At 71.1% G+C, this 57,019-nt stretch carries 45 protein-coding genes, 1 tRNA gene and 5 pseudogenes (1 of these 51 cut by a window edge); 28 read left to right on the forward strand and 23 right to left on the reverse strand.

Annotation, left to right across the window (positions count from 1 at the left end):
* Positions 1–626: 626 nt before the first annotated feature.
* A pseudogene (locus ACH4ZA_RS35025) lies at positions 627–762 on the reverse strand (transposase); the annotation flags it as partial.
* Positions 763–1,157: 395 nt separating this feature from the next.
* Between ACH4ZA_RS35025 and ACH4ZA_RS35030 the strand changes: the two are divergent.
* Positions 1,158–2,444, forward strand: a complete 1,287-nt coding sequence (locus tag ACH4ZA_RS35030) for a M48 family metallopeptidase (RefSeq protein ID WP_319275699.1) — start codon at positions 1,158–1,160, stop codon at positions 2,442–2,444.
* 11 nt (positions 2,445–2,455) lie between these two features.
* Here ACH4ZA_RS35030 and ACH4ZA_RS35035 read toward each other — a convergent pair.
* The 4 genes and pseudogenes from ACH4ZA_RS35035 to ACH4ZA_RS35050 all read right to left on the reverse strand — a co-directional run.
* Positions 2,456–2,873, reverse strand: a pseudogene (locus ACH4ZA_RS35035) (transposase); the annotation flags it as partial.
* A gap of 51 nt (positions 2,874–2,924) precedes the next feature.
* Positions 2,925–3,350, reverse strand: a complete 426-nt coding sequence (locus tag ACH4ZA_RS35040; protein ID WP_398433234.1) for a PIN domain-containing protein — start codon at positions 3,348–3,350, stop codon at positions 2,925–2,927.
* On the reverse strand, positions 3,347–3,625 hold the full coding sequence (locus tag ACH4ZA_RS35045; RefSeq protein ID WP_039657654.1) for a CopG family transcriptional regulator: 279 nt from the start codon (positions 3,623–3,625) through the stop codon (positions 3,347–3,349). Before ACH4ZA_RS35045 ends, ACH4ZA_RS35040 begins: the two co-directional genes overlap by 4 nt.
* 64 nt (positions 3,626–3,689) lie before the next feature.
* Positions 3,690–4,227: pseudogene (locus ACH4ZA_RS35050) on the reverse strand (HNH endonuclease); the annotation flags it as partial.
* A gap of 32 nt (positions 4,228–4,259) precedes the next feature.
* On the opposite strand from ACH4ZA_RS35050, the gene ACH4ZA_RS35055 reads away from it, so the two are divergent.
* On the forward strand, positions 4,260–4,418 hold the full coding sequence (locus ACH4ZA_RS35055; RefSeq protein ID WP_398433235.1) for a hypothetical protein: 159 nt from the start codon (positions 4,260–4,262) through the stop codon (positions 4,416–4,418).
* A gap of 62 nt (positions 4,419–4,480) precedes the next feature.
* Here the strand turns inward: ACH4ZA_RS35055 and ACH4ZA_RS35060 are convergent, their stop codons facing one another.
* The 4 genes from ACH4ZA_RS35060 to ACH4ZA_RS35075 form a co-directional block, all read right to left on the reverse strand.
* A complete protein-coding gene (locus ACH4ZA_RS35060) occupies positions 4,481–4,633 on the reverse strand; it encodes a hypothetical protein (RefSeq protein ID WP_398433236.1) in 153 nt (50 codons plus the stop codon).
* 461 nt (positions 4,634–5,094) lie between these two features.
* Positions 5,095–5,168: transfer RNA gene (locus tag ACH4ZA_RS35065), tRNA-Pro, on the reverse strand.
* Positions 5,169–5,210: 42 nt separating this feature from the next.
* On the reverse strand, positions 5,211–5,993 hold the full coding sequence (locus ACH4ZA_RS35070; protein ID WP_398433237.1) for a Pr6Pr family membrane protein: 783 nt from the start codon (positions 5,991–5,993) through the stop codon (positions 5,211–5,213).
* 99 nt (positions 5,994–6,092) lie between these two features.
* A complete protein-coding gene (locus tag ACH4ZA_RS35075) occupies positions 6,093–7,019 on the reverse strand; it encodes a metallophosphoesterase (RefSeq protein ID WP_319275669.1) in 927 nt (308 codons plus the stop codon).
* 367 nt (positions 7,020–7,386) lie between these two features.
* Here ACH4ZA_RS35075 and ACH4ZA_RS35080 point away from each other — a divergent pair, with 367 nt between their 5' ends.
* Entirely contained in the window at positions 7,387–7,851 is a 465-nt protein-coding gene (locus ACH4ZA_RS35080) for a GatB/YqeY domain-containing protein (protein WP_319275667.1), read from the forward strand.
* Between the two features lie 199 nt (positions 7,852–8,050).
* Here ACH4ZA_RS35080 and ACH4ZA_RS35085 read toward each other — a convergent pair whose 3' ends face one another.
* Positions 8,051–10,342, reverse strand: coding sequence for a transglycosylase domain-containing protein (locus ACH4ZA_RS35085; protein ID WP_398433238.1), 2,292 nt, complete (start codon positions 10,340–10,342; stop codon positions 8,051–8,053).
* Positions 10,343–10,749: 407 nt separating this feature from the next.
* Here ACH4ZA_RS35085 and ACH4ZA_RS35090 point away from each other — a divergent pair, with 407 nt between their 5' ends.
* Complete coding sequence (locus ACH4ZA_RS35090; RefSeq protein WP_173985868.1) at positions 10,750–11,088, forward strand: WhiB family transcriptional regulator; 339 nt, start codon at positions 10,750–10,752, stop codon at positions 11,086–11,088.
* 20 nt (positions 11,089–11,108) lie between these two features.
* Here the strand turns inward: ACH4ZA_RS35090 and ACH4ZA_RS35095 are convergent, their stop codons facing one another.
* Positions 11,109–12,506 carry an ArsA family ATPase gene (locus tag ACH4ZA_RS35095; RefSeq protein WP_319275665.1) on the reverse strand — a complete coding sequence of 466 codons (1,398 nt, stop codon included), beginning with the start codon at positions 12,504–12,506 and terminating at the stop codon, positions 11,109–11,111.
* A complete protein-coding gene (locus ACH4ZA_RS35100) occupies positions 12,503–13,480 on the reverse strand; it encodes an ArsA-related P-loop ATPase (protein WP_057577838.1) in 978 nt (325 codons plus the stop codon). The genes ACH4ZA_RS35095 and ACH4ZA_RS35100 overlap by 4 nt, the downstream gene beginning before the upstream one ends.
* A gap of 120 nt (positions 13,481–13,600) precedes the next feature.
* Between ACH4ZA_RS35100 and ACH4ZA_RS35105 the strand changes: the two genes are divergently transcribed.
* From ACH4ZA_RS35105 to ACH4ZA_RS35120, 4 genes are all read left to right on the forward strand, one after another.
* Positions 13,601–13,759 (forward strand): DUF4177 domain-containing protein, encoded by a 159-nt coding sequence (locus ACH4ZA_RS35105; RefSeq protein ID WP_020129281.1) that lies wholly within the window; start codon positions 13,601–13,603, stop codon positions 13,757–13,759.
* Positions 13,756–14,220 (forward strand): RidA family protein, encoded by a 465-nt coding sequence (locus ACH4ZA_RS35110; protein WP_319275662.1) that lies wholly within the window; start codon positions 13,756–13,758, stop codon positions 14,218–14,220. Before ACH4ZA_RS35105 ends, ACH4ZA_RS35110 begins: the two co-directional genes overlap by 4 nt.
* A 103-nt stretch (positions 14,221–14,323) precedes the next feature.
* Positions 14,324–15,202 (forward strand): NUDIX hydrolase, encoded by an 879-nt coding sequence (locus ACH4ZA_RS35115; RefSeq protein ID WP_319275661.1) that lies wholly within the window; start codon positions 14,324–14,326, stop codon positions 15,200–15,202.
* A gap of 91 nt (positions 15,203–15,293) precedes the next feature.
* A complete protein-coding gene (locus ACH4ZA_RS35120) occupies positions 15,294–16,124 on the forward strand; it encodes an MBL fold metallo-hydrolase (RefSeq protein WP_319275659.1) in 831 nt (276 codons plus the stop codon).
* 55 nt (positions 16,125–16,179) lie between these two features.
* Here ACH4ZA_RS35120 and ACH4ZA_RS35125 read toward each other — a convergent pair whose 3' ends face one another.
* Together ACH4ZA_RS35125 and ACH4ZA_RS35130 are read right to left on the reverse strand one after the other, a co-directional pair.
* Positions 16,180–17,007: a nucleotidyltransferase domain-containing protein gene (locus ACH4ZA_RS35125; RefSeq protein WP_319275657.1), complete on the reverse strand. Its 828-nt coding sequence runs from the start codon at positions 17,005–17,007 to the stop codon at positions 16,180–16,182.
* 197 nt (positions 17,008–17,204) lie between these two features.
* Complete coding sequence (locus ACH4ZA_RS35130) at positions 17,205–17,879, reverse strand: Crp/Fnr family transcriptional regulator (RefSeq protein ID WP_020129286.1); 675 nt, start codon at positions 17,877–17,879, stop codon at positions 17,205–17,207.
* A gap of 461 nt (positions 17,880–18,340) precedes the next feature.
* On the opposite strand from ACH4ZA_RS35130, the gene nth reads away from it, so the two are divergent.
* The 3 genes from nth (at position 18,341) to ACH4ZA_RS35145 (ending at position 21,420) form a co-directional block, all read left to right on the forward strand.
* Entirely contained in the window at positions 18,341–19,399 is a 1,059-nt protein-coding gene (gene nth, locus ACH4ZA_RS35135; protein WP_398433271.1) for an endonuclease III, read from the forward strand.
* Between the two features lie 112 nt (positions 19,400–19,511).
* The gene (locus ACH4ZA_RS35140; protein WP_319275655.1) at positions 19,512–20,207 is read left to right on the forward strand and encodes a CoA pyrophosphatase; all 696 of its coding nucleotides are present in this window, start codon (positions 19,512–19,514) and stop codon (positions 20,205–20,207) included.
* A gap of 13 nt (positions 20,208–20,220) precedes the next feature.
* Complete coding sequence (locus ACH4ZA_RS35145) at positions 20,221–21,420, forward strand: MarP family serine protease (protein WP_319275653.1); 1,200 nt, start codon at positions 20,221–20,223, stop codon at positions 21,418–21,420.
* A gap of 147 nt (positions 21,421–21,567) precedes the next feature.
* On the opposite strand, the gene ACH4ZA_RS35150 is transcribed toward ACH4ZA_RS35145, so the two are convergent.
* The 6 genes from ACH4ZA_RS35150 to ACH4ZA_RS35175 form a co-directional block, all read right to left on the reverse strand.
* Positions 21,568–21,750 carry a hypothetical protein gene (locus tag ACH4ZA_RS35150; protein WP_319275651.1) on the reverse strand — a complete coding sequence of 61 codons (183 nt, stop codon included), beginning with the start codon at positions 21,748–21,750 and terminating at the stop codon, positions 21,568–21,570.
* A 150-nt stretch (positions 21,751–21,900) separates the two neighbouring features.
* Positions 21,901–22,851, reverse strand: coding sequence for an alpha/beta fold hydrolase (locus ACH4ZA_RS35155; RefSeq protein ID WP_398433239.1), 951 nt, complete (start codon positions 22,849–22,851; stop codon positions 21,901–21,903).
* A complete protein-coding gene (locus tag ACH4ZA_RS35160) occupies positions 22,848–23,336 on the reverse strand; it encodes a phage holin family protein (RefSeq protein ID WP_319275647.1) in 489 nt (162 codons plus the stop codon). Before ACH4ZA_RS35160 ends, ACH4ZA_RS35155 begins: the two co-directional genes overlap by 4 nt.
* A gap of 162 nt (positions 23,337–23,498) precedes the next feature.
* The gene (gene nhaA, locus ACH4ZA_RS35165; RefSeq protein ID WP_398433240.1) at positions 23,499–24,965 is read right to left on the reverse strand and encodes a Na+/H+ antiporter NhaA; all 1,467 of its coding nucleotides are present in this window, start codon (positions 24,963–24,965) and stop codon (positions 23,499–23,501) included.
* Positions 24,966–25,253: 288 nt separating this feature from the next.
* Positions 25,254–27,215 (reverse strand): acetate--CoA ligase, encoded by a 1,962-nt coding sequence (gene acs, locus ACH4ZA_RS35170; protein WP_398433241.1) that lies wholly within the window; start codon positions 27,213–27,215, stop codon positions 25,254–25,256.
* Positions 27,216–27,652: 437 nt separating this feature from the next.
* Positions 27,653–30,481: a SulP family inorganic anion transporter gene (locus ACH4ZA_RS35175; protein WP_398433242.1), complete on the reverse strand. Its 2,829-nt coding sequence runs from the start codon at positions 30,479–30,481 to the stop codon at positions 27,653–27,655.
* A gap of 336 nt (positions 30,482–30,817) precedes the next feature.
* On the opposite strand from ACH4ZA_RS35175, the gene ACH4ZA_RS35180 reads away from it, so the two are divergent.
* Positions 30,818–32,098, forward strand: a complete 1,281-nt coding sequence (locus ACH4ZA_RS35180) for a hypothetical protein (protein ID WP_398433243.1) — start codon at positions 30,818–30,820, stop codon at positions 32,096–32,098.
* A gap of 134 nt (positions 32,099–32,232) precedes the next feature.
* On the opposite strand, the gene ACH4ZA_RS35185 is transcribed toward ACH4ZA_RS35180, so the two are convergent.
* Entirely contained in the window at positions 32,233–33,219 is a 987-nt protein-coding gene (locus tag ACH4ZA_RS35185) for an ATP-binding protein (RefSeq protein ID WP_398433244.1), read from the reverse strand.
* Between the two features lie 101 nt (positions 33,220–33,320).
* Between ACH4ZA_RS35185 and ACH4ZA_RS35190 the strand changes: the two genes are divergently transcribed.
* Entirely contained in the window at positions 33,321–34,145 is an 825-nt protein-coding gene (locus ACH4ZA_RS35190; RefSeq protein ID WP_319275636.1) for an oxidoreductase, read from the forward strand.
* Positions 34,146–34,666: 521 nt separating this feature from the next.
* Here the strand turns inward: ACH4ZA_RS35190 and ACH4ZA_RS35195 are convergent.
* On the reverse strand, positions 34,667–35,500 hold the full coding sequence (locus ACH4ZA_RS35195) for an HAD family hydrolase (RefSeq protein WP_319275634.1): 834 nt from the start codon (positions 35,498–35,500) through the stop codon (positions 34,667–34,669).
* A gap of 581 nt (positions 35,501–36,081) precedes the next feature.
* Between ACH4ZA_RS35195 and ssd the strand changes: the two genes are divergently transcribed.
* The 7 genes and pseudogenes from ssd to ACH4ZA_RS35230 all read left to right on the forward strand — a co-directional run.
* A complete protein-coding gene (gene ssd, locus ACH4ZA_RS35200; protein WP_398433246.1) occupies positions 36,082–37,185 on the forward strand; it encodes a septum site-determining protein Ssd in 1,104 nt (367 codons plus the stop codon).
* Complete coding sequence (locus tag ACH4ZA_RS35205) at positions 37,182–38,381, forward strand: TadA family conjugal transfer-associated ATPase (RefSeq protein WP_319275632.1); 1,200 nt, start codon at positions 37,182–37,184, stop codon at positions 38,379–38,381. The genes ssd and ACH4ZA_RS35205 overlap by 4 nt, the downstream gene beginning before the upstream one ends.
* 108 nt (positions 38,382–38,489) lie before the next feature.
* Complete coding sequence (locus ACH4ZA_RS35210; protein ID WP_398433247.1) at positions 38,490–39,353, forward strand: type II secretion system F family protein; 864 nt, start codon at positions 38,490–38,492, stop codon at positions 39,351–39,353.
* Positions 39,354–39,424: 71 nt separating this feature from the next.
* Positions 39,425–40,234 carry a type II secretion system F family protein gene (locus tag ACH4ZA_RS35215; protein WP_398433248.1) on the forward strand — a complete coding sequence of 270 codons (810 nt, stop codon included), beginning with the start codon at positions 39,425–39,427 and terminating at the stop codon, positions 40,232–40,234.
* A 135-nt stretch (positions 40,235–40,369) separates the two neighbouring features.
* A complete protein-coding gene (locus tag ACH4ZA_RS35220; RefSeq protein ID WP_398433249.1) occupies positions 40,370–40,600 on the forward strand; it encodes a DUF4244 domain-containing protein in 231 nt (76 codons plus the stop codon).
* Between the two features lie 22 nt (positions 40,601–40,622).
* A pseudogene (locus tag ACH4ZA_RS35225) lies at positions 40,623–40,988 on the forward strand (TadE family type IV pilus minor pilin); the annotation flags it as partial.
* 122 nt (positions 40,989–41,110) lie between these two features.
* Positions 41,111–41,686: pseudogene (locus ACH4ZA_RS35230) on the forward strand (Rv3654c family TadE-like protein); the annotation flags it as partial.
* 40 nt (positions 41,687–41,726) lie between these two features.
* On the opposite strand, the gene ACH4ZA_RS35235 reads toward ACH4ZA_RS35230, so the two are convergent.
* Complete coding sequence (locus ACH4ZA_RS35235) at positions 41,727–44,393, reverse strand: DEAD/DEAH box helicase (protein WP_398433250.1); 2,667 nt, start codon at positions 44,391–44,393, stop codon at positions 41,727–41,729.
* Positions 44,394–44,474: 81 nt separating this feature from the next.
* On the opposite strand from ACH4ZA_RS35235, the gene bldG reads away from it, so the two are divergent.
* The 8 genes from bldG to tmk form a co-directional block, all read left to right on the forward strand.
* Positions 44,475–44,816 carry an anti-sigma factor antagonist BldG gene (gene bldG / locus ACH4ZA_RS35240; protein WP_009189842.1) on the forward strand — a complete coding sequence of 114 codons (342 nt, stop codon included), beginning with the start codon at positions 44,475–44,477 and terminating at the stop codon, positions 44,814–44,816.
* A gap of 112 nt (positions 44,817–44,928) precedes the next feature.
* Positions 44,929–45,357: an ATP-binding protein gene (locus tag ACH4ZA_RS35245; protein ID WP_319275625.1), complete on the forward strand. Its 429-nt coding sequence runs from the start codon at positions 44,929–44,931 to the stop codon at positions 45,355–45,357.
* A gap of 350 nt (positions 45,358–45,707) precedes the next feature.
* Positions 45,708–48,116 (forward strand): sodium-translocating pyrophosphatase, encoded by a 2,409-nt coding sequence (locus ACH4ZA_RS35250; RefSeq protein ID WP_398433251.1) that lies wholly within the window; start codon positions 45,708–45,710, stop codon positions 48,114–48,116.
* Between the two features lie 193 nt (positions 48,117–48,309).
* Complete coding sequence (locus ACH4ZA_RS35255; protein WP_319275622.1) at positions 48,310–48,909, forward strand: small secreted protein; 600 nt, start codon at positions 48,310–48,312, stop codon at positions 48,907–48,909.
* A 56-nt stretch (positions 48,910–48,965) separates the two neighbouring features.
* On the forward strand, positions 48,966–50,495 hold the full coding sequence (locus ACH4ZA_RS35260; protein ID WP_319275620.1) for a methyltransferase: 1,530 nt from the start codon (positions 48,966–48,968) through the stop codon (positions 50,493–50,495).
* A 470-nt stretch (positions 50,496–50,965) separates the two neighbouring features.
* Positions 50,966–51,148: a hypothetical protein gene (locus tag ACH4ZA_RS35265; RefSeq protein WP_398433252.1), complete on the forward strand. Its 183-nt coding sequence runs from the start codon at positions 50,966–50,968 to the stop codon at positions 51,146–51,148.
* Positions 51,149–51,417: 269 nt separating this feature from the next.
* Positions 51,418–54,255: a type I DNA topoisomerase gene (gene topA / locus ACH4ZA_RS35270; RefSeq protein WP_398433253.1), complete on the forward strand. Its 2,838-nt coding sequence runs from the start codon at positions 51,418–51,420 to the stop codon at positions 54,253–54,255.
* 215 nt (positions 54,256–54,470) lie between these two features.
* Positions 54,471–57,019, forward strand: partial view of a dTMP kinase gene (gene tmk, locus ACH4ZA_RS35275; RefSeq protein WP_398433254.1) — the 5' portion only. The gene runs 679 nt beyond the window's last position; 2,549 of the gene's 3,228 nt are visible here — the first part of the coding sequence; the start codon lies at positions 54,471–54,473; its stop codon lies beyond the right edge, outside the window.

The raw sequence follows: 57,019 nt of genomic DNA on the forward strand, positions 1-57,019 counted from the left end.
CACGGAAGTCATCCGCCCGCGACCAGTCCGAGCATCCCGAACCCTACGCATACCAGACCCGTGACCAGCAACTTCACGATGCACACTGCTCAATGGGAGAACCAGAGCCTCGACGGTTTCCTTGAGGCCCTCGCGGCATGGATGCATGATTCGCCGGGCTGGTACCAGAACGTGGGGGAGGATCTCCCGGAAGGCGGGGACTGGACCTTCCTGGCCAGAGCGCTTCAGGCCGCCACCGTCTATGAGTGAAGTGGTGTTCGCGTCGAAAGGCCAGGCCGCGCGGAGCCAGTCGCGGTAGGTGCGGGCGAGGTCCTCGTCTCGGCGGATCCCGCGTTCGAGGGTGGAGATGGTGCCCGGCCAGAGGCCGAAGTGACGGGCGGCCGCGGTGATCCTGATGTTCTTGGACTGGCGCAGAGGCCGCAGGTCGGCGATGCCGGGGATGGTCACCGCGCTGGTCAGGCAGCGGAACATCTCGCGGGCGATGACCCGTTTCAACAGCCGGATGATCTCCTTCTTCGTCCGGCCCGCGGTGGTCTGCCGCGCTACGCATTCGCGGGTGCGGGAGTCGCTGACATGTGGACCGGGGCGATGCGGTAGCGGGCGGTCTGGCCGCCCGGTCGCCGCCGCTGAGAGGCGGTGCCGGTTAGTTCTGCCGCTGGATGCGGGGACCGGGGCGGCTCCGCAAAGGGCGGCGAAGGAAGCCTCAGTCCTCATACGTTCGGGATTGCCGCCGGCGGTGACCAGCAGCTGGGCCGCGGTGTCGGGGCCGACTCCGCGGACAGCCCGCAGGCCGGGGTTGCGGGCGGTGGTCTCGCTGTCCAGGGCCCGGGTCAGGGCTTCGTGCGCGGCGGTCAGCTCTCTGACACGCCGGGCGAGGCTCTTCACGCTCTGGTCGATGATCGACAGCAATGTCTGCCCAGTCCCCAGCCTGTCCCAATGACATTTAATGCTGACGTCAACGTGGGCAGACTGGCCCTCGTTCGATCCGGCCTGGAGAAGGACATCCTGCGGCCCCGCCACCCCTCGGACGGTTGCGGCGGGATCACGGTTCACCCCGTGCGGACGATCGGCCTTCATCGTGGCTTCGCCGTGTGATCAGATCAATCCGTATTAGCAGTTGGCGGCTCGGGGAGGGCCGCTGAGGAGGGGAAACCGTGATGCCCGCCGTCACCAGCGAGACGACACAGCCGTGCCCGGATTGCGGCACGGAGATCCGCGGCGACAGCCGGTTCACCCTCTGGTGCGCCGCCTGCGACTGGAACGTGGACCCCAATGCGCCGCAGCCGGAGGCGGGACGGTTCGAACGAGCTGGGCGCGCCCTGGCCCGACGACATGGCGAGCAACTGCTCACCGAGATGCTGAGCGGGCACACACCGCGCCCGCGGCGCGACGCCTCGGCGGTGACGGCCACCGCGCTCGCACTGGCCGTGCACGGCCTCACCCTCGCGCTCGCAGCCGGCGGTGTCTGGTGCATGGTGGCAGGCCGGGGCGCCGTCACCGTGGTGGCGGGTCTGGTGCTCCTCGTACTCGCCTGGGCGCTCGCCCCGAGGGTGGGCCGCCTGCCCGACGACAGGTCCGTGCTGTTCCGGGCCGACGCGCCCGAACTCTTCGCCCTGGTGGACGAGGTGGCGCGGGCGGTTGGTACCCGGAGCGTGCACGCGATCGCAGTGGACGGGAGCATCAACGCCAGTGTCATGACGTACGGTGTGCGCGGCCGACGGCTACTGGTGCTGGGCATGCCGCTGTGGGAGGTCCTCACGCCCGCAGAGCGGATCGCGCTGCTCGGGCACGAACTGGCCCACTACGCCAACGGCGACACGCGCAACGGCCTGGTGGTGGGCACGGCGGTGCGCACCCTGTACCTCTGGCACCACACCCTGCGACCGCTTCCGCATCCCTCCGCCGTCGAGATGGCCGTCAACGCCCTCTACGTGGTGCCACGTCTGCTGGTCCGAGGAGTACTGCAACTGCTCCTCCGACTGACGTCGCGGGCCGGGGTACGGGCCGAGTACCTCGCCGACCGGCTGGCCGCCCGAACCGCTTCCACCCAAGCGGCGGTGGGCCTCATGGACCGGTTGCTCATCACCGAAACGATCGAGATCCTGCTGCGCAGCGAGGCAAACCGTGCCGCTCTCGGCGGGTCGAGGTCGACCCGAGAGGCCACAGCCCGGGCCGATGAGCTGTGGGGGCTGCTCACCACATACGCGGCGTCCGTCCCGGAGCACGAGTACGAACGACAGCGCCGCGCCGGAGCGCGACGCGGACACCAGGTCGACAGCACCCACCCACCGACCCATCTGCGGCGCGCCTGCCTGCTTGCCGGGGAACCCGTGGCAGCCGCGGTGATGCCGCAAGCCCACCAAACCGAGCAGATCGTCAAGGAACTTGCCGTGGCACGCACCGAGGCGGCCCGACGCCTGCTACGCGACGGCCTCGGAGACTGAGCCACCGCGACGGCGCCAGGGTGGGGCCGTTCCTTCCTGACGATCAGCCGCATGCCCTTCGGCCAGCCGTCCAGGACATCGCCGGTGAGTTCGGCGATCCAGGCGCCGTCACGGATTTCGCCGTCGGCCTCGACGGCGGGTGTCCAGGTGGATTCCGGAACCTTCAGCACGTGCTGGTGGATGGTGTCCGTGATCACCATGCCGACCGAGCAGGACAGCCACCGTCCTCGCTGAGCGAGCCAGGCGACGAAGTCGTGGGTGCCGCCCGCGGAGTCGGTGCGTATCAGGGTCTGACGTCCGCGCCGGTACTTCTTCGGCAGTTGGGCCAGCGCCAGTTGGGCGGGTGGTGATGTGGTCGGTGGCCGTGTTCGAGCCTGCGTTTCCCGGCCTGATCAGGGCCGCCACGGGCTCACCGGTGCCGCCCGGTCCGGGTCGATGAACCCCATCGCGGTTGCGGGCGCTGGAGGGGTGCGGGTCGGGTCAGACCTTCTTGACGACGATCGTGTCCGGGACCAGCTTCTCCAGGTCGTCGACGTCCGATGTGAAGACGGTGACCTGTCCCTTCTGCTGTCGCGCGACGACGGCGAGCACGGCGTCGATCGCGTACTTGTGGCCGTGCAACTTGGCGTCGGCCAGGAGGCGACGCGCCTGGCGGGCCTCGTCCTTCCCGATGTCGACGACCTGGAGCCGGGACAGTACCCAGTCCCAGCGCTGCTCGGTCGTTCTGCCGTCGTACGCCTCGACCAGTGTCATCGGGGACGTCACCACTTCGGCCTCCCCGCGTGCCGCGAGGTCGAGCCAGGCGATCATCTTCCGGTCGCCGCGTACCGCAAGGGACAGGGCTTCACAGTCCAGTACGAAGACGCGGAGGGGTCGCTGTCCGTGCTCGGCGGCTCGCTTCTTCACGCAGCCTCTCCGGCGTTGTGCTTTCCGGCGGTTCGACGCCGCTCGTGTTCGGCGTCGAGTTCGTCCAGCTCGACGAGCGCTGCCGCATGCTCGTCCTCGGTGATGGGGCCGTGCTCTTCCTGCAGCCAGTCGACCAGTTCCAGGAGCCGGTCCCGGTCACGCTTGAAGCGCAGCGCTTCGGCGACATACGCCGACAGGCCCCGCTCTGCCGCGTCCGCGCGGATCTCGTCCAGGAGATCCTCGGGAATCGTCACGGTTACCTTCTTCGTCGCCATACAAGAGACCATACTCCCGGTATCGCACTCCTTACCAGCGGGTCACGTGATAGGCGCTCGGCGATCAGGCGGCCGGGGCGGGGCGTGGGCTGCCGTGGAAGACCTGGCTGGTGCCAGGAGCGGTGGACCGCCGCGACGGGACTGGCACCCGGTTGAGGTCCGATGAGCGGGCGGCCGGCGAGCGCTATGACTTGCTCGCGGGCGGCGGGGCTGTGGCCGACGAAGCGCTGCGAGACCAGGATGCGGTGACTTCCCCCACTCTCGGCTTCGCTCGAGCGGGGGGACCCCCATCCGATGCCGAGGACGCCCTTGTCGAAGAGCTTGTGGTGCAGCGAGCACAGGCACAGGCCGTGGTCGACGTCGTCAGGGCCGTCGAACGCCCACCAGTGCACATGCGCGGCCTCCAGCCCGACCGGCACCGCGCCGATCCTGCCGTCGTAGCCGCAGAAGGCGCACTGGTACTCGTATGCCGTCAGGACCTGCTCCCGCATCCGGGGATCCCGCCGCCCGCGCACGGCCGAGAACTGTTCGCTCTCCGTCGGCTCCAGCTCCAGGCCGACGGCTTCGCAGAGATCGCCTTGGAGCGAGGGAGGGAAGTTCAGGCCACGGCATCCCTCTGGAGAGGATCGCGCTCTTGGTCGGCCACAGCAGCCAAGCCACCACGGAGGCGGTATACCGCAAGCAGCTTCGTCCGGTGATCACGGAGGGCGCCGAAGCGATGGACGACATCTTCGCTGAAGATCGGGAAGAGGAGGAAGCGGAAGACTCTCAAGAGGGCGACGCGACGGCCTGATGGAAGTCCACGAAGAGAACCCCCAAGGAGATGACTCCGAGGGGGCTCCTCTATGGCTGGTGTCAGTTGCTGTCCAAATCGTGCCAGGCTTCTCGTACCTCGGTGAGGGCGTCGAGGGTGGCGGTAGCCGCGTCACTCACCCCATGAGCCAGGTACACAATCCCGAACAGAGCAAGCCCGGCAATGGCCAGACCCTTGATGATTTTTTCTTTCATCCGTACTTGGATCCCCTCTTAGCGTGCAGGGCCGAATCCGAACGGACTTGCTCGGACCGGAGCTCATGAGGCTCATCCGAGGCGCAGGAAAGCATCCCGGAGTTGCCATGGACATGCCATGTCACTCTCGATCTCGCTTTCCGTTTCCTTCCAAAGTTCGACTTGAAGCCCTGCCCGTCGAAGAGGTCACTGACGGGCGCAGAAGGGGCACCGCGTTGGCGCGGCACGAACGACTCTCAGATTACAGGGGTTTGCCGGGTCGTGTACCTCGGTTCGAGGCGTGCTCGCACTGGTCACTTCGTAGCCCGGCTTCGGGGGGAGCGGCGAGGTGATGGCCGAAAACCGAGAGGGCGGAAGAGGACGGCGCCTACGTCCTGATCGACTTCCTTTGGCCCCCTGTTTGGCCCCCCGGGCACGACAGAGGCCACATACGGAAGTCCGTATGTGGCCTCTGACCAGCGTCGGGGTGGCGGGATTTGAACCCACGACCTCTTCGTCCCGAACGAAGCGCGCTGCCAAGCTGCGCTACACCCCGATGTCGCTGCTTGTCCTGCTTGTCGCGGCGACGTCGTTTACTTTAGCCCACCGGTGGCCGGAGACGAAATCCGGTTTTGGCGCGGTGGGTGACGGGGTTCGGGCGGGTGTGGTCGAGGGCCACGAGGAGGACTGCGAGGGCGTAGAAGGAGAGCCCGAGGAGCAGGGCGTTGGCCAGGGCGTGCTTGTAGCCGTGGGCCTCGGCGTCGAGGAAGGGGTAGAGGTAGCGGCCCGGCGTGCCGGGGGTGATCAGCTGGGCGCGGGCCAGGCAGAAGGCCAGGTAGAGCGTGGGATACAGCATCCAGGTGGCGGCCCGGCGCAGGCGTAGTCGGCCCGGGGCGGTCAGCAGGAGCCAGTCGATGACGGCGGCCATCGGGGTCACGGTGTGGAGGAGGTGGACGGCGACCAGGTGCCAGCCCGTGAGGGCCGTCGTGCCGGTCAGCGGGAAGGGTGTGGGCCCGTCTGCGAGGAGCAGGTGGTAGACGAGGCCGGTGATCATGACGTAGAGGAGGGCCGCGCCTGTAAGGGCGGCGGGGAGCGGGCGGCGGGCCGTCCATGCCCGGCGGGCGGACAGCAGCGTGACCAGGGCCAGCAGGATGTTGCTCTGAATCGCGAAGTGGCTGAGCACCCGCAGCGGGCTGCCCAGCAGGAACGCGAGGGTCACGCCCGCCGCCGCCGTGCCGGCCAGGAGCAGGCGGAGCACGGCGGCCAGTGGGCGGCGGGCGGGGGGCACCACCGCCGAGGCGGGGACGGAGGAGAGCAGGATCGCGTGGGTCCGCGGGATGGCGGGCAGGTCCGGGAGGTCCCTGGGTATCGGCGCGGTCATGCCCTCACGCTAGGCAGGCGGGACATTCCGGGCGATACGGGTGGGCCGTTCGGGGGACGCCCTGAGCCTGCGGAAGAGAGGAACCCGGAGAGGGTCCCGCTACTCCCGCTCCACCAACGTCAGCAGCGTCACCTCGGGCGGGCAGGCGAAGCGGACGGGGGTGTAGCGGCTGGCGCCGCAGCCCGCGGAGACGTGGAGGTAGGAGGTGCGGCCCTCCGCCGTGTGGGTCGACAGGCCCTTCACGCGGGCCGTGTCCAGGTCGCAGTTGGTGACGAGGGCCCCGTAGAAGGGGATGCAGATCTGGCCGCCGTGGGTGTGGCCGGCCAGGATCAGGGGGTAGCCGTCCGCCGTGAAGGGGTCCAGGGCCCGCAGGTACGGCGCGTGCACCACGCCCATCGAGAAGTCGGACGACTCCGAGGGACCGCCGGCCACCCGCGCGTAGCGGTCGCGCTTGATGTGCGGGTCGTCCAGTCCCGTCAGCTCGATCGACGCGCCCTCGACCTTCAGTACGCCCCGGGTGTTCGTCAGGTTGAGCCAGCCTGCGGCGTCGAAGCCGTCGCGCAGGTCCTCCCACGGGTTGTGGACGACGTCCACCGCGGGCGCGTTGCCGTTCAGGCCGTGCCGGCCCTGGACCTTCTCCAGCAGGTAACGGGCGGGGTTGCGCAGCTTCGGGCCGTAGTAGTCGTTCGAGCCGAAGACGTACGCACCCGGGAACTCCATCAGGGGCCCCAGCGCGTCCAGCGTCTCCGGGATGCCCTCCGGGTCGGACAGGTTGTCGCCCGTGTTGATCACGAAGTCGGGGCGCAGTCCGGCGAGCGAGCGCAGCCAGCGCTGCTTCTTGCGCTGGCCGCCGACCATGTGGATGTCGGAGACGTGCAATACGCGCAGGGGGCGCATTCCGGCGGGAAGGACGGGGACGGTGACTCGCCGGAGGCGGAAGGAGCGGGCCTCGAAACCCGCCGCGTACACCAGACCGGCGGTGCCGACCGCCGCAATGGACAGAGGTACTCCATATCGCGCGCGCATACGTCCATCGTCTCAGACCGGGCCGCTGCTTCCGTCCGTCCGTCCGCCCCGTCCGTCCGCCCCGTCCGTCCGACCCGTCCGTCCGCCCCGTCCGTCCGCCGGACGGTGACGGCGGTCCGCTGCCCCACTCCCGTCACCGAGCCTGCTGCAAGGCCTGTCTCCGACCGCGCTGTCTCCGCCTGCCCTGCCCTGCCCTACTCCACGGTGCACTGCACGGCGCACTGCACGGCGCCGCCTCGCCGTCCCCCCAAGCGGCCTGCCCTCGTTGGCCCTTGAGGCCTGTGGGACGCCGCTGCCCCGCGCCCTTCCCGCACCGCCCGGTAAATGACCGGGCGTCGGGCAGTCCACACCTGCGACAATCAGACCCATGACCACGCTCAAGTCGAAGCTGCAGGAAGACCTCAACGCCGCGATCAAGGAGCGCGACGAGCTCCGCTCCTCGACGCTCCGGCTGACGCTCACCGCGATCACCAAGGAGGAGGTCGCAGGCAAGGAGAAGCGCGAGCTCTCCGACGACGAGATCCTCAAGGTGATCGCCAAGGAGGCGAAGAAGCGCCGGGAGGCGGCCGACGCCTTCGCGCAGGGCGGTCGCCCCGAGAGCGCCGAGCGGGAGAAGGCGGAGGGTGAGCTGCTCGCCGGCTACCTGCCCAGGCAGCTCAGCGACGACGAGCTGAACGACATCGTCGGGCAGGCCGTCGAGGAGGCGAAGGCGGCCGGCGCCGAGGGGCCGCGGGCCATGGGCGCCGTGATGAAGATCGTGAACCCGAAGGTGGCCGGTCTGGCGGAGGGTGGCCGCGTCGCCGCCGTCGTCAAGAAGCTGCTCGCGGGCTGACCCGACGGACTGACCCTTCGGGCGCGCTGACCCGACGGAGCCGATCCTGCCGGCTCGCTGAAACAGAACGGTCCCTGACCCTCCTCACGGGAGGGTCAGGGACCGTTTTCACGTCTCCGGCTCAGCCGGCTCAGGTCAGCCGGGTCGGTCGGCTCGGCCGGACCCGCTCGCTCCGGCCGGTTCAGCGGCTCGGCCGGTGTCAGCCGCGTCCGCCGCTGTTGTCGTCGCCGTTGCTCTGGCCCTGGAAGAAGCCGCCGTTTCCGTTGCCCCGGTTCGCGTTGCCGCCGTTGGTGTTCCCACCGTTGGTGAGCAGTCCGCTGAGGAAACCGCCGTCGTCCCCGTTGCCGCCGTCGTTGCGGCCGTTTCCGTTCCCGTTTCCGTTGCCGTCGTTGTCGCCGCGCTCTTTCTCCGGGGGCTTCGGGATGAAGACCTTGTTGAACGGTGCGGGTTCCTTGCCCTCGAGTGCGCCGGTCATGGCGTCGCGCCAGATCGGGCCGGGGGTGTCGCCACCGTAGACCTCAGGGTGGTAGCGGCCGCCGATCCAGATGTTGGTCATCTCGACCTTCTGGGTGGCGCTGCCGACCCAGACGGCGCCCGACAGGTTCGGGGTGTAGCCGACGAACCAGGCGTTCTTGCGGGAGTCCGTCGTACCCGTCTTACCGGCGTTGTCGCGACCGGACAGGCCGGCCTGCTTGCCCGTACCGGAGTCGACCACGCCGCTGAGCAGGGTGTTGATGGTGTCCGCGGTCTTCTCGCTCATCGCGCGCGAGCAGGTCGACTTCGGGACCTCCAGCGACTTCTTCGTGCCGCCCACGGTCTGGGTGATCGACTCGATGGCGATCGGGGTGCAGTACATGCCGCGGCTGGCGAAGGCGGCGTAGGCGCTCGCCATCGTCAGGGGGGAGAGGCCGGTGGAGCCGAGGGTCATCGAGGAGGGCACCTCGGGGACCTTGGTGCCGTTGCCCTGGACGACGCCCAGCTTGTCGGTCATCTTCACCACGGGGCACATGCCGATGTCGGCGAGCATCTGCACGAAGTAGGTGTTGACCGACAGCTCCATGGCCTTCTGCAGCTGGTACGGCCCCTTCTCGGACGCGCTCTCGTTCTCCAGGGTGTACTTGGGCCTGCCGTCGTTCGTCCACGGCTTGCTGCTGCACGTCTGGACCGTGTCCGGGTACGCCATCTGGTACGGCGCCGAGTACGACTGGTTCGGCGGGCGCCCCTCCTCCAGCGCGGCCGCGGCCACGAAGGGCTTGAAGGTGGAGCCCGTCGGGAAGCCGAAGTTCGAGCCGCCCATGGAGGCGTTGACCGAGTAGTTGTACTCGGTCTCGTTCTTGCCGTAGCCGTACGGCTTCGACTGGCCCATGCCGAGGATCTTGCCGGTGCCGGGCTCGACGAGGGTCGCGGCCCCGGCGACCTTGTCCGACTTGTAGACGTGGTCCTTGAGCGAGTCCTGCACGGACTTCTGGGACTGCGGGTCGAGCGTCGTCCGGATCGTCAGGCCGCCCTGGTTCCAGACCTTCGCCCGCTCCTCCTTGGTCTTGCCGAAGACCGGGTCGCTGAGGAAGACGCGCTCGACGTACTTGCAGAAGAAGCTGGCGCCCTTGACGGCGGTGATGCAGCCGTTCTTCGGCTTCTTGACCTTCAGGCCCAGCGGCGCCTTCTGCGCGGTGGCCGCCTCGGCCTCGGAGATGTCGCCGACCTCGGCCATGCGCTTCAGCACGGTGTTACGGCGCTTGGTGGCCTCGGCCTCGTCGTTGACCGGGTCGTAGCGGCTCGGCGACTGGACGATGCCGGCCAGCAGTGCGGCCTGGGGGAGCGTGAGGCTCTTGGCGTGCGTGGAGAAGTAGCGCTGGGAGGCCGCTTCGACGCCGTAGGCCTGCTCACCGAAGAACGTGATGTTGAGGTAGTTCTCGAGGATCTTCTTCTTGCTGAGCTCTTCCTCGAGCTGGATCGCGTACTTCAGCTCCTTGATCTTGCGCCCGATGGTCTGCTGCGTGGCCTGCGCGACCTTCGTCGGGTCGTCGCCCGCCTCCTCGACGGCGACGTTCTTCACGAGCTGCTGCGTGAGCGTGGAGGCGCCCTGGGACACCCCGCTGTTCTGCACGTTCTTGTTGAGCGCGCGCAGGACGCCCTTGAGGTCCACCGCGCCGTGCTCGTAGAAGCGCGAGTCCTCGATCGCGACGATCGCCTTCTGCATGTAGGGCGAGACGTTCTTCAGGTCGACCACCGTGCGGTCACGTGAGTAGACGGTGGCGATCTGGCCGCCCTCGGAGTCGAGGATCGTGGTGCGCTGGCTCAGCGGCGGCGTCTTGAGATTGGCCGGGAGTTCGTCGAACGACTCCACCGACCCCTTGGCGGCCAGGCCCAGCGCGCCGAAGGCGGGCAGGGCGATGCCCGCCAGCACGGCTCCCGCGAGCACACTGACACCGAGGAACTTGGCGGCCTGCTGCGTTGGCGACAGACCACCGCCCGAGCGCTTCTTTGGCATGAGGGCAGCCTACGTTCTCATTCGCCGGACACGCGTCAATGCCTTGGCCTAAGCTGCTCGCAACTGTCACAGCAGCAGGGCTCCGTATCAATACGTCCGGCGACCCCGAATCGTTCCGGAGGTTCCCCGACTTTTTTGGTGGGGGTGTGCCCGAATCCGCCTTGTGTGTCACCCGGCGTCCGTTGTGACTCAACTGAACTGTCCCGTTCGCCGGGAAAGTCACACATGTCGCAGGCTCACTCCCCCGGGTGATCTGCCGCTTACGCATAGTCCGTTCGGGCCATTCAAGATTGGGCCCGAAGGGGGTGTTGCGCTGTGCCCGCCTTCCGTAACGTCCTCAACTGGCGGCGGTGAATATGCCGCTGCCGCCGTGGGGGAGCCTCGATTCGGGAGAGGACGGCGCCGGTATGGGCTGGGTTACCGACTGGAGTGCGCAGGCTGCCTGCCGCACTACCGATCCGGATGAACTGTTCGTTCAGGGAGCAGCGCAGAACAGAGCCAAGGCAGTGTGCACCGGATGTCCGGTACGCACTGAATGCCTGGCCGACGCGCTCGACAACCGCGTCGAGTTCGGCGTGTGGGGAGGCATGACGGAGCGCGAGCGCAGGGCACTGCTGCGCAGGCGGCCGACGGTGACCTCCTGGCGCCGGCTCCTGGAGACGGCGCGTTCGGAGTACGAGCGTGGGGCGGGCATCCTGCCGCTCGACGACGACCGGATGTACGAGACCTTCGCGGCGGTGGGCTGAGGGGAACCCTCGGCCCGGGCTCAGGAACCGGCGGTCTCGGGCAGCTCCGGCCGGTCGGCCGCGAGTCGCTGTCCGATGTCGCGCAGCCCCGCCAGGTCGTGCACGTCACCGGGGAGCGCGGCCACTTCGGCCACCGCCACCTCCGGGTGGAGGGCGGTGAAGCGGTCCCGTGTGCGCTGCTCGCGGGAGAGCAGGTGCATGCGTTCCGCATGCAGTCTGAGCAGGCCCGCGGTGAGGTCGTCCACGGTCCGGTCCGCGTCCGCGCCGTCGTGCGCGTCCGTGGTCGGCGTCCGTTCCGTCCCGGTGGTCCCGGGGTGGTCCGTGGTCCGGGCCGCTCCGGTGGGGGCGTCGCGCTCCGGATCAGGTGCGGAGGGTGCTGAACTGCCGTGGTTGTCGGGAGAGTTACGAACTCCAGCTTTCCCGCCGTCCTGATCCACAATGCCGGGCTCTTCAAGATTTTCCGCAGCGGCGAGCGCCCGCTCGGCAGACAGCTGGGCGGCACCGCTGCCGTGGACCCGATTGAGGACCAGACCGGCCAGCGGCATGTCCTCGGCGGCCAGCCGCTCCACGAAGTACGCGGCCTCCCGCAGCGCGTCCCGCTCGGGAGCCGCCACCACCAGGAACGCCGTGCCGGGCGCCTGAAGCAGCTTGTACGTGGCGTCCGCGCGCGTGCGGAAGCCGCCGAACATCGAGTCCATCGCCGCGACGAACGTCTGCACGTCCTTCAGCAGCTGCCCGCCGAGCAGCTTGCCCAGCGCGCCGGTCATCATCGACATCCCGACGTTCAGGAACTTCATCCCCGCGCGGCCGCCGACCTTCGCCGGCGCGAGCAGGACGCGGATCAGCTTGCCGTCCAGGAACGATCCGAGCCGCTTCGGCGCGTCCAGGAAGTCCAGTGCCGAGCGGGAGGGCGGGGTGTCGACGACGATCAGATCCCACTCGTCCCGGGCCCGCAGCTGGCCCAGCTTCTCCATCGCCATGTACTCCTGCGTGCCCGCGAAGCCCGCCGAGAGCGACTGGTAGAACGGGTTGCCCAGGATCGCGGCGGCCCGGTCGCCGTCCGCGTGCGCCTCGACGATCTCGTCGAAGGTGCGCTTCATGTCGAGCATCATCGCGTGCAGCTCGCCGTCCCCCTCCACGCCCTTGACGCGGCGGGGGGTGTTGTCGAGCGAGTCGATGCCCATGGACTGGGCGAGCCGGCGCGCCGGGTCGATGGTGAGGACCACCACCTTGCGGCCGCGCTCGGCCGCCCTGAGCCCCAGGGCGGCCGCGGTGGTCGTCTTGCCGACACCGCCCGAGCCGCAGCACACCACGATGCGCGTCGCCGGGTCGTCGAGCAGCGGATCGAGGTCGAGCACGGGCGCGGGGGTGAGACGGCGACCGGTGGCCCCCTGGTCGTGCGTCCGGTCCGCGCTCATGCGATCCCCTGCTTCCGCAGTTCGTTGGCGAGCTGGTACAGGCCCGCGAGGTCCATGCCCTCGGCGAGCAAGGGCAGTTCGTGCAGCGGCAGATCCAGCTCGCCGAGGACCGCGCGCTGCTCGCGCTCCAGCGCGTAGCGCTCGGCGTACTCCTCGGCCTGCCGCAGGAGCGGGTCCACCAGCCGCTCGGCGTGCCCGCCCCGCCGTGCCCCGCCGAGCCCGGCGGCGGACAACGACCGGGCGACCGAAGAACGCGTCACGGTCCGTGCGAGTTCCAGACCGTCCTCGTCCAGCATCTCCGGCCGCACCATGTTGACGATGACGCGCCCCACCGGCAGCTTCGCCGCCCGCAGCTCGGCGATGCCGTCCGCCGTCTCCTGGACGGGCATCTCCTCCAGCAGTGTGACGAGGTGCACGGCGGTCTGCTCCGACTTCAGAACCCTCATCACCGCCTGCGCCTGATTGTGTATCGGGCCGATCCTGGCCAGCCCGGCGACCTCGTCGTTGACGTTCAGGAAGCGGGTGACGCGACCGGTGGGCGGGGCGTCCATGACGACGTGGTCGTACACGAACCGCCCGTTCTTGTCCTTGCGCCGTACCGCCTCGCACGCCTTGCCGGTGAGGAGCACGTCCCTCAGGCCGGGCGCGACGGTGGTGGCGAAGTCGATCGCGCCCAGCTTCTTCAGGGCCCTCCCGGCACCCCCCAGCTTGTAGAACATCTGGAGATAGTCCAGAAGGGCCAGTTCGGGGTCTATGGCGAGGGCGTAGACCTCACCGCCCCCCGAAGCGACCGCGATCTTGCGTTCCTCATAGGGCAACGCCTGAGTCTCGAAGAGCTGTGCGATGCCCTGCCGGCCCTCCACCTCGACGAGAAGCGTCCGCTTCCCTGCCGTGGCGAGGGCCAGCGCGAGGGCCGCGGCGACCGTCGTCTTGCCGGTCCCGCCCTTGCCGCTGACGACCTGGAGCCTGCTCACGTCTTCGAGCGTAACCAGTCCGCGCCCGAGGCAATCGGGAGGCTGTGGACAACGGGGGCGGCAATCGGCCACATGGCCTGTGAAACGGGGCTCTGCCCGCCAGCGGATACAGTCGCCCCCATGACCAAGTGGGAATACGCAACTGTGCCGCTGCTCGTCCACGCCACGAAGCAGATTCTGGACACCTGGGGCGAGGACGGCTGGGAACTCGTCCAGGTCGTGCCCGGGCCGAACAACCCGGAGCAGCTCGTCGCCTACCTGAAGCGGGCGAAGGCGTGAGCGCGGTCGAGGCGAGGCTCGCCGAGCTCGGCCTGACGGTGCCGGCGGTCGTGCCGCCCCTCGCGGCCTACCAGCCCGCCGTGCAGTCCGGCCCGTACGTCTACACCGCGGGCCAGCTGCCCATGGTCGACGGCAAGCTGCCCGTCACCGGCAAGGTCGGCGCCGAGGTCACCGCCGAGGAGGCCAAGGAGCTGGCCCGCACCTGCGCGCTGAACGCCCTGGCCGCCGTCAAGTCGGTGGCGGGCGACCTGGACCGCGTCGCGCGCGTGGTGAAGGTCGTCGGCTTCGTGGCCTCGGCCTCGGATTTCACCGGCCAGCCCGCCGTGCTCAACGGCGCGAGCGAGCTGCTGGGCGAGGTCTTCGGCGACAAGGGCGTGCACGCGCGCAGCGCGGTCGGCGTCGCGGTGCTGCCGCTGGACGCGCCGGTCGAGGTCGAGATCCAGGTGGAGCTCGCCCCTTAGGGCCAGCCCCGCCGTTCCCCGACGGCGGGCAGGCGTCCCGCCGGAGCCCGCTGACCTCGGCGAGCTCTCGAACATTCGCGCACCACGGGATAGCCTCGCGCCCATGGCGAATGGGCAGTGGTTTCCGCAGGACTGGCCGGAACGCATCCGCGCGCTGGCGGACGGCGACCTCGTTCCGGTCGTCCCGAAGCGCGCGGCCACCGTCATGCTCCTCAAGGACACCGACACCGGTCCCGTGGTGCACATGCTGCGCCGACGCGCCTCCATGGCCTTCGCCGGAGGCGCGTACGCCTATCCCGGCGGCGGAGTCGACCCCCGCGACGACGACCGGCACGTGCGCTGGGCGGGCCCCACGCGCGCGTGGTGGGCCGAGCGGCTGGGCGTCGACGAGACGGCCGCACAGGCGATCGTGTGCGCGGCCGTGCGGGAGACCTACGAGGAGGCCGGCGTCCTGCTCGCGGGTCCGACGCCCGACTCGGTCGTCGGAGACATCACGGGCGCCGACTGGGAGACGGACCGGGCCGCGGTGGCGGCCCGCGAGCTGTCATTCGCGGAGTTCCTCGACCGCCGCGGCCTCGTCCTGCGGTCGGATCTGCTGGGCGCCTGGACGCGCTGGATCACCCCCGAGTTCGAGACCCGCCGCTACGACACCTGGTTCTTCGTGGCCGCGCTGCCGCAGGGACAGCGCACGCGCAACGCGTCCACCGAGGCCGATCGCACGGTGTGGATCCGCCCGGCGGACGCGGCCGCCTCGTACGACAAGGGCGAGCTGCTGATGATGCCGCCCACCATCGCGACCCTGCGCCGGCTCACCCCGTTCGCCACGGCGGCACAAGCGCTGGCCGCGGCCCCGGACCTCGACCTCACGCCCGTCCTGGCGCAGGCCCGGCTGGTGGACGGCGAGGTCGTGCTCTCCTGGCCCGGGCACGACGAGTTCACCAAGCGGATCGGCGCCGAGGCCACCGGAAAGGGGCCCGCATGACGGCCTTCCACCCGGCCCCGCGCCCGGCCTTCCGCCCGGCCGACGACCGCCACCGCCGCGTTGCACCCGGCGCCGGGGAAGGGAGCCCGGCATGACCGACGCAGCCGCCCTCCCCGGACAGCCCCGCGGCGGAGCCCTCTCGGGCCCGGCCACCGCGCGCGCGGTCAACGTCCTCGCCCCGAACGCGTCCGCCATGACCCTGGACGGCACGAACACCTGGATCGTCTCCGAGCCCGACTCGGACCTGGCCGTCGTGATCGACCCGGGGCCGCTCGACGACGGCCATCTGCGCGCTGTCGTGGACACGGCCGAGCGGGCCGGCAAGCGCGTCGCGCTGACCCTGTTGACGCACGGCCACCCCGACCACGCCGAGGGCGCCGTCCGCTTCGCCGGGCTGACCGGCACGAAGGTTCGGGCCCTGGACCCGGCGCTTCGGCTGGGCGAGGAGGGCCTGGGCGCCGGGGACGTGATCGCCGTGGGTGGCCTGGAGCTGCGGGTCGTCCCGACGCCCGGCCACACCGCCGACTCCCTGTGCTTCCATCTCCCGGCCGACCGGTCCGTCCTGACCGGCGACACGATCCTGGGCCGGGGCACGACCGTCGTGGCGCACCCGGACGGGCGCCTGGGCGACTATCTGGACTCCCTGCGGCGACTGCGGTCCCTCACGGTCGACGACGGCGTCCACACGGTCCTACCCGGTCACGGCCCGGTCCTGGAGGACGCCCAGGGCGCCGTCGAGTTCTACCTCGCCCACCGGGCCCACCGCCTCGCCCAGGTCGAGACCGCGGTCGAGAACGGCCGGCGCAGCCCCGCCGAGGTCGTCGCCCACGTGTACGCCGACGTCGACCGCTCCCTGTGGCCGGCGGCGGAGCTGTCGGTGCGGGCCCAGATGGAGTACCTGACGGAGCACGGACTCATCTGACGTCCCGGCGCCCCGCTCGGCCGGACTTCGTCGCGCCCGGCCGGGTCGGACCCGGTCAGGCCTGTTCGGCCGGTCTCAGGGCCTTCACGCCGTGCACGCGCGCGTACTCCCGTGCGAGCCAGGGGCCCACGTCGTCGACGTACGACGAGAGGACTCCGGCATCGCCCCGCGGCGCGTACCCGAGGACGGCCGCGGCCCGGAGCTGCTCCGCGCGCCGCGGGTAGTACCCGCCGAAGGCCCGCGCCATCTCGTGGAGGTCGCTCGTCCAGCCGTTCCAGCGGGGCATGACGAGGGTGAAGGCGGTCCGTACGAGATGCCGGGACATGTACCGGACGAGGGGCAGCCGGGCGCCCTCGGAGCCGGCCGCGGCGATGCGCTCGCGCCAGCGCGGCAGGAGCCGGGCGAGATCGCCGTTGGTCTCGCGTGCGAGGAGGGAGTCGGGGCGGTAGCGGGGGAGGTACTCGGCCAGGTCCTCGCCGAGCAGGGGAGTGCACAGACAGGCCACGAACCATCCCAGGTCGTGCGTCTCCAGGTCGCTCAGCACGCGCGGCCGGTCGACCAGGAGCGTGCCGCAGCCGTCGATCTGCGGGAACTCGTCGTCGAGAGTCCCCTCGAGCGCTTCCGCCGCCGCCCGGTCCCGGTCGGTCGGTTCCTCGCGCAGCACGACGAACAGGTCGAGGTCGCTTCGCCCCACGCGCGCGGTGCCGCGCGGGATCGATCCGTAGAGGTACGCGCTGTGCAGCCGTGCCGCGAAGAAGTCGAGGAGGCCGTCCCGGGCACCCGCGACGACCGGCCGGAACGCCGTCGGCACGCGCGTGAGGGAGCCTTCGCGCGCGATGTACCCCTGGGCGTCGAGACCTCGGGAGGGAAGCGTTTCTGCCATGGGACCACTGTGCTGCCCGTGGCGGCGCCTCGGCGGATCATTTTTTGGGCGCGGCTACGCCGCCGCGGGGGCGGGGCCTGCTGCGCAGCGCGGACGCGCCGGTCGCTCAGGGCGTCGGCAGGGGCCGGCCTGCCTGGGGGCGGGTGGCCCCCAGGGACCGTCACGGCGACCGGGTCGCCCTCGGGGGCAGCCGGCGGCTAGCGCGAGCGCTTGGCCAGTCGCTCGACGTCCAGGAGGATGACGGCGCGTGCCTCCAGGCGCAGCCACCCGCGCTGGGCGAAGTCCGCCAGGGCCTTGTTCACGGTCTCGCGCGAGGCGCCGACGAGCTGCGCCAGCTCCTCCTGCGTGAGGTCGTGGACGACGTGGATGCCTTCCTCGGACTGCACGCCGAAGCGGCGCGAGAGGTCCAGCAGGGCGCGGGCCACACGGCCGGGAACGTCCGAGAACACCAGGTCGGACATGGCGTCGTTGGTTTTGCGCAGGCGCCGGGCGACGGCGCGCAGCAGCGCGGTGGCCACTTCCGGGCGGGCGTTCAGCCAGGGCTGGAGGTCGCCGTGGCCGAGGCCGAGCAGCTTGACCTCGGTGAGGGCGGTGGCCGTCGCCGTCCGCGGGCCCGGGTCGAAGAGCGACAGCTCTCCGATGAGCTCGCTGGGGCCGACCACGGCCAGCATGTTCTCCCGGCCGTCCGGGGAGGTGCGGTGGAGCTTGACCTTGCCCTCGGTGACGACGTAGAGCCGGTCGCCCGGATCGCCCTCGTGGAAGAGGGAGTCGCCGCGGGCCAGGGTCACCTCGCTCATGGAGGCGCGCAGTTCCGCGGCCTGCTCGTCGTCGAGTGCCGCGAAGAGCGGGTTGCGCCGCAGAACGTCGTCCACGAGTTCTCTCCTTGTCGACCTGCTCGGGGGATCTTGCTCCCCCGGGTACCAGGGGACCGTGTTCCCCACTCTGCCGGAAGGTCCAAACAGTGTGATCTGTCACAAGGATGCCGCACACATGTCCTGAGGTAAGCGGCAGGGGTCCAATTGGGGGCTGATCTTCAGGGTCCGGGGCGGATGTCTGTCCCGGGCTTTAGGCTGGCCGAGTGTCCAAAACGCCGGTGAGAGCACAGGCCTAGGGGGCTGGGCGGGTGGTTGTACGACGCGTTTCCGCTGTGGGCGAACAGAACTCTGGTGGTGGTAGGAAAACGGCAAAGGTGGCAAACGAGATGCCGGGTGGCGAATCCGTGGAAACGGCTGGAGGGGCAGTCGCCGAGAAGGCTGCCGAGGAGCAGAAGGGCGGCGGGAAAGCCGCGGACGGGCCCGCTGCGGCGAAGAAGGCGGTGGCCGGGAAAGCGCCGGTGAAGAGGTCCCCGGCCACGGGAACCGCCGCCGGTGAGGGGCGGGCCGGGAAGGCTCCGGCCGGGAAAGCTTCCGCCGAGAAGGCTCCGACCGAGGAGGCTCCCGCCGAGAACGCTGCGGCGAAGAAGACTCCGGCGAAGAAGGCTCAAGCCCGGAAGGTGCCAGCGAAGAAGGCTCAAGCCCGGAAGGCTCCGGCGAAGAAAGCGCCCGCCAAGCGGGTCGCCGCCGAGAAGGTCGCCACGGCCCCCAAGGCCGCGAAGGGCGCGAAGGCCGCCGTCAGGAAGCCCGAGTCCCGCACCGCCCTCGTCCGCCGCGCCCGCCGTATCGACCGGGAGCTCGCGGAGATCTACCCCTACGCGCATCCCGAGCTGGACTTCGTCAATCCGTTCCAGCTGATCGTCGCCACGGTCCTGTCCGCGCAGACCACCGATCTCCGGGTGAACCAGACGACGCCCGGTCTCTTCGCCGAGTACCCCACCCCGGAGGACCTGGCCGCCGCGGACCCGGAGAAGGTGGAGGAGATCCTCCGCCCCACCGGTTTCTTCCGGGCCAAGACGAAGGCGGTGATCGGCCTCTCCAAGGCCCTGGTGGAGGAGTTCGGCGGGGAGGTCCCCGGCCGGCTGGAGGACCTGGTGAAACTGCCGGGAGTCGGCCGCAAGACCGCCTTCGTGGTGCTGGGCAACGCGTTCGGCAGGCCCGGGATCACCGTGGACACGCACTTCCAGCGGCTCGTACGGCGCTGGCAGTGGACCGAGCAGACGGAGCCCGACAAGATCGAGGCCGAGATAGCGGCGCTGTTCCCCAAGAGCGAGTGGACGATGCTCTCGCACCACGTGATCTTCCACGGCCGCCGCATCTGCCACGCCCGCAAGCCCGCCTGCGGCGCCTGCCCCCTCGCACCCCTGTGCCCTTCGTACGGAGAGGGGGAGACGGACCCGGAGAAGGCCAAGAAGCTCCTGAAGTACGAGAAGGGCGGCTTCCCCGGCCAGCGGCTGAATCCGCCCCGGTCCTACCTCGACGCGGGCGGCAGGCCGGCCCCGCCGCTGGGGGCCGGATGACGAGAGAGCCGACGGCCGCGGGTCCCACCGCCGTGATGGTCGAAATGGGCCCCGTGGAACGATCTGCCGGTGTTCGGGCGTTGGACTCGGCAGAACGGGGGGTGGTGTGGCGATGAGGCGAGCGAGCGATACCCAGGGCGGTTCGGTGACGGTCAGCAAGGAGGGCCTGCCTGCCTGGCTGGACCCGGTGGTGCGTGCCGTGGAGACCGTCCAGCCCCCCCAGCTGAGCCGCTTCCTCCCCCCGGCGAACGGCGCGGGGCGCCAGTCGGCCGTTCTGATCCTGTTCGGCGAGGGCGACCGCGGCCCCGAGCTGCTGCTCATGGAGCGTGCGAGCTCCCTGCGCTCCCACGCGGGCCAGCCCTCCTTCCCGGGCGGCGCCCTCGACCCTGAGGACGGGGACCCGCACGGTGACGGACCGCTCAGAGCCGCCCTGCGCGAGGCGGAGGAGGAGACCGGGCTCGATCCGTCCGGCGTCCAGCTCTTCGGCGTGCTGCCCAAGCTGTACATCCCGGTCAGCGGCTTCGTCGTCACCCCGGTGCTGGGCTGGTGGCGTGAGCCGAGCCCGGTGGGCGTCGTCGACCCCGGAGAGACGGCCCGGGTCTTCACGGTCCCCGTGGCGGATCTCACGAATCCGGGCAACCGGGCCACGACCGTGCATCCGAGCGGCCATCACGGCCCGGGATTCCTGGTTGAATCGGCCCTTGTGTGGGGGTTCACGGCGGGCGTGATCGACCGATTGCTGCACTTCGCGGGCTGGGAGCTGCCCTGGGACCGTGAGAAGCGGGTCCCGCTGGACTGGCGGTCATGACAGGGTGAGCCCCGTGAATGTGCTGGACATCCTGTTGCTGGTCGCCGCCCTCTGGTTCGCGGTCGTGGGCTACCGCCAGGGCTTCGTCGTCGGCATCCTGTCGGTGATCGGCTTCCTGGGCGGCGGTCTCGTCGCCGTGTATCTGCTGCCCGTGATCTGGGACGCGCTGACCGAGAACTCCGAGGTGAGCACGACGGCCGCCGTCGTGGCGGTCATCGTCGTGATCGTCTGCGCCTCGATCGGGCAGGCGCTCACCACCCATCTCGGCAACAAACTGCGCCGGTACATCACCTGGTCCCCGGCGCGCGCGCTCGACGCGACGGGCGGCGCGCTGGTCAACGTCGTGGCGATGCTGCTGGTGGCCTGGCTGATCGGCTCCGCCCTGGCCGGCACCACCCTGCCGACCCTCGGCAAGGAGGTCCGCAGCTCCAACGTGCTGCAAGGGGTGTCCCGGGCGCTGCCCGCCCAGGCCGACACCTGGTTCGCCGACTTCTCCTCCGTCCTCGCGCAGAACGGCTTCCCCCAGGTCTTCAGCCCGTTCTCCAACGAGCCGATCACCGACGTCCGGCCGCCCGACCCGGCGCTGGCGAACAGTGCGGTGGCCAAGCGCGCCCAGCGCTCCATCGTCAAGGTCATGGGGACCGCGGAGAGCTGCGGCAAGGTCCTGGAGGGCACCGGCTTCGTGTTCGGCGAGCGCCGGGTCATGACCAACGCGCACGTGGTCGGCGGGGTCGACGAGCCCACCGTCCAGATAGGCGGTCAGGGGCGCAAGTACGACGCCACGGTCGTGCTGTACGACTGGAAGCGCGACATCGCGGTCCTGGACGTGCCGGATCTCGACGCGCCCGCCCTGCGGTTCGCGACCGGGGACGCGGCGAGCGGCGACAGCGCGATCGTCGCGGGCTTCCCGGAGAACGGGTCGTACGACGTCCGGGCCGCGCGGGTGCGCGGGCGCATCACGGCCAACGGTCCCGACATCTACCACCGCGGCACCGTGCAGCGTGACGTGTACTCGCTGTACACGACCGTCCGCCAGGGCAACTCCGGAGGCCCGCTCCTCACGCCCGACGGCAAGGTGTACGGCGTGGTCTTCGCGAAGTCCCTGGACGATGCCAAGACCGGCTACGCCCTCACAGCGGACGAGATCCAGCAGGACATCTCCACGGGGCGTACCGCAGGCCAGCAGGTGGACAGCGACAGCTGCGCTCTCTAGCGCCGCGACCGGAAGGGATCACCGGCTCGGCGAACTCTCCGCGGCCGCGACCGCGGCGCCGGCCGGGCTTTCCCGGCCTGCCGGGCGCTACGCGTTAGCGGTACGGGGGGTTCGGCGGGGCTCTCCCAGGGCCGCTCGCGGCCTGCGTCAGCCTCGAGGGTGGCGCAGGCGGACCGAGACCCAGCGGGCCCGGCGACGCAGGATGCGCGGAATGCCCACCCGGAGATCGGAATCCGGAAGTTGCGGGTCCGAGCCTCGTCGGTGGGGGCTCAGGCCACTGGCCGAGCGGCGGTTGCGTCCTGCGTCACTGTAGTCGTGCGTCCAGCCCATACCCGGACGTCTGCCCCTGCCCCAAGGTCGATAACCGCCCCGGGAGCCGCCAATTGGCCTATGCGTCAGGCATTTGGCCGGTCGTCGTACAGGTGTGCCGAGTCGGAGGCTCGGGCACGGCCGAACGGTGTACCGATCGCGATCGAACGGTCACCGGTCGGGTTCGGGATCCTTCAGCCAACTGACCAGTTCAGTGGAGAAAGCGACCGGATCCTCCTCGTGCGGGAAGTGCCCGAGTCCGTCGAACAGCCTCCAGCGGTACGGCGCTTCGACGTACTCGCCGGAACCGGCCGCACTGCGGGTGCGCATCACCGGATCGAGGGAGCCGTGCAGATGCAGCGTGGGCACCCGCACCGGCCGCTTCATACGCCGGTAGAACTGGACGCCGTCCGGACGCCCCAGCGAACGCACCAGCCACCGGTACGGCTCGACGGAGCAGTGCGCGGTGGACGGGATGCACATCGCGCGCCGGTACGTCTCCACCGCGTCGTCCTCCGGCAGCCGCGGCCCGGACCAGTCCCGCATCAGCCGGCCCACCAGCTCGCCGTCGTCCGCGGTGAGCTGCCGCTCCGGGATCCACGGCCGCTGGAACCCCCAGATGTGGGAACTCGCGGCGGTCTGCCGGACGTCGGCGAGCATCGCCGAGCGCCAGCGCCGGGGATGCGGCATCGAGGAGACCACCAGCCGCCGCACGAGTTTGGGACGCATCACGGCCGCCGTCCACGCCAGGTAGCCGCCGAGGTCGTGCCCGACCAGCGCGGCGTCCGGCTCGCCCAGGGAACGGATCACGCCGGTGATGTCGAGGGCGAGGTTGGCCGGGTCGTAACCGCGGGGCGTGCGGTCGCTGCCGCCCACGCCCCGCAGATCCATCGCCACGGCCCGGAAGCCGGCGCCGGCCAGCGCGACCAGCTGGTGCCGCCACGTCCACCAGAACTGCGGGAAGCCGTGGACGAGCATGACGAGCGGACCGTCGCCCGCCTCCGCGATGTGGAACCGCGCGCCGTTCGCGGCGACCTCGCGGTGGGTGACCGGCATGCCGAGGACCGCGTCCGGCCGTACGAGCGAGGCGGGCGGGGGCGAGGGAAACTCGGGGTCCGTCATGACGACGAGCGTGCCACAGCCTCGAGGGCCTCCGGCGCCCGCTCGTGAGGCAGCTCGGGCCGCGGGTGCGGCTTGGCGTTCTGCAGGACGCCCGCCGTCTCCTTCATGGACGCGGCCACCTTCTGCGGGCCCTTGCCCTTCTGCGCCTTCTTCGCGAAGACCACGCCGATCAGCACCAGGACGACCGCCACCAGCACGTTCGCCGCGAAGGACAGCAGGAAGCAGACCGCGAGGTTCCAGTCGCTCCAGGTCCGGATGCCGTACGCCAGGGCGAAGTTCAGCATCGGCAGGGAGAACACCAGGACCGCGCCGGCCACCGAGAACGCCCCGCCGCTCACTGCGCCGCGCTTGACGTCCTGCTTCAACTGCGCCTTCGCCAGCGCGATCTCGTCGTGCACCAGCGCCGACAATTCGGTCGTCGCCGAGGCGAACAGCTGGCCGATGCTGCGTTCGGCGCCGACCGGGCTGCCGTCGGGTGCGCTCATCGCGTTCTCCCTCTCCTGCTGCTGCTCTGTGTTTCCGGGTTCCGGGTTTCCGGGCACCGGGTTTCCGGGTTTCGATGGCCGGGGCGTCCGATGTGTTTTCGGCATCGCTTCCGGCTTCGTTTCCGGTTTGGTTCCCAGGTTCTTTTGTACCGTCCCGTCAGATCATGCCGGACGGTCGCCGTCCTCGCCTGCCCCGCCCGGCACTTCGGCAAGCCCGTGGCGCGCGGCGGCGTCCTCCCGGGCGATCCGCCGGCTGATCTCCTCGGCCGTCCGGCGGTGTTCGGCGGCCTTGCGGTCGTGGATCTCCGCCATCCGCAGGTGGTACGCCGGATCGTCCTGTTCGTAGACGTCGGGGATGCCGTCGAGGTCGTCGTCGCGCTCCTCCGTCTCGCACATCCGGCGGTACCGGGCGTTGCGCAGCTTCAGCAGCAGCGTCGACAGGGCCGCCGCGATCAGCGAGCCCATCAGGACCGCGGCCTTCGCCTCGTCGGTCAGGGCCGCGTCGCCCTCGAAGGCCAGCTCCCCGATCAGCAGCGAGACGGTGAAACCGATGCCGGCGAGGGACGCGACGGCGAAGACGTCCGCCCAGGCCAGGTCCTCGCTGAGCGAAGCCCCGGTGAAGCGGACGGTCAGCCAGGTCCCGCCGAAGATGCCCAGCGTCTTGCCGACTACGAGGCCGAGTACGACGCCCAGCGTCTCCGGCCGGCCGAACACGTTCGCGAGGGCGCCGCCCGAGAGGGTCACCCCGGCGCTGAACAGGGCGAACAGCGGGACCGCGACCCCGGCGGAGAAAGGCCGCACAAGGTGCTCGATCCGCTCGCCGGGGGAGTGCTCCTCGCCGTCGCGCGTCGTGCAGCGCAGCATCAGCCCCATGGCGACGCCGGCGATCGTGGCATGGACGCCGCTGTTGTACATCAGCCCCCACACGATCAGCGCGAGCGGCAGATACACGTACCAGCCGCGTACGCCCCAGCGCAGCAGCAGCCAGAAGACGACGAGCCCCGCGATCGCGCCGCCCAGCGCGGCGAAGTCGATGGTGCTCGTGAAGAAGACCGCGATGATCAGGATCGCGAACAGGTCGTCGACGACGGCGAGGGTGAGCAGGAAGGCGCGCAGCGCGCTCGGCAGCGAGGTGCCGATGACGGCGAGCACGGCGAGCGCGAACGCGATGTCGGTGGCCGTGGGCACGGCCCAGCCGCTCAGGTCGCCGCCGCCCGTGAGGTTCGTGAGCGTGTAGACGAGCGCCGGCACGACCATGCCGCTCAGGGCCGCCGCGACCGGGAGCGCGGCGGCTCTCGGGTCCTTGAGGTCACCGGCGACGAGTTCTCGTTTGAGTTCGATGCCGGCGACGAAGAAGAAGACGGCGAGGAGGCCGTCGGCCGCCCAGTGCTCCAGGGAGAGGTGGAGTCCGAGGGCCTCGGGACCCAGGTGGAAGTGGCTCACACTCTCGTAGGCGTCGTGCAGGCCGGGTGCGTTCGCCCAGATCAGCGCGGTCACGGCGGCCACGAGCAGAAGGACCCCGCCGACGGTCTCCGTGCGCAGGGCCTCCGCGACGAAGTTCCGCTCGGGCAGCGAGAGCCGTCCGAAGGACTTGCGGGGGCCGGGGGCCGGGGAGAGGGGCGCGTTCACTGGGAGACCTCCGGTCGGTGGGCAGGGGTGACGACATGCCGACCAGACTTCCCGGCGCACCTGAGGTTCACGTTCCTTCCTGAGCCTACCCACGGCGCTGCGAGACGCATCAGGAGCAGAGCGGCATGCGGCTCCCTGCGGCTGCCCGGGTTCCCCGAGCCTGCGGGCCACCCGGGCGGGAGAGCACGAGGGCAAGGGGGCGCGCGAAGGGCCGTCCGGCGCGGCGTGCGCCGGACGGCCCGGTGGAGAGCGGGTCCGCGGGGGCCTCGGAGCAAGGCCCTCGGGGGCTCAGTCCTCGCTGGGTGCGGCGGGGAGCTTGGCCTGGATGAGGTCCATGACCGTGGAGTCGGTCAGCGTGGTGACGTCACCCAGCTGCCGGTTCTCCGCGACGTCCCGCAGCAGCCGGCGCATGATCTTGCCGGAGCGGGTCTTCGGCAGCTCCGCGACCGGCAGGACGCGCTTCGGCTTGGCGATCGGGCCGAGCGTGGCGCCCACGTGGTTGCGCAGGTCGGCGACGAGATGCTCGTCCTCCGCGTTCGCCGTGCCGCGCAGGATGACGAAGGCGACGATGGCCTGCCCGGTCGTCTCGTCCGCGGCGCCCACGACCGCTGCCTCGGCGACGGACGGGTGGGACACCAGCGCGGACTCCACCTCGGTGGTGGAGATGTTGTGACCCGACACCAGCATCACGTCGTCGACGCGCCCGAGGAGCCAGACGTCCCCGTCGTCGTCCTTCTTCGCTCCGTCGCCCGCGAAGTACCTGCCCTCGAAGCGGGACCAGTACGTGTCGAGGAATCGCTGGTCGTCGCCCCAGATGGTGCGCAGCATCGACGGCCACGGCTCGGTCAGGACCAGATAACCGCCGCCGCCGTTCGGCACCTCGTTGGCCTCGTCGTCGACGACGGTCGCGGAGATGCCCGGCAGCGGCGTCTGCGCCGACCCCGGCTTCGTCGCCGTCACACCCGGCAGCGGCGAGATCATCATCGCGCCGGTCTCGGTCTGCCACCAGGTGTCCACGACGGGCGTGCGGTCGCCCCCGATGTGCTTGCGGTACCAGATCCACGCCTCGGGGTTGATTGGCTCCCCGACCGAGCCCAGCACGCGCAGGCTGCCCAGGTCGAACTTCGCGGGGATGTCGTCGCCCCACTTCATGAACGTGCGGATGGCGGTCGGCGCCGTGTACAGGATGGTGACCCCGTACTTCTGCACGATCTCCCAGAAGCGGCCCTGGTGCGGGGTGTCGGGCGTGCCCTCGTACATGACCTGCGTCGCGCCGTTGGCCAGCGGCCCGTACACGATGTACGAGTGGCCGGTCACCCAGCCGACGTCGGCGGTGCACCAGTACACGTCGGTCTCGGGCTTGAGGTCGAAGACCGCGTGGTGGGTGTACGCGGTCTGCGTGAGGTAGCCGCCGGAGGTGTGCAGGATGCCCTTCGGCTTACCCGTGGTGCCGGAGGTGTAGAGGATGAAGAGCGGGTGCTCGGCCTCGAACGCCTCGGGCGTGTGCTCGGCCGGCTGGCGGTCGACGACCTCGTGCCACCACACGTCCCGGCCCTCGGTCCAGGCCACGTCCTGGCCGGTGCGCCGCACCACGAGGACGTGCTCGACGCTGTCCACGCGCGCGACGGCGTCGTCGACGGCCGGCTTCAGCGCGGACGGCTTGCCGCGCCGGTAGCCCCCGTCGGACGTGATGACGACCTTGGCGTCCGCGTCCTGGATGCGGGTGGCCAGCGCGTCCGCCGAGAAGCCGCCGAAGACGACGGAGTGCGCTGCGCCGATCCGGGCGCAGGCGAGCATCGCGATCGCCGTCTCGGGGATCATCGGCATGTACACCGCGACCCGGTCGCCCTTGCGAACTCCCAGCTCCAGCAGGGCGTTGGCGGCCTTGGACACCTCGTCCTTGAGCTCGGCGTAGGTGAGTGCGCGGCTGTCGCCCGGCTCCCCCTCGAAGTGGATGGCGACCCGGTCCCCGTTGCTGGCCTCCACGTGCCGGTCGACGCAGTTGTAGGCGACGTTGAGTTCGCCGTCCTTGAACCACTTGGCGAACGGCGGGTTCGACCAGTCCAGCGTCTCGGTCGGCTCCTTGGCCCAGGTGAGCCGACGGGCCTGCTCGGCCCAGAAGCCGAGCCTGTCAGCCTTGGCCTGCTCGTACGCCTCCGCCGTGACGTTGGCGTGGGCCGCCAGCTCCGCGGGCGGCGTGAACCTGCGCTCTTCCTTGAGCAGGTTGGAAAGTGAAGGAGACTCGGTCATACGCCACTCTCCTTCCCCAGCAGGTTGGCCAGGCTTTCGTTGTTCACGACATCTCCCTCTCGAAGGGTGTCCGTGTCCGTTGTGTCCCAGGCCACAGCTCATCAGACCCGAGGGGCCGGTGACAAGGGCCGACATGTAATTGGTTTAGACCTGTCCCGGTGAGTGGAGCATCCCGGGTGCGGGCGGGACGGGGGTCGGTGTCGAGGGCAGGCCGGGGTGACGCGAGGTACTCGCCCCGCCGCACCGGGTCAGGGGTCATCCGTACTCACGGACACGGAACGGATGGAGTTCAGCAGGTGTAACGCCTCTCACACCAGCCGCCCCTTCTCCACCGCGACCGTCGCCCTCTCGTCCGAGTCCCGGGAGGGCAGCGGTGCGCGGTGCGTTGACAGACGCGCGGTCGAGTCCTGCGCCTGTCGAGGCCTGCGCGTCGGGACTCAGGCGGACACGTCCGCCACCCCTACGTGGTCGAAGACCTCGCCTCCGCCCTGCCCGGCCTCGGTGAGCAGATACGTCTGGGCCTCGCCGACATGGAAGTAGAGACCGTGCACTTCCAGCGCCCCGGCCTGCAGCGCCCGCGTCACGGACGGGTGTGTCCGCAGGTGCTCCAACTGCTGGACGACATTGGTCAGGCACAGCTGCTCGACCGTGTCCGCCGCCGCCCGTCCGGCCAGCCGGGCAACCGGCCTGCTGTCGTCGGACATCCGCTCCAGGCTCGGCAGACCGTGCCGCAGCCACCGTCTCAGCGGCGTGCGCGCCGCGCCGGGCTCGCAGGTGAGCAGCGCCTGCATGGCCCCGCACCCCGAGTGCCCGCACACCGTGATGGACCGCACCTTCAGCACGTCCACCGCGTACTCGATCGCGGCAGCCACCGAGTCGTCCCCGCTCTCCTCGCCGGAGGGTGGCACCAGGTTGCCCACGTTGCGCACCACGAACAGGTCGCCGGGACCACTGGAGGTGATCATCGACGTGACCAGCCGCGAGTCGGCGCAGGCGAGGAACAGCTGGGACGGCTGCTGACCCTCCCGCGCCAGTCGAGCCAGCTCGCCCCGTACCAGCGGCGCGGTGTTGCGCTGGAACGCGCTGATGCCACGGAACAGCCGCCGTGCGCTCGGCTCGGACGTCCTCGGCTCGGTCCCGCTCCCGAACCGCGCGCTTTCGCCTCCGCCTTCGCGCCCGGGTCCGCCGGCGCCGACGGACCCGGGCCGATGGGCCCCGGCGACGACCTCGTGGCCGTCGGCGCTCTTCCCGGTACGGGCGCAGGCACCGCCGCCGGGCATACGGCCCACCTCGGGAGCCCCGCCGGCATCGGAGGGCCCATCGACCCCGAACCGGGCCCCGTCGGACCCGGCTTCGGCCACCGAGCCCTCTGTTCCGGCGAAGCACGCGGAGCCGTGCGCCGGTCTGCCGTGCACCGATTCGCCGTGCACCGGCACCTCGTGCCCGGGTTCGTCCTGCGCCGGTTCTCCGCGCCACCCGACGGGCCCGCCGGCCGACCGTGTCGACTTCGAGGTGCCGGGCTCGGCGCTCGATCCGCCGCCCGTGCCGCCGTCGCCGCCGTCCTCCGAGGACACGCGAGCGGACATCGGCTGCTCGCACTGGTGGTTGCGCCATGGCGTCCAGGGCCGGCAGCGGCAGTCGGCGAGGGCAGCGCCCACTTCCTGCTCTTCAGTGTCTTCGGCGGCGGCGGGCTCGAGGATTCTGCCCCCGAAGGCGGAGCGCCGGCCGGTCAGATGGACGGAGCCACCGTGGGCGGTGTGCGTCTTCTGCCAGTGCTGCAGTGACTCGTACGCGGCGTGATCCATGAAGGACCCGTCCAACTCGACCACGACATGGGTGCCTTGGGGGACGAGGTGCAGCATGCGGCTCAGTCGCGGCACGGCGAGAAACGTCAACTGGCCTCTGACCTGTACGTGATGGACTCCTTCCTTCTCGTGGTGCGTGATGCGGGTGCGGGCCAGGCGGTGCAGGGCCACCGCGACGGCCACGGCGATGCCGAGGGCCACGCCTTCGAGGACCCCGAGGACGACCACTGCGAGGGTGGTGACGGCGTACACCAGCACCTCTCGGTGGCGCGTCACCGTGCGAATGTGGTGCAGGGACACCATCTGGATGCCGACGGCCATCACCAGGGCGGCGAGTGAGGCGAGCGGGATGAGATCCAGGATCGGGACCATCAGCAGCGCGGCGACTACTACGAGAACGCCGTGCAGCATCGTGGAGTTCCGGCTCACGGCGCCGGCTCGGACGTTCGCCGAACTGCGCACGGCCACGCCCGCGACCGGGAGTCCGCCGAGCGCGCCGGAGACGATGTTGGCCGCGCCCTGGCCGAGCAGCTCGCGGTCCAGATCGGAGCGGCCGACGCGGGCGGAGCGGGAGCCGAGCAGACCGGGACGGGTGGCGATCATCTTGTCCACGGCCACCGCGCCGAGCAGCGACTGGACGCTGCAGACGAGTGTGGTGGTGAGCACGGCGGCCACCAGCCCGAGCACCGGCCCCTCGGGAAGCCCGGCCAGGGCGTGACTGCTCCAGGACGGCAGGTCGACCTTCGGCAGGGTGAGGCCGGCGAGCGCGGCCATGGTGGTGGAGCCGGTGACCGCGACCAGTGCGGCGGGCACCTTGTTCAGCAGGCGGCCCGGTCGGCCGGGGATACGCGGCCAGAGCAGCAGCAGTGCCAGCGTCAGCGCGCTCACGACGACGGCCGCGGGGTGCAGGTGGGCCAACTGACGCGGCAAGCTGCGAAGGTTGTCGAGGACGGAGCTCTGCGGGTTGCCGCCGAGGACGACGTGGAGTTGGGCGACGGCGATGGTGACGCCGATGCCGGCGAGCATGCCGTGCACGATGGCGGGGCTGACGGCGAGGGCCGTGAGCGCCACGCGCAGACAGCCGAGGCCCAGCTGGGCGAGTCCGGCGAGGACGGTGATGGCGCAGGTCGTGCGCCATCCGTAGCGTTGGATGAGATCGGCGGTGACGACGGTCAGGCCTGCCGCGGGGCCGCTGACCTGGAGCGGCGACCCGCCGATCCAGCCGGCGACGATCCCGCCCACGGCGGCGGCCACGAGGCCGGCCTGCAGGGGCGCGCCGGTGGCGAGGGCGATGCCCAGGGACAGCGGGAGGGCGATCAGGAACACCGCGATCGAGGCGGACACGTCGGCGCCCGCGACGCGGAAGCGGCGACGAGGGGGCGGTGGCGGACTGTGGGGCTGTCGGACGTGCTCGGTGCGCGTCGAGTGGGCGGTGGTGCGGGTGGGGACGCAGGCGGACATGGTTCCCGTCTCCTCCGGGGCAGCGCGGTCGCGGAACTGGTGGTCCCCCGGCTGTGGCGGGGGTGGTCGCGGCCGTGGGTCACGGCGTGCAGCGGCGGGATGAATCTCAACGCTCGGTAAACGAATCGTAATGCAGAGTAAAGGTCAAGCATGGATTTTTGTGGCAAATAGGGCAAGAGATCGCCCGAAAGGGTGAAGTGGTCTTTTTTTCGGCTTGTCGTATTAATTCCTTCTCGGGCTCATGCGATCTTGACGGCGCCGTCGGCTCGTTCCGGCGCGTCGTCAGAGAACGCCGTCGTCGGCGTTGGCCGAGAGAAGGAAGAAGGTGGGCGGAACATGGCCGCCACCCAGAGGATCGCCGCAGGCGCAGTGGTCGCCGCGGCCGTAGCCGCATCGCTCGCCGGTTGCACCGCGGGAACCGGTGGTTCCCACGGCTCGGAGGAAGGTGTTTCGGGGGCTGAGAAGGCGAAGCCGGCCCCGGCGCCCAAGAGCCTGGTCAGACTGATCGGCGACGGTTCCACCGCGTACACCGGAGCGCAGCCCCATCTGCCCAGGGCCGAACGCCTGAAGCCGGGCGAGAAGCCGCCGCAGTTCGTGGTCTTCTCCTGGGACGGCGCCGGCGAGGACAGCCAGAAGTTGTTCTCCCACTTCCGCAAGGTCGCCAGGGACAACCACGCGACCATGACCTACTTCCTCAGCGGCGTGTACATGCTGCCGGAGGAGAAGGCCGACCTGTACAAGCCGCCGCAGCATTCGCCCGGCCGCTCGGACATCGGGTTCAACGACGAACAGGGCATCGCCGCCACCGTGAAGCAGCTGCGCCTGGCGTGGCTGGAGGGCAACGAGATCGGAACCCACTTCAACGGTCACTTCTGCGGCAGGAACGGCGGCGTCGGCGAGTGGTCCGTCGACGAGTGGAAGGACGAGATCGGCCAGGCCAAACAGTTCGTCAAGACCTGGAAGAGCAACACCGGCATGAAGAAGGCGGCCCCGCTGCCCTTCGACTACGACAAAGAGCTCGTCGGCGCGCGCACGCCCTGCCTCGAAGGCCAGAAGAACTTCATGACGGCCGCGCGCCAGCTCGGCTTCCGCTACGACACCAGCGGCGTCAACAACCAGGTCTGGCCCGGCAAGAAGCAGGGCCTGTGGGACCTGTCCATGCAGCTCGTGCCCTTCCCCGGTCACCGCTACGAGCAGCTCACCATGGACTACAACTACATGGTCAACCAGTCCGGCACCGCCACCCAGGGCGACCGGGCCAAGTTCGCCTACTGGGGCGACCAGATGCGCGAGAGCCTGCTCAAGGGCTTCGACCGGGCCTATGACGGCAACCGCGCGCCGCTGATCATCGGCAACCACTTCGAGTCCTGGAACGGCGGAACGTACATGCGCGCCGTCGAGCAGGTCGTCGAGCACGTCTGCAACAAACCCGACGTGCGCTGCGTGTCCTTCCGGCAGCTCGCCGACTGGCTGGACGCCCAGGACCCGGCGGCCCTCGCCGCGATGCGCACCCTGGACGTGGGCGAGGCCCCCAAGCAGGGCTGGGCGTCCTTCCTCTCCGGCCGCCCGGCTCCGGCCCCCAAGGGCGTGCCCGGGGCGCCGGCGGTGAGGCGGTAGCCGACGAGGATCACCGCCGCCGACCTGCCCCGGCCCTGGCGCCCGCGCGCCGACGCCGGCCCCGGTGCCGGGGCCCGGCGGTCACGGCAGGCGCCGCCGACGAGGCGCCCGCCGGAGGGCCACCGCGGGATCCGTCACACGGAGGCGGTGGCGGAGACGTCTTCTCCCAGGACGAAGCCGGGGTCGACCTGTGCTGCCAGGTCGGCCCCGGTGCGTTCGTTGCCCCAGGACTCGGCGTTCTTGAGGTGGAAGTGCACCATCTGGCGGGTGTAGCGCTCCCAGTCCCGGCTGTCGTACGCCGCGTCGGCTGTCGTCCGCAGAAGGTCCAGGGCGCGACGGTTGGCGTCCTCAAGGAGCGCGAACCGGGGCGGTCGGCCCTTCTCCATCGCACGTACCCAGTCCGAGTGCGCGACCGTCACGAGCAGGTCGTCGCCGACTTCGGCGCGGAGGAAGTCGACGTCGTCCTGGCCCTGCACCTTGTTGCCGACGACCTTCAGCTCGACGCCGAAGTCGCGGGCGTACTCCCTGTACTGGCGATAGACGGAGACCCCCTTGCGGGTCGGTTCGGCGACGAGGAACGTGACGTCGAAGCGGGTGAACATGCCGGAGGCGAAGGAGTCCGAGCCGGCGGTCATGTCCACCACGACGTACTCGTCACGACCATCCACCAGGTGGTTCAGGCACAGCTCCACCGCTCCCGTCTTGGAGTGGTAGCACGAGACCCCCAGGTCGGCTTCCGTGAAAGGCCCCGTGACCATCAAACGGACGGCGCCGCCGTCGAGTTCCACCGGCCGGGCGCACGCGTCGTACACCGGGTTGTCCTCGCGCACCCGCAGCAGGCGTGAGCCCTCGCCGGGCGGTGTCGTCTTGATCATCGTCTCGGCGGAGGCGAGGCGGGGGTTGGAACCGCGCAGATAGTCCTTGATCAACGGCAGTCGGTCGCCCATCGCGGGCAGTTCGGCGGCCTCCGACTCGTCGAGGCCGAGCGCAGGCCCGAGGTGCTGGTTGATGTCGGCGTCGACCGCGATGACGGGTGCGCCGGCGGCGGCGAGGTGACGGATGAACAGGGAGGACAGCGTCGTCTTGCCGCTGCCTCCCTTCCCGACGAAAGCAATTTTCATGTTCACCAAGCGTAGTGAACAAGTAGCTGTATGTGACAGGAGTGCGTGAAGAAGACCACTCCTTCGTGGGGTGCGGGCGCAGGTTGCGTAGTGTCGTACTCATGAGTACGACAGGCGCGTCCGCCGATCCGCTCGCGGCCCTGGGCTCGTTGCCCGGCGTGGCCGAGTCCGTGGAGTCCGTCCGCAAGGCCGTGGACCGGGTCTACGGGCACCGTGTCATGCGCCGGCGCAGCGACGCGGTCACCTCCGAAGCCGCCCTGCGCGGAGCTCGCGGTTCGGCGGCGCTGTCCGGTGCGGACTGGGCCCTGGAGGAGGTGCGCCGACGCAGCGACTTCGGCGTGGAGGGCGACGCGCGCGTCATGGGCGCCGCGCTGCGGCTCACCGCGGAGGCGGGCCAGTTGCTGTCCATCTGGCGGCAGTCGCCCCTGCGGGTGCTGGCGCGTCTGCACCTCGTCGCCGCGGCGAGCGACGGTGACGAGGTCGGGCGTCCGCGCCACGCCGGGGAGGCGGTCGACGAACCGCTGATCGAGCTGCCTCTACCGGGCGCGGACGAGCTGGCCGGTCGCCTGGAGGGGCTGTCCGGACTGATCATCGCGGGAGGGTCCGCGCCCGCCCTGGTGACGGCCGCGGTCGTGCACGGGGAACTTCTGGCGCTCCGCCCCTTCACCTCCTGCAACGGTCTGGTGGCGCGGGCCGCCGAGCGCATCGTCCTGATCGGCAGCGGCCTCGACCCCAAGTCCGTCTGTCCCGCCGAGACGGGTCACGCCGAACTCGGCCGTGCCGCCTATCTCGCGGCCCTGGACGGTTACGTGTCCGGCACCCCCGACGGCATGGCGGCGTGGATCGCCCACTGCGGCAGGGCCGTGGAGCTGGGAGCCCGCGAGTCGACGGCGGTGTGCGAGGCGCTGCAGCGGGGAGCGGCATGACGGGGCCCCACACGCGCGGAGCGGTGTGACGGGGTTCCACGCGCGCGTGGAGCGGCACGTGAAAAAGGCCCCCGTACGGGGGCCTGGCAAAGGGTTGCGGCGGTACGAGTCCTCGTACCGCCGCTGGCATGATCACCTGGTTACCAAGCGTCCTCGATATATGCCCATCAGGTCGGGACTTTGCCCGTGACCTGGTGCGGCTGGCCCGTAATCGACGGGTCGACGTCGCGTGGGTGCCTGATTCTCATGCGCGGTCCGTGGGGCCAAATGCGTTATTAAGGTGATCCTCTCGGATGTCCTTGGTCTCGCGGGCCGTTGAGTCCTTTGTACTCCAGGACCCGGACAAGCGGAAGCCCTGGCACCAGTTCTTTACTTTTACTCTCAAATAACGGCGAATTGGAAGTAAACGGTCATTGCGGCGCGATTCCGGGTAGGGGGCGCCGCGGACGCGCGCAGGGCGGACGGGCTGAGGGGTGTGCGGCGGGACGGTTTTGCGGGCGGGCGGGTGTGCGGCGCCCGCCTCAGGCGGTCGCCGCCCGGCGTCTGCTGGCGTACCACACCAAGCCCGCAGTGGCCGCCGCCGCTCCGACGGCCGCCATGGCGACGAGCGTCGGGCGCGGCGGCACGGAGAATGCGGGAATCCGCTGCTTGAGGCGCACCGGCCGGTGGAAGTCGAGAATCGGCCATCCTCGCGCCACGGCCTCGCGCCGCAACGCCCGGTCCGGGTTCACCGCGTGCGGGTGCCCGACCGACTGCAGCATCGGAAGGTCGGTCGCCGAGTCGCTGTAGGCATAGCAGCGGGAGAGGTCGTAGCCCTCGGACGCGGCCAACTCCTTGATCGCCTCCGCCTTCGTCGGACCGTACGCGTAGTACTCCACCTCACCGGTGAAGCAGCCGTCCTCGCCCACGACCATGCGGGTGGCCACCACACGGTCCGCCCCGAGCAGCTCGCCGATCGGTTCGACCACCTCCGCGCCCGAGGTGGAGACGATGACCACGTCGCGGCCGGCGACGTGGTGCTCCTCGATCAGTGAGGCCGCCTCGTCGTAGATCAGCGGATCGATCAGGTCGTGAAGGGTCTCGGCCACGATCTCCTTCACCTGCTGGACGTTCCAGCCGCGCACGAGGGCGGACAGGTACTCGCGGGTCCGTTCCATCTGGTCGTGGTCCATACCGCCGACGAGGAAGACGAACTGGGCGTACGCGGTGCGCAAGGCCGCCCGGCGGTTGATCAGCCCGCCTTGGTAGAAGGACTTGCTGAAGGTGAGCGTGCTCGACTTCGCAATGACCGTCTTGTCCAGGTCAAAGAAGGCCGCTGTGCGGGGCAAGGAGTGGTTTTCCACAACCAAGAGCATAGGGGCAGCCCATTCGGCGTAAGGTGGGCGCGTGGGTTTGCCTGAGAGGGCTCTCGGGTACACCATGGAAGTCACGGATCGTTCGCGACCGTGCTAACCCGGTCCGGCTCCTCCCCCCCCGAGTCGGCCGTGGAGACGACCCCCGCTCTCCCCCCCGGCGGGGGTCGTCGCATGTCCGGGTGGGTTTTCTCCTTCTGAACGCGGCGAGTGCGCCGCTCCGAGGCGGCCGCGGCCGCCTCCTCCGCATGCCTTCGAACCGTCACGATGTGTAGTCGTCGGACTGCTCTGCGGGAGTCGCACAGGAGATGGCGCCGTGCTCACCGGTTCGGGTGATGGCGATATTCACAACTGTCCACTCGTCCACAGTTTTCCACCAAGATCCACACGATTTCCGGGTTCGTCGCACCGTGATTCCCACGCATCCGCTCGGACCGACTTCGCATGGTCGGTTCCGTTTCCCGGATGCCCGCCGCCGGTTTCCGGTGGCCGCTCATACGGAGACCGCACACCGGTTCTCCGCGCATTGGTGAATCACGGGGCCGCGGACACCGCTCGGCTCCGCAGTGAAGGGGATGGAAATCATGACCGGAGCCGTCACACACGAGCCGCCGCACACCGCCGGAGGGCGGCCGGGCAAGCCCCTCATCGTCACGGAGGACCCGGACCTCCTCGACGATCTACTGCGCCTGTGCGCCGCGGCCGGCGCGACACCGGAGGTGCACCACTCGGCGCCGGAGCGCCGGGGCAGCTGGGAGTCCGCGCCGCTCGTCCTGGTCGGCGACGACGCGGCACGCCGCGTGCGCGGGGCCGTCCGCCGGCGTGGGGTGGTCCTCGTAGGCCGCGACCAGGACGACTCGGGCGTGTGGCAGCGCGCCGTGGAGATCGGCGCCGACCACGTGCTGATGCTTCCCGACGGCGAGCAGTGGCTGGTCGACCGCATCGCCGACGTCGCCGAAGGCATCGGCCGGCCGGCCCTCACCGTCGGCGTGATCGGCGGCCGCGGCGGCGCCGGGGCGTCCACACTCGCCTGCGCCCTCGCCGTCACCTCGGCACGCGAAGGGCTGCGCACGCTGCTGGTGGACGCCGACCCGCTGGGCGGTGGACTCGACGTGCTCCTCGGCGGCGAGAGCGCCGAAGGCCTGCGCTGGCCCGCCTTCGCCGCCTCCCGGGGGCGAGTCGGCGGCGGCGCACTGGAGGAGTCGCTGCCCCGGCTGCACGCGCTGCGCGTCCTGAGCTGGGACCGGGGCGACTGCGTGGCCGTCGCGCCCCAGGCCGTACGCGCCGTGCTCGCCGCAGCGCGACGCAGGGGCGGCACGGTCGTCGTCGACCTGCCACGCCGTATCGACGACTCGGGCGCCGAGGTGCTGGCCCAACTCGACCTGGGCCTCCTCGTGGTCCCCGCCGAACTGCGCGCGGTCGCGGCGGCCGGTCGCGTGGCCTCCGCCGTCGGCATGGTGCTGCGCGACCTGCGGGTGGCGGTGCGCGGCCCCTACGGACCCGGGCTCGACGACGCCGAGGTGTCCCGCCTGCTCGGGCTGCCGCTGGCAGGCGAGGTGCCCGTCGAGGCGGGCCTGCTGCGCCCGGACGGCGGGAAGGCGCCGCCGGGGGCGACCGCGAGCGGGCCCCTCGCCCGGTTCTGCAAGGAGTTCTGGGAGCGGGCACTGACCGAGACGGGCAGGTCGTGAACGCGCCGCTCGGCCTCGGGCAGACGAGAGAGGCCAGGGCGCTTCTGGACGGCGTACGCCAGTGGCTCGCCGAGAGCGGGGCCGATCCCACTCCCGCGCGTGTGGCGCAGGCCCTTCGCGAACAGGGCCGGGTCCTCGGGGACGCGGAGGTCCTCGGGGCGGCCGAGCATCTGCGCTCCGAACTGATCGGCAGTGGCCCTCTGGAGCCGCTGCTGGCCGATCCCCTGGTGACGGACGTGCTGGTCTCCGCCCCGGACCTGGTGTGGGTCGACCGCGGCGGCGGCCTCGAGCCGACCGATGTCTCCTTCCCGGACGCGGCGGCCGTGCGACGCCTGGCCCAGCGACTGGCGGCGGTGGCCGGACGGCGGCTGGACGACGCCCGCCCGTGGGTCGACGCCCGGCTGCCGGACGGGACGCGACTGCACGCGGTACTGCCCCCGGTGGCCGTCGGCTGCACCTGCCTGTCGCTGCGCGTCGCGCGGCCTCGCGCCTTCACGCTCGAGGAGCTGGTGGCGGCAGGCACGGTCCCGCCGGGCGGCGATCGGGTGCTGCGGGCCCTGCTGCGAGCACGGTTGTCCTTCCTGGTCAGCGGTGGGACCGGGAGCGGCAAGACGACCTTGCTGAGTGCGCTGCTCGGCCTGGTGGGGCCGGGGGAGCGGATCGTCCTGGCGGAGGACTCGGCGGAGCTGCGACCGGACCATCCGCACGTGGTCCGCATGGAGAGCAGACCCGCCAACCAGGAGGGCGCGGGGCTCGTCACGCTCGAGGACCTGGTGCGCCAGGCCCTGCGGATGCGGCCGGACCGGCTCGTCGTGGGCGAGGTGCGCGGGCGGGAGGTCGTCGATCTCCTGGCGGCGCTCAACACGGGCCACCAGGGCGGCTGCGGCACGGTCCACGCCAACGCCGCCGGTGATGTCCCTGCCCGGCTGGAGGCGCTCGGCACGGCGGCCGGGCTCGACCGGGTCGCCCTGCACAGCCAGTTGGCGGCAGCGCTGTCGGTGGTCCTGCACCTGGCACGCGACCCGGCCGGCCGACGGCGGATCGCGGAGGTGCACGTGCTGGAACGGGACCCCTCCGGATTGGTGCGGACCGTGCCGGCACTGCGCTGGACGCCCGACGCCTTCGCCCGCGAGCGGGGATGGGAGCAGCTGCGCGAGCTGCTGCGGAGCGAGGAGGCCGACGCGTGGGCGCGATGAGAGGTGAGGGAGAGCAGAGGGCTCTGACGGGTGACGGAGAGGAAAGGGCTGTGACGGGTGAGGGAGAGGAAAGGACTGTGACCGGTGATGAAGGGGTGGGCGGGTGTGATGAGTGAGATGCCCATGGCTGCCGCCGTGGCCTGTGCAGGGGCAGCGGCCTGGCTGACGGGCGGACCGTACGCGGGGGCCAGGAGGGCGCAGCTGCTGCTCGCCGGAGGCGGAGCGGTAGGCAGTGGGCCGCCCCCGGCCTGGCGCCGACTGGTCGGCGAACTGCGCAGGTTCAGGGGGCGGTGGCGGCCCGAATGGTGGGCGCCGGTCGCCGGTGTGCTCCTCGCGATGCTGGGCGGCTCGGCACTGCCGGTCGTCGCGGGGGCGGCCGGAGTGCCCCTGCTGCGCCGGGCGCGGCGGGCGGCCGAGACGCGGCGGGAGGGGGAACGGCGAGGTGACGCGGTGATCGCGCTGTGCGCGGCGCTCGCGGGGGAGGTGCTCGCGGGCCGGCAGCCCGGGGAGGCGTTGCAGTGGGCCGCGCGGGACTCGGGAGGGCTGGGCGAGGCGCAGCCCATGGTGCTGGCGGCGGCGCGGTTCGGCGGTGACGTGCCACGAGCCCTGGCGCTCGCCGCACGGTCGCCGGGCGCCGAGGGACTGCTCGGACTGGCCGCGTGCTGGCGGGTGGCCGTGGACCAGGGTGCGGGTCTCGCGGCCGGACTCGATCGTCTCGAAGCCGCCCTGCGAGCGGAGCGGGACCAACGAGCCGATCTGCGAGCCCAGTTGGCAGGACCCCGCGCCACCGTGGTGATGCTCGCCGGCCTGCCGGTCCTGGGACTGCTGCTGGGCGCCGCGCTCGGCGCCGACCCCCTGCACGTCCTGCTGCACACCGGAGCGGGGTTGGGCTGCCTGCTCGTCGGCGGAGTGCTGGAGGGCGCCGGGGCGTGGTGGGCGCTGCGGATCGTGCGCAAGGCGGAGGCGACGTGAGCGGGACACGGGCCGGGCGGCCGGACCGGCGTCGAGGGAGACGGGACATGGGCGATGTGGACGGAGCGGTCATGAACGGAGAAGTTGTCCACAGGCTGGGGGCGGCCGTGGGGATCGCGTCGGCCCTGTGGTGGTCGGTACGGCGGCTGGCTGCGGTCAGGCGCGGGCGCAGGGCCCGTCGGCGGCTGGCCGGGCTGCTGACCTCGGACGCGGCGTCGGGTCCGGCGTACGAGCCGCCGCCGGGCAGACGGCGTCCGAGGCCGCGGGAGGTCGTAGGGCGGTGGCTCCCCGAACTGCTTGTGGCGGGCGCCGGATGGGTGGCGGTCGGCGGTGTCGCGGGTCTCGCCCTGGGGCTGACGGGCGCGGTGGGTCTGGGACGTTGGCGACGTCGGCAGCGGGCCACGAGCAGGGTGAGCGAGGGCGCCGCGGGGCTCGCCGCACGGCAGCTCCCGCTCGCTGCGGATCTGCTGGCCGCTTGCATCGCGGCCGGGGCCGGACCGGTGTTCGCGGCGCAGGCGGTCGGTGACGCTCTGGGCGGTCCCGTCGGGAACGGGCTGGCGCGCGGTGCGGCCGAGGTACGGCTGGGCGGCGAACCGGGCTCCGCCTGGCGGAAGCTGGCCGCGACGCCCGGCGCGGCGGCGCTGGCCGGGCTGCTGGAGCGGGCTGACGTGTCGGGTGTGCCGGCCGCCGCACCCGTCGCCCGGCTCGCCGCCGACACCCGGGCCGGCTGGGCGCGCGCGGCGACGGCTCGGGCCCGGCGGGCGGCCGTCATGGTCACGGCGCCTGTGGGGCTGTGCTTCCTTCCCGCCTTCATCGCGGTCGGGGTGCTGCCGATCGTGCTCGGACTGACAGGTGGAGTGCTGGAAGGGGGTGGGCCATGAGTGGAGTGCTGGAAGGGGGTGGGCCGTGACGACGCGACGCGTATGAGCGGCCGGACGACGAGAGATCGACAGAACGAAAGTGAGCTCAGCCGAACTGGGCTCAGCCGAACTGGACCGGAAATAACGGGGGTTGAGATGAGCAGGACGACGGCACGGGTGGTACGGACGGTGAGGGCAAGGCTGTTCGCCCTGGTGCGCGGGGCGCAGGGTGCACGGCGGGACGCGGGAATGGTGACGTCCGAGTACGCGATGGGAATCGTGGCGGCAGTTGGCTTCGCGGTGCTTCTCTACCAGGTGGTGACGAGCGATGTGGTCGCGGAGCAACTGCAGGCGCTGGTGAAGCGGGCGCTCAGTGCGGGCGCGTAGGCACGGAGGCGAGCCCGCGCGCCTGTCCCGACGGCAGCGCTGCCGCGGGGACCGCGGGTTCGTGACGGCGGAGTCGGCCGTGGTGCTGCCGGTGCTGGTGGTCTTCGCGATGTCGCTGGTCTGGGGGCTGCTCGCCGTGTCCGCCCAGATCCAGTGCGTGGACGCGGCCAGGGCGGGCGCCCGGGCCGCGGCCCGGCGGGATCCGGACGCCGCGGTGCTCGAGGTGGCCCGCGCCACGGCGCCGCGCGGGGCGCGGGTGACCGTCGGCAGGGAGGGCGATCAGGTTCGTGTGGTGGTCGTGGCGAAGCCGCCGGGACTGCGTGGGCTGCCTTTCGAGGTACGGGAGGAGGCCGTGGCCGCCGCGGAGGACACCGTGGGCGAGCAGGGTGGCGCAGAGGACCCTGGAGGCCGCGGAGGCCGAGGGGGCACCGGGAACGCGGGCGACGGCCCGGGAGACACCGGGAGCGCGGCCGACGGCCATGGGGAGGCCCCGGGTGCGGAGACGGCGTCATGAGCCGCCCCGGGCGCGTCGAAGCGGACCGCAGGGGGCTGCCCCGCCCCCTCGGCCAGGGCGGGAGGCGTCTGCGCGGCCTCTCGGCGGAGGGGGGAGACCTGCGCCACGCAGGAGGGGGCGGGGCGGGTCTGCACGGCCTCGGCGAAGGCACGAGGGGTCGTCATGGCGTCGCCGAAGGCGGGAGAGGCCTTCGTGGTCTCGGCGAAGGCGGGAGGGGCGATCTCCGCGGCCTGCGGGAAGGTCTCGGCGGGCGCCTGCGTCGCGCCGAGGGGCGCCGGACCCGCCTTCGGCGTCTCTCGGCCGGCCGCCGTCGGGGTGGAGACCGCGGCTCGGCCACCGTCTGGAGCGTCGGCGTGATCGCCGTGCTGTGCGTGGTGTTCGGCGCGGTACTCGCCCTCGGGCAGGCTGTGACGACCCGGCACCGGGCCGCGGGCGGCGCCGACCTCGCGGCGCTCGCGGCCGCCGATCACTGGTCGGACGGCGCCGACCGGGCCTGTGCACGGGCGGACCGGGTGGCCCGCGCGCAAGGTGCGCGGCTGGTGCGGTGCTCTGTGATCGGCCAGATCTCGGACGTGACGGCGTCCTCGGGACGGGGACCGTTCGCGGCCGAGGTCAGGGCGCGGGCGGGACCGCCGGAGGCGGCGGCACGTCCGGTGCCTCCGTCACCGCAGACATCTCCGGCTCTGCCTGCGGACCCACGTCCGGCTCAGCCTGCCGGCGCTCTCCCGCCCCCTCCTGCGCGGCAGGCTCCGCCGTCTGCCGCGCGGTCGGTTCCTCCGTCTCCTCTGCGGTCGCTTCCCCCGAGTCCTCCGTGGTCGGTTCGGGCTTCTCCTGCGGAGCCTCCCGCAGGAGCTCCGTGAGGAGGCGGACCGCGCCTCTCTTGTGCAGGGGGTCGTTGCCGTTGCCGCACTTGGGGGACTGGATGCAGGACGGGCAGCCGGCGTCGCACTCGCAGGAGGCGATGGCCTGGCGGGTGGCGGTCAGCCAGGCGCCGGCGGTGTGGAAGGCCCGCTCCGCGAAGCCCGCGCCGCCGGGATGGCCGTCGTAGACGAAGACCGTCGGCAGCAGCGTGTCGGGATGGAGGGGCACCGACACGCCGCCGATGTCCCAGCGGTCGCAGGTCGCGAAGAGCGGCAGCATGCCGATCGACGCGTGTTCGGCGGCGTGCAGGGCCCCGCCGAGAATCTCGGGGTTGATCCGGGCCGCGTCCAGCTGGTCGTCGGTGACGGTCCACCACACGGCGCGCGTGCGCAATGTACGGGGAGGGAGGTCGAGTTTCGACTCGCCCAGGACCTCACCGGTGATGACACGCCGGCGAAGGAAGGAGACGACCTGGTTGGTGACTTCCACCGACCCGTAGCACAACCGTCCCTGACCCCAGGGGACTTCGACGTCCGTTTCCAGGACGGAGATCGACGTCGTGTCGCGGGCGACCGTCGAGTAGGGCGGGCTGGCCTCCTCGACCAGGGCGACCGAGTCGTCCAGGTCCAGGGAACGCACGAGATACGTGCGGCCCTGATGGAGGTGGACCGCACCCTCGTGGACGGTGGTGTGGGAGGCCCCGGCGTCGACCGTGCCGAGCAGTCGGCCCGTGCCGGTCTCGACGACCTGGACCGGGCGGCCGCCCTGGCCGCGGATGTCCGCCAGGTCGGCGGCCGATTCGCGGCGCGTCCAGTGCCAGGCCCTCGTCCGGCGGCGCAGCAGCTTTGCGGCCTCCAGTTGTGGCAGCAGGCCTTCGGTCTCGGGGCCGAACAGCGGGAGGTCCTCGTCGGTGAGCGGCAGCTCGGCGGCCGCCGCGCACAGATGCGGGGCGAGAACGTACGGGTTGTCGGGGTCGAGGACCGTCGATTCCACCGGACGGTCGAACAGCGCCTCCGGGTGGTGGACGAGGAAGGTGTCCAGGGGGTCGTCGCGGGCGATGAGCACGGCCAGTGCGCCCTGACCCGCGCGGCCCGCCCGCCCGGCTTGTTGCCACAGGGAGGCGCGTGTGCCCGGATAGCCCGCGATCAGGACGGCGTCGAGTCCGGAGACGTCGATGCCGAGTTCCAGGGCGGTGGTCGCGGCGAGACCGAGGAGCTCGCCCGAGTGGAGGGCCTGCTCCAGGGCGCGCCGCTCTTCGGGCAGGTAGCCGCCGCGGTAGGCGGCGACACGCCGGGCGAGCGAGCGGTCGACCTCGGCCAGGCGTTCCTGGGCGATCACGGAGACCAGCTCCGCGCCGCGCCGGGAGCGGACGAAGGCGACGGTGCGCACGCCCTGGACGGCGAGGTCGGTCAGCAGGTCGGCGGTCTCGGCGGTGGCGGTACGCCGGACGGGTGCACCTTTCTCGCCGACCATCTCGGTGAGCGGCGGCTCCCAGAGTGCGAACACCAGTTCCCCTCGGGGGGAGGCGTCGTCGGCGACCTCCACCACGGGGAGGCCGGTGAGACGGCCGGCGGCTACGGCAGGCTCGGCCGCGGTCGCGGAGGCCAGCAGGAAGACCGGGGAGGAGCCGTAGCGGGCGCACAGGCGGCGCAGCCGCCGCAGGACCTGGGCGACGTGGGAGCCGAACACGCCGCGGTAGGTGTGGCACTCGTCGATGACGACGTACTTCAGGGACTTCAGGAAGGAGGACCAGCGGGGGTGGGACGGGAGTATGCCCCGGTGCAGCATGTCGGGGTTGGTGAGGACGTAGTTGGCGTACTGGCGGATCCACTCCCGTTCCTCGAACGGCGTGTCGCCGTCGTACACGGCCGGCCGTACGGCGTTGCCGAGAGGTTGTGAGAGTTCCTTCACCGAGCGGCACTGATCGGCCGCCAGGGCCTTGGTGGGGGCCAGGTAGAGCGTCGTGGCGCCGCGGCCGTTGGGGGCCTCGGAGCCGTCCAGGAGGGCCGAGAGGACCGGTACGAGGTAGGCCAGCGACTTGCCGGACGCGGTGCCCGTGGCGACGACCACGCAGTCCCCGTCGAGGGCGTGCTCGGCGGCCAGGGCCTGATGGGCCCAGGGGTGCTCGATGCCGCAGGCCTGCACGGCCGCGACGACCTCGGAACGAATCCGGTCGGGCCAGACGGCATGGCGGCCCGCGCGCGGGGGCAAGTGCTCCGTATGAGTGATGCGCGACGCCCGGCTCGGTCCGGGGGCGAGCCGGTCGAGGACCGCGCCCGGAGACAGGCGGGACGCGGTCTCGGGCGAGGATGGATCGGATCGGAGATTATTGGCCATCGGCACCGAGTGTGTCACTGGCGTGACGGACAATGGAGCCAAGGCGTCGTGCACGCCTGCCGGTAAGTGATTGAATGCCATCGCGGCTGGCGTACCGTCCCGGGGGCTCCTGTTCAGGTGTTCCGAGGGACGACCGCTCGATAGCAAGGTGCTGGAGGATCCGTGGACCTGTCCCTGTCGACCCGTACCGTCGGCGATCGTACGGTCGTCGAGGTCGGTGGCGAAATCGACGTATATACCGCGCCCAAGTTGCGCGAGCAGCTGGTCGAGCTGGTGAACGACGGGAATTTCCACCTCGTCGTCGACATGGAGGGCGTGGACTTCCTCGACTCCACCGGGCTCGGCGTACTGGTGGGCGGACTGAAGCGGGTGCGTGCCCATGAGGGCTCGCTCCGTCTGGTCTGCAACCAGGAGCGTATTTTGAAGATCTTCCGCATCACTGGTCTGACCAAGGTGTTCCCCATTCACACCTCGGTCGACGAAGCGGTCGCTGCCACCGACTGACCACCCGTGCCGGGCCCGCGCGGCCCGGCACGGATGGTCGAACAACGTAGGGGGTCCGGGCCTCGGCGGCCCGGCTCCCCTGACAGCACGCCCGTAGTTCCGAGGGGGACGCATGGCCACCGTTGAACTCCGCTTCAGCGCGCTGCCCGAGCACGTCAGGACCGCCCGACTCGTGGCGGCGGCGGTGGCGCGCAGGGCCGGGGTGGACGAGGCCGTTCTCGACGAGGTCCGGCTCGCCGTCGGTGAGGCCTGCTCCCGCGCCGTCGGACTGCACCAGACGGGCGGTATCACCGCGCCCGTGAAGGTGCTGCTGATCGAGGAGGAGAAGCAGTTCTCCATCGAGGTCGGCGACGAGGCGCCGCGTGCGGCGCCCGGCGAACGGGCGCCCGGCTCCGGCGGGGACGTGGAGGCCGAGGAGGACGAGATGGGCCTCGCGGTCATCAGCGGCCTCGTGGACGACGTGGAGGTCACCGCCGGAGAGCACGGCGGGCAGATCCGTATGACCTGGCCGTCGGCTGCGGTGACGGCCACGCTGACCTGAGCCGTCCACGACGTTTCGGCTTCATCCGAAGGGCCCCACTCCGGTGGGGCCCTTTGACATGCGCGGACCTGGGTGCTCGTGCATGCTTGCAGTGATCTCGCGGAGTGAATCATGAGAAGTCGTTCATGAGAACACGGTCACGAGAGCGCAGTCACGAGAAGACAGTCACACGAAGTGAATCATGCGGCGAACGAAATCGACTGCAATTCGTGAAGCAATTCACGATCAATGCCTTGAGGGCATTACTTGACGAAAAGGCGAATTTCGTTTGCCGGGCACTGTTTTGATCAGGTGCCGGTACCTACAATCCGTCCACATCTTGAGCTCAGCCCAAGCGTCAAGGAGGACGAATGGCGGGGCTTCCCACCTCTCATCCGTTGGATCACCCGACAACCCTCGCAGCCGCGGAGCTGACCGACGGCAACCGCCTCCTGGTGGTGGTCATCGCGGTCGTCGCGTTGGCCGCACTCGTGGTCGCGGGCGTGCTGCTGCGCCAGGTGCTCGCCGCCGGCGAGGGCACCGACAGCATGAAGAAGATCGCGGCGGCGGTCCAGGAGGGCGCCAACGCCTATCTGGCCCGGCAGTTGCGCACGCTCGGCGTATTCGCCGTCGTCGTATTCTTCCTGCTCATGCTGCTGCCCGCGGACGACTGGAAACAGCGGGCCGGCCGATCATTGTTCTTCTTGATCGGAGCGGCGTTCTCGGCGGCCACCGGATATATCGGTATGTGGCTCGCCGTGCGCAGCAACGTACGTGTCGCCGCGGCGGCACGGGAAGCGACGCCGGCGGAAGGCGAACCGGAAAAGGATCTCACCGCCGTCTCGCACAAGGCAATGAAGATCGCATTTCGCACGGGCGGCGTGGTCGGCATGTTCACGGTGGGGCTCGGCCTGTTCGGCGCGGCCTGCGTGGTGCTGGTGTACGCGGCCGACGCGCCGAAGGTGCTGGAGGGGTTCGGGCTCGGCGCCGCCCTCATCGCCATGTTCATGAGGGTCGGCGGCGGCATCTTCACCAAGGCCGCCGACGTCGGCGCCGACCTGGTCGGAAAGGTGGAGCAGGGCATTCCGGAGGACGATCCGCGCAATGCCGCGACCATCGCCGACAACGTGGGCGACAACGTCGGCGACTGCGCGGGCATGGCGGCCGACCTCTTCGAGTCGTACGCGGTGACCCTGGTCGCCGCGCTGATCCTGGGCAAGGCGGCCTTCGGCGACGCCGGACTCGCCTTCCCGCTGCTCGTGCCCGCGATCGGCGTGCTCACGGCCATGGTCGGGATCTTCGCGGTCGCCCCGCGCCGGGCCGACCGGAGCGGCATGTCGGCGATCAACCGGGGCTTCTTCATCTCGGCGACGATCTCGCTCGTCCTGGTCGCCGTGGCGGTCTTCCTCTATCTCCCCGGCAAGTACGCCGACCTCGACGGCGTCACCGACGCGGCGATCCAGGGCAAGAGCGGCGACCCGCGCCTCCTCGCGCTCGTCGCGGTGGCGATCGGCATCCTTCTGGCAGCCGTCATCCAGCAGTTGACGGGCTATTTCACGGAGACCAACCGCCGTCCGGTGCGCGACATCGGAAAGTCGTCGCTGACGGGTCCGGCCACCGTGGTCCTCGCCGGCATCTCCGTCGGTCTCGAATCGGCCGTCTACACGGCCCTGTTGATCGGCCTCAGCGTGTACGGCGCGTTCCTGCTGGGAGGTGCGTCGATCATGCTGGCGCTGTTCGCGGTGGCGCTGGCCGGCACCGGTCTGCTCACCACGGTGGGCGTGATCGTGGCCATGGACACCTTCGGGCCGGTCTCCGACAACGCGCAGGGCATCGCCGAGATGTCGGGCGACGTCGAGGGCGCGGGCGCGCAGGTGCTCACCAACCTGGACGCCGTCGGCAACACCACCAAGGCGATCACCAAGGGCATCGCCATCGCCACCGCCGTCCTGGCGGCGTCGGCGCTCTTCGGGTCGTACCGGGACGCGATCACGACCGGCGCGCACGACGTGGGCGAGAAACTGTCCGGGGCGGGCGCGCCGATGACCCTGATGATGGACATCTCCCAGCCCAACAACCTCGTCGGTCTCATCGCGGGCGCGGCGGTCGTCTTCCTCTTCTCGGGGCTGGCGATCAACGCGGTGTCACGGTCGGCGGGCGCCGTGGTGTTCGAGGTGCGGCGGCAGTTCCGCGAGCACCCCGGGATCATGGATTACACCGAGGAGCCGGAGTACGGCAAGGTCGTCGACATCTGCACCCGGGACGCGCTGCGCGAACTGGCAACTCCCGGACTGCTGGCCGTGCTGGCGCCCATCTTCATCGGGTTCACCCTCGGGGTCGGGGCGCTGGGCGCGTTCCTGGCGGGCGCCATCGGCTCCGGCACGCTGATGGCCGTCTTCCTCGCCAACTCCGGTGGCGCGTGGGACAACGCCAAGAAGCTGGTCGAGGACGGGCATCACGGCGGGAAGGGCAGCGAGGCGCATGCGGCGACGGTGATCGGCGACACGGTCGGCGACCCGTTCAAGGACACCGCAGGCCCCGCGATCAATCCGCTGCTGAAGGTCATGAACCTCGTGGCGCTCCTGATCGCGCCAGCGGTGATCAAGTTCAGCTACGGTGACGACAAGAGCGTCGGCGTGCGGATCGTGATCGCGCTCCTCTCGCTCCTCGTCATCGTGGTCGCGGTGTACGTCTCCAAGCGGCGAGGCATCGCCATGGGTGACGAAGAGAACAGCGCCGGCAGGGCGTCCAAGTCGGCCGATCCGGCGGTGGTTTCCTAGCGCGGCTCACCGGAGCCCAGTCCAAAGGGCGGGCGGACGGCGCGGGTTGACGCGTCGCCCGCCCGCCGCGTCCTGGGTGCGACCCGGCCGTGAGCCTTCTCTCTCATGGTGCAAATGGTGCATCAGCTTGTATAACGGTCATTCGTTCTGGGGTTGTCGCCCGGTTGGCGTGTATGTTCCGGGGCCGAGAGCCATGGAAGGAACCAAACCGGTGAACAAGAAGCTCACGGCCGCACTGTCCGGCGGTGCGGTACTGGTACTGGCGCTGTCCGGATGCAGCAGCGACGAAGGCAACAAGGAGCTCGACGCCTGGGCCAAGCAGGTCTGCGACGCGCTGCCCGCGCAGGACGCCAAGGTCGACGCGGCCAACGCCGCGATCAAGCAGGCCGCCACGGACAACAATGCTCCGGTGAACGTCCAGAAGACCGACTCGAAGGCGTTCCAGGACATGTCCGACGCCTACAGCGCGCTCGCACAGGCCGTCCAGAAGGCGGGCACGCCGCCCGGCGTCGACAACGGCGAGAAGAAGCAGAAGGACGCCGTCGCGGCGCTCACGACCCTCTCGACCTCCTACGCGGGCCTGAAGAAGCAGGTCGACGCCCTGGACACCAAGGACCAGGGGAAGTTCGCCGACGGTCTGCAGGACATCGCCACCGATCTCGGCCAGCTCAGCAAGAGCGGCAACACCGCGCTGAAGAACCTGGAGCAGGGCGACGTCAAGGACGCCATGGCCGAGCAGGACAGCTGCAAGAAGGTGGCCGCCGCCGCGTCGTCCCGCGCGACGAAGAGCTGAGCGGGGCGCGATCGGAGGGGCCGGGTCGGGAGCGGCCCAGGGGGTGACGGGAGACAATGGGGGGCGTGAGTAACGCCACCCTGTCGCCCCTGCCCTCCGCCGACCGTCCCGACGTCGCCGTCCGGCTGCGGGAGGCCCTGCTCGCGGCCTCCTTCACCGCGGACGGTCTGCTCGACCTGCTCGGCGCCCCCGCCTACGCGGCTCTGGCCCGCAGCGAGACCGTGCCGGCGCTGCGCGCGACCCGCGGGGACACGCCGCTCGAGACGCTCGTGCGTCTCTTCCTGCTCCAGCAACCGGTGCCACACGCGCGCGTGGCGGAGTTCCTGCCCGTGCACGCGTGCGTGGAGAGCGGCTGGCTGGTCCCCACGGGAGGGGACGAGATGGCCGCGACCGTCGACGTGCGGCCGTACGGCGGTCCGGGCGGCGAGGACTGGTTCATCGTGTCCGACCTCGGGTGCGCGGTCGGCGGCGCGGGCGGCATCGGCAGCACCGACGAGGGGGTCGTCCTCGGTGTCGGAGGCGCGTCGACGACCCTCGCCGGCATCACCGTGCGCAGGCCCGTCCAGGCCGCGCTCGACCTGGGCGCCGGCTCGGGTATCCAGGCGCTGCACGCCGCCCAGCACGCCACACGCGTGACGGCGACCGACCTCAACCCCCGCGCGCTGCACATCACCGCCCTCACCCTCGCGCTGTCCGCCGCCCCGGCGGCCGAGCTGCGCGAGGGCTCGCTCTTCGACCCGGTCCGCGACGACGAGACCTACGACCTGATCGTGTCGAATCCGCCGTTCGTGATCTCGCCGGGCGCCCGGCTGACCTACCGGGACGGCGGGATGGGCGGGGACGATCTGTGCCGCTCGCTCGTTCAAGGAGCGGGGGAACGGCTGAACGAGGGCGGGTTCGCGCAGTTCCTCGCCAACTGGCAGCACGTGGAGGGGGAGGACTGGCAGGACAGACTCAGGTCGTGGGTGCCCCGTGGGTGCGACGCGTGGATCGTGCAGCGCGAGGTGCAGGACGTCACGCAGTACGCCGAGCTCTGGCTGAGGGACGCCGGTGACCACCGCAGCGACCCGGCCGAGTACCAGGCGCGCTACGACGCATGGCTGGACGAGTTCGAGGCGCGCAAGGTGAAGGGTGTCGGATTCGGCTGGATCACGCTCCGCAGGACGGCGGCAGCGGAGCCCGTGATCACGGTGGAGGAATGGCCGCACCCGGTGGAACAGCCGCTCGGCGACGCGGTCCTGGCGCACTTCGAGCGGCTCGACTACCTGCGTGCGCACGATGACGCGGCGTTGCTCGCCGGTCACTTCCGGCTGGTCGAGGAGGTCGTCCAGGAGCAGGTGGGGCTTCCCGGCGCGGAGGACCCGGAACACGTGGTGCTGCGCCAGCACCGCGGCATGCGCCGGGCGACCAAGGTCGACACGGTCGGCGCGGGCTTCGCGGGCGTGTGCGACGGCTCGCTGAGCGCCGGCCGCATCCTCGACGCGATCGCCCAGCTGGTGGGCGAGGACCCGGTTGCGTTGCGGGACCGCACTCCGGCCCAGATCCGCCTGCTGGTGGAGCAGGGGTTCCTCGAACCGGCGCACTGATGCCGCGACGCGGCCGGATTTCGCCTCCTCGGGACGGACCGGTCCCGGCGGGTTCCGGGCACGCAGGTCCGCCGAACGCTTCCGCGTCCCTGCGGCTCCGTAACCCGTGACCCCGCGGCTCCGCGTGTCCTCGTCTCCCTTTTCCTTCGCGGTTTCGCGTCGGCGCCGCTTCGGATGCGAGGGCGGGCGTCGGGATGCGAGGGCCGTCGGGATGCGCGGGGCCGCCTTGCCCGTACGGCGGCACGCCGCGGACCGCGCCGCCGTCCCGTGCCTGCTCCTGCCCTGGCCTGCCGGGCCCCTCCGCCCGGTGCCGCGGGGTTCGCCCCGCACGTAGGCCGGGCGTTCACCTCGGGTTCGCCGGATCGCCGCCCGCGCGTGACAGCGTCCTGCTCGGGGCCGGGTCCGAGCCGGGCAGGCACGGGCGCGCGGGCAGACGAAGGGGGGCGGAGGCGACCATGGAGAACGGGCCGATGATCTTCGCGGGAATGGTGTTCGTTCTGTTCGGGGGCGCTCTGCTGGTGTGGACGGCGGTCCGGGTGGGGCACCGGGAGCCCGTGGCCCAGGATGTGAGCCCTGTCGCATCGGCTGCTCTGGCGCTGGTGGCCTCGTGCGCGGCGCTCGCGGTCGGCGTGTGGTGCCTGGCCCGCCTGTGAGTCGATCTCGCCGCACGCGCGTTCGGCCGGCGTGAGGGTGCTCACGCCGATCACGGGGAGGGCGTCCCGCGGTCGTGCGGAAAACGGCCGGTCGGCACTCCGGGCGGCAGGAATGGCGGTAGTCGGGTTACCGTTCGAGTGGCCGTTGCGGGCTTTTCCCGTTTGACACGGGGGCGGGATGTACCGTCACACTCCGCAGCGTCACCATGACCCGACCCCGGGAGCAAGGCCTGGGGAGGCCCCAGCCCCGACCGGAGAGAAGAGCGAAGTTGTCCCCGACCAGCGAGACCGCACAGGGCGGCCGCCGACTCGTGATCGTCGAGTCGCCTGCCAAGGCGAAGACGATCAAGGGTTACCTCGGCCCCGGCTATATCGTCGAGGCCAGCGTCGGGCACATCCGCGACCTTCCCAACGGCGCCGCGGAGGTGCCGGACCAGTACACGGGCGAGGTCCGCCGCCTCGGCGTGGACGTCGAGCACGACTTCCAGCCGATCTACGTGGTCAACGCCGACAAGCGGGCGCAGGTCAAGAAGCTCAAGGACCTGCTGAAGGAGTCCGACGAGCTCTTCCTCGCCACCGATGAGGACCGCGAGGGCGAGGCGATCGCCTGGCACCTCCAGGAAGTCCTCAAGCCGAAGATCCCGGTCAAGCGGATGGTCTTCCACGAGATCACCAAGGATGCGATCCGGGCCGCCGTCGCCAACCCGCGCCAGCTCAACCAGAAGCTCGTCGACGCCCAGGAGACCCGCCGCATCCTCGACCGTCTCTACGGCTACGAGGTCTCGCCGGTCCTGTGGAAGAAGGTCATGCCGCGCCTGTCGGCCGGCCGTGTCCAGTCCGTCGCCACCCGTCTCGTCGTCGAGCGGGAACGCGAGCGCATCGCGTTTCGTTCTGCCGAGTACTGGGACCTGACGGGCACCTTCGCGACCGGCCGCGCCGGCGACCCGTCGGACCCGTCGTCGCTGGTCGCCCGCCTCCAGTCCGTCGACGGCAGGCGGGTCGCGCAGGGCCGCGACTTCGACTCCCTGGGACAACTCAAGAGCGCGAACACCCTCCCGCTCGACGAGGCGAACGCCCGCGCCCTGGCCGCAGCGCTGGAGAACACGCGGTTCTCCGTGCGCTCCGTCGAGTCGAAGCCGTACCGCCGCTCGCCGTACGCCCCGTTCCGTACGACGACCCTGCAGCAGGAGGCCAGCCGCAAGCTGGGCTTCGGCGCGAAGGCCACCATGCAGGTCGCGCAGAAGCTGTACGAGAACGGCTACATCACGTACATGCGTACGGACTCCACGACGCTGAGCGACACGGCCATCTCCGCGGCCCGCGCCCAGGTCACGCAGCTGTACGGAGCCGACTACCTGCCGGCCCAGCCCCGCACGTACGCCGGGAAGGTCAAGAACGCGCAGGAGGCCCACGAGGCGATCCGCCCCTCGGGCGACCGTTTCCGCACCCCCGCGGAGACGGGCCTGGCCGGCGACCAGTTCAGGCTGTACGAGCTGATCTGGAAGCGGACCGTCGCCTCCCAGATGAAGGACGCGACCGGCAACAGCGTGACCGTCAAGATCGGCGGCGCCGCGGCCGACGGCCGGGACGTCGAGTTCAGCGCCTCCGGCAAGACGATCACCTTCCACGGCTTCCTCAAGGCGTACGTCGAGGGCGCAGACGACCCGAACGCCGAGCTGGACGACCGTGAGCGCCGGCTGCCGCAGGTCGCCGAGGGCGACCCGCTGTCCGCCGAGCAGATCACCGTCGACGGGCACGCCACGAAGCCCCCGGCCCGCTACACCGAGGCCAGCCTGGTCAAGGAGCTCGAAGAGCGCGAGATCGGCCGGCCGTCCACGTACGCGTCGATCATCGGCACGATCCTCGACCGCGGCTACGTCTTCAAGAAGGGCACGGCGCTCGTCCCGTCCTTCCTGTCCTTCGCCGTGGTCAACCTTCTCGAGAAGCACTTCGGGCGGCTCGTCGACTACGACTTCACCGCCAAGATGGAGGACGACCTCGACCGCATCGCCAACGGCGAGGCGCAGTCCGTGCCGTGGCTGAAGAGGTTCTACTTCGGCGAGGGAGCGGCCGAGGGCGGTGCCGCCGACGCCGGCAACGGCGACGGAGACCACCTCGGCGGCCTCAAGGAACTGGTCACCGACCTGGGCGCGATCGACGCCCGCGAAGTGTCGTCGTTCCCCGTCGGCAACGACATCATGCTGCGGGTCGGCCGCTTCGGCCCGTACATCGAGCGCGGGGAGAAGGGCGCCGAGGGTCACCAGCGGGCGGACATCGCCGAAGAGCTGGCCCCCGACGAGCTGACCGTCGAGATGGCCGAGGAACTGCTCGCCGCGCCGAGCGGTGACTTCGAGCTGGGCGCAGACCCGGCGACGGGTCACCAGATCGTCGCCAGGAAGGGCCGCTACGGCCCGTACGTCACCGAGGTGCTCCCCGAGGGCACCCCGAAGACCGGCAAGAACGCCGTGAAGCCGCGCACGGCCTCGCTGTTCAAGACGATGTCGCCGGACACCGTGACGCTGGAGGAGGCCCTCAAGCTCATGTCCCTGCCGCGCGTCGTCGGCGTGGACGCGGAGGGCCAGGAGATCACCGCCCAGAACGGCCGCTACGGGCCGTACCTGAAGAAGGGCACGGACTCGCGGTCGCTGCAGACCGAGGAGCAGCTCTTCACGATCACCCTCGAAGAGGCGCTGGAGATCTACTCCCAGCCCAAGCAGCGCGGCCGGGCCGCCGCCAAGCCGCCGCTGAAGGAGCTGGGCGCCGACCCGGTCAGCGGAAAGCCCGTCGTCGTCAAGGACGGCCGCTTCGGCCCGTACGTCACCGACGGGGAGACCAACGCGACCCTGCGCTCCGGCGACAGCGTCGAGGAGATCACCCCGGAGCGCGGCTACGAGCTGCTCGCGGAGAAGCGCGCCAAGGGGCCCGCCAAGAAGACGGCGAAGAAGGCCCCGGCGAAGAAGACGACGACCGCGAAGAAGGCCGCGCCGGCGAAGAAGGCCGCCGCCAAGAAGACCACGACGGCCGCGAAGACGACGGCGAAGAAGACCACGGCGAAGAAGACCACCGCGACGAAGACGGCGGCCGCACGGCCGACGTCGGAGGACTGACCGGCCCGCTCGCCGGCCCGGACCGCGGCCCTCGCCCGGACGGACCGCTTCTTTCCGGCATACAGCCCTCTTCCGGCGAAACGGCGGGCGGATCCGACACGGTTTCCGCACATCGCGTCCACGGAACGACCGCCCCGGCATCACTTTGGTGTCGGGGCGGTCGCACGTCCGGACGGGGGCCATGGGCTGTCAGCCGCGGCCGATAGGCTGAAAGCATGACGCGAGCCGAGCAGCCAACGGCCCACCACCCGGCCCCGGACGACGCCCTGGTGGCGGACTCCCGCGAGCGCGCAGTGCGCGCACTGTTGCGCGAGCCACAGCTCAAGCGGCTCTGGAGTGCGCAGCTGGTGGGCGGTGTGGGAGACGCCCTCGCCCTTCTGGTCCTCGTCCTCCTCGTCCTCCAGGCAGCCATCGCGGAGGCCTCCTTCGGAGGCGGCTACCGCGGCGTGGCGTTCGCGGTGGCGACCGTCTTCGGGGTGCGCATTCTGGCCACCCTGCTCTTCGGAGCGGTCCTCCTGGGCCCGTTGACCTCGCTCACCTCGCCCGACGGCCCGCTCGACCGCCGCTGGACCATGGTCGCCGCGGACGGTCTGCGCGCCGCGCTGCTGATCGTCGCACCCCTGTGGATCGACTGGACCCCCGACGACGCGCTGCCCCTGCTGCTCGTCACCGTGTTCGTGACGGGTGTTGCCGAACGGTTCTGGACGGTCGCCCGGGAGAGCGCCGCCCCGGCCCTGCTGCCCGCGCCGCCCCTGGAGGGCGCGACGGTGCGGCCGTTGCCCGACCACATGGACGCCCTGCGCCGCCTGTCGCTGCGCACCGGCTTCGTGACGATCCCGCTGGGCGCGGTCGCCCTGGTCGTCGCAGCGCTGCTCAACAACCTTCTGGGCGTCGGCGTCGCCTGGTTCGACCAGCACCAGGCGGCCCTCGCCTCGTACGTCGCCGGCGGACTCTTCGCCGGGTCGCTGTCCATCGTGACGTTCCTCGAACTGCCCGCGGTGCGCACCCCGCGCGCGCGGTCGCCGCTCGAGGGCCTGCGCCGCCCCCGCACCGCCACCGGCGTCGACAGCGGCCGCACGGGCGCGATCCCGCTGCTGGTCCTCGCCTGCGCCGCGGTCGCCGGGGCGATCTCCGCCGCCGTCGCCGTCGCCGTGCTGCACGCCAAGGACCTGGGCGGCGGCCCCGTCCTGTACGGACTGCTCGTGCTCGGGCTGACCGGCGGCGTCGTCATCGGCGTGCGCACCGCCCCCAAGGTGCTGGTGTCGCTGTCCCGACGCAGGCTGCTCGCCCTGGCCATCGCCTTCACCGGCGTGGCGCTGCTGGCCGCCGGCCTGGTCCCGGACGTCACCAGCGTGCTGCTGATCGTGACCCTGGCCGGCGTCGGCGCGGGCGTCGCCGCCAACACCGGACACGCGCTGCTCGACCAGGAGACCGAGGACCACCGCCGCGCGCGGACGACCGAGCACCTGCACGCCGTGGTCCGGGTCCTGGTGGCGCTGGGCGCGTTGCTCGCCCCGCCGGTGGCGGCGCTCATCGGCCCGCACCGCCTGGAGAACGGCAGGTTCGTCTTCGCGCACGGCGGAGCGGCGTTCGTGCTCATGCTGGTCGGAGCGCTGCTGCTGCCGGTGGCCGCCCTGGTGCTCGCCAAGGTCGACGACCGCTCCGGCGTCCCCCTCCGAAAGGACCTTCGGGACGCGCTCCTGGGCGGCGACGACCCGGACGTCTCGCCGGCCTCGAACGGCTTCTTCATCGCCCTGGAGGGCGGCGACGGCGCCGGCAAGTCCACCCAGGCCGAGGCGCTCGCCGAGTGGATCAGGGCCAAGGGCCATGAGGTCGTCCTCACCCGCGAGCCCGGGGCCACCCCCGTCGGCAAGAGGCTGCGCTCGATCCTGCTCGACGTGTCGAGCGCCGGGCTGTCCCACCGCGCGGAGGCGCTGCTGTACGCGGCCGACCGCGCCGAGCACGTCGACACCGTCGTACGGCCCGCGCTGGAGCGCGGCGCGGTGGTCATCACCGACCGGTACGTCGACTCGTCCGTGGCCTACCAGGGCGCCGGCCGTGACCTGTCCCCGACCGAGATCGCGCGGATCTCCCGTTGGGCGACGAACGGCCTGGTCCCGCATCTGACGGTCCTTCTGGACGTGTCGCCCGAGGCCGCCCGCGAGCGCTTCACGGAGGCGCCGGACCGGCTGGAGTCGGAGCCGGCGGAGTTCCACGCACGCGTGCGCTCCGGCTTCCTCACCCTGGCCGCCGCCGACCCCGGGCGTTACCTGGTCGTCGACGCGGCACAGGAGCCCGAGGCCGTCACCACCGTCGTCCGCCACCGGCTCGACCAGTTGCTGCCGCTGTCCGAGGCCGAGATCAAGGCTCAGGAGGAGGCGCGCAGGAAGGCCGAGGAGGAGGCCCGCCGCAAGGCCGAGGAGGAGGCCGCGCGCAAGGCGGAGGAGGAGCGCCTCGAGCGCGAGCGCCAGGAGCAGCTCGCCAAGCTGCGCGCCGAGGAGGAGGAGCGCAAGCGGCGCGAGCTGGAGGAGGCGCAGCGCCGCGAGGCCGAACGGCAGGCCGAGGAGGCCCGGCTGCGCGCCGAGGAGGCCCGCAGGCGCGCCGAAGAGGAGCGGGTCCGGCTCCTCGCGGAGGAGAAGGCCCGCGCCGAGGAGGAGGCCCGCCGCAAGGCGGACGAGGAGCGGCGTCGCAAGCAGGCCGAGGAAGAGGCCAGGCTGCGCGCCGAAGCCGAGACCCGGCGGCTGGAGAAGCAGCGCAAGGCCGA

It is taken from the genome of Streptomyces sp. NPDC020597 (assembly GCF_044335095.1).
In the GTDB taxonomy this organism is placed as follows: Bacteria; Actinomycetota; Actinomycetes; order Streptomycetales; family Streptomycetaceae; genus Streptomyces.

What these genes read in the sequence shown, in the direction of transcription:
- ACH4ZA_RS35265 (WP_398433252.1), top strand. Translation starts at nt 50,966, where the DNA reads ATGATCTTCGCGGGAATGGTGTTCGTTCTGTTCGGGGGCGCTCTGCTG.
- ACH4ZA_RS35030 (WP_319275699.1), top strand. Translation starts at nt 1,158, where the DNA reads ATGCCCGCCGTCACCAGCGAGACGACACAGCCGTGCCCGGATTGCGGC.
- ACH4ZA_RS35215 (WP_398433248.1), top strand. Translation starts at nt 39,425, where the DNA reads ATGAACGGAGAAGTTGTCCACAGGCTGGGGGCGGCCGTGGGGATCGCG.
- ACH4ZA_RS35080 (WP_319275667.1), top strand. Translation starts at nt 7,387, where the DNA reads ATGACCACGCTCAAGTCGAAGCTGCAGGAAGACCTCAACGCCGCGATC.
- ACH4ZA_RS35160 (WP_319275647.1), bottom strand. Translation starts at nt 23,336, where the DNA reads ATGAGCGCACCCGACGGCAGCCCGGTCGGCGCCGAACGCAGCATCGGC.
- ACH4ZA_RS35075 (WP_319275669.1), bottom strand. Translation starts at nt 7,019, where the DNA reads ATGCGCGCGCGATATGGAGTACCTCTGTCCATTGCGGCGGTCGGCACC.
- ACH4ZA_RS35125 (WP_319275657.1), bottom strand. Translation starts at nt 17,007, where the DNA reads ATGGCAGAAACGCTTCCCTCCCGAGGTCTCGACGCCCAGGGGTACATC.
- ACH4ZA_RS35070 (WP_398433237.1), bottom strand. Translation starts at nt 5,993, where the DNA reads ATGACCGCGCCGATACCCAGGGACCTCCCGGACCTGCCCGCCATCCCG.
- ACH4ZA_RS35175 (WP_398433242.1), bottom strand. Translation starts at nt 30,481, where the DNA reads ATGTCCGCCTGCGTCCCCACCCGCACCACCGCCCACTCGACGCGCACC.
- acs (WP_398433241.1), bottom strand. Translation starts at nt 27,215, where the DNA reads ATGACCGAGTCTCCTTCACTTTCCAACCTGCTCAAGGAAGAGCGCAGG.
- ACH4ZA_RS35140 (WP_319275655.1), top strand. Translation starts at nt 19,512, where the DNA reads ATGAGGCGAGCGAGCGATACCCAGGGCGGTTCGGTGACGGTCAGCAAG.
- ACH4ZA_RS35185 (WP_398433244.1), bottom strand. Translation starts at nt 33,219, where the DNA reads ATGAAAATTGCTTTCGTCGGGAAGGGAGGCAGCGGCAAGACGACGCTG.
- ACH4ZA_RS35105 (WP_020129281.1), top strand. Translation starts at nt 13,601, where the DNA reads ATGACCAAGTGGGAATACGCAACTGTGCCGCTGCTCGTCCACGCCACG.
- ACH4ZA_RS35150 (WP_319275651.1), bottom strand. Translation starts at nt 21,750, where the DNA reads ATGGGCTGGACGCACGACTACAGTGACGCAGGACGCAACCGCCGCTCG.
- ACH4ZA_RS35155 (WP_398433239.1), bottom strand. Translation starts at nt 22,851, where the DNA reads ATGACGGACCCCGAGTTTCCCTCGCCCCCGCCCGCCTCGCTCGTACGG.
- ssd (WP_398433246.1), top strand. Translation starts at nt 36,082, where the DNA reads ATGACCGGAGCCGTCACACACGAGCCGCCGCACACCGCCGGAGGGCGG.
- ACH4ZA_RS35120 (WP_319275659.1), top strand. Translation starts at nt 15,294, where the DNA reads ATGACCGACGCAGCCGCCCTCCCCGGACAGCCCCGCGGCGGAGCCCTC.
- ACH4ZA_RS35195 (WP_319275634.1), bottom strand. Translation starts at nt 35,500, where the DNA reads ATGCTCTTGGTTGTGGAAAACCACTCCTTGCCCCGCACAGCGGCCTTC.
- ACH4ZA_RS35210 (WP_398433247.1), top strand. Translation starts at nt 38,490, where the DNA reads ATGAGTGAGATGCCCATGGCTGCCGCCGTGGCCTGTGCAGGGGCAGCG.
- ACH4ZA_RS35190 (WP_319275636.1), top strand. Translation starts at nt 33,321, where the DNA reads ATGAGTACGACAGGCGCGTCCGCCGATCCGCTCGCGGCCCTGGGCTCG.
- ACH4ZA_RS35255 (WP_319275622.1), top strand. Translation starts at nt 48,310, where the DNA reads ATGGAAGGAACCAAACCGGTGAACAAGAAGCTCACGGCCGCACTGTCC.
- ACH4ZA_RS35060 (WP_398433236.1), bottom strand. Translation starts at nt 4,633, where the DNA reads ATGAAAGAAAAAATCATCAAGGGTCTGGCCATTGCCGGGCTTGCTCTG.
- ACH4ZA_RS35260 (WP_319275620.1), top strand. Translation starts at nt 48,966, where the DNA reads ATGGGGGGCGTGAGTAACGCCACCCTGTCGCCCCTGCCCTCCGCCGAC.
- ACH4ZA_RS35245 (WP_319275625.1), top strand. Translation starts at nt 44,929, where the DNA reads ATGGCCACCGTTGAACTCCGCTTCAGCGCGCTGCCCGAGCACGTCAGG.
- ACH4ZA_RS35235 (WP_398433250.1), bottom strand. Translation starts at nt 44,393, where the DNA reads ATGGCATTCAATCACTTACCGGCAGGCGTGCACGACGCCTTGGCTCCA.
- ACH4ZA_RS35220 (WP_398433249.1), top strand. Translation starts at nt 40,370, where the DNA reads ATGAGCAGGACGACGGCACGGGTGGTACGGACGGTGAGGGCAAGGCTG.
- ACH4ZA_RS35180 (WP_398433243.1), top strand. Translation starts at nt 30,818, where the DNA reads ATGGCCGCCACCCAGAGGATCGCCGCAGGCGCAGTGGTCGCCGCGGCC.
- ACH4ZA_RS35045 (WP_039657654.1), bottom strand. Translation starts at nt 3,625, where the DNA reads ATGGCGACGAAGAAGGTAACCGTGACGATTCCCGAGGATCTCCTGGAC.
- ACH4ZA_RS35090 (WP_173985868.1), top strand. Translation starts at nt 10,750, where the DNA reads ATGGGCTGGGTTACCGACTGGAGTGCGCAGGCTGCCTGCCGCACTACC.
- ACH4ZA_RS35085 (WP_398433238.1), bottom strand. Translation starts at nt 10,342, where the DNA reads ATGCCAAAGAAGCGCTCGGGCGGTGGTCTGTCGCCAACGCAGCAGGCC.
- ACH4ZA_RS35250 (WP_398433251.1), top strand. Translation starts at nt 45,708, where the DNA reads ATGGCGGGGCTTCCCACCTCTCATCCGTTGGATCACCCGACAACCCTC.
- ACH4ZA_RS35095 (WP_319275665.1), bottom strand. Translation starts at nt 12,506, where the DNA reads ATGAGCGCGGACCGGACGCACGACCAGGGGGCCACCGGTCGCCGTCTC.
- ACH4ZA_RS35115 (WP_319275661.1), top strand. Translation starts at nt 14,324, where the DNA reads ATGGCGAATGGGCAGTGGTTTCCGCAGGACTGGCCGGAACGCATCCGC.